Origin of the sequence: Hominimerdicola alba 8 (assembly GCF_000178155.2) — a bacterium.
Taxonomy (GTDB): domain Bacteria; phylum Bacillota; class Clostridia; order Oscillospirales; family Ruminococcaceae; genus Hominimerdicola; species Hominimerdicola alba_C.
This window is the reverse complement of the sequence record NZ_ADKM02000030.1, coordinates 1-41349: the sequence shown is the minus strand read 5'-3', so window position 1 is coordinate 41349 and position 41349 is coordinate 1. Positions and strand designations below refer to the sequence as shown.

The 41349-nt window shown below is 47.8% G+C and carries 34 protein-coding genes; 21 read left to right on the top strand and 13 right to left on the bottom strand.

Going from position 1 to position 41349, the window contains the following annotated elements; translation table 11 throughout:
* The 6 genes from CUS_RS02615 to CUS_RS02590 all read left to right on the top strand — a co-directional run.
* A partial coding sequence (locus tag CUS_RS02615; protein ID WP_037276247.1) for a hypothetical protein occupies positions 1-486 on the top strand: 486 nt, incomplete at its 5' end.
* 46 nt (positions 487-532) lie between these two features.
* The gene (locus CUS_RS02610; protein ID WP_002847357.1) at positions 533-1699 is read left to right on the top strand and encodes a cation diffusion facilitator family transporter; all 1167 of its coding nucleotides are present in this window, start codon (positions 533-535) and stop codon (positions 1697-1699) included.
* A 10-nt stretch (positions 1700-1709) separates the two neighbouring features.
* On the top strand, positions 1710-2321 hold the full coding sequence (locus CUS_RS02605) for a hypothetical protein (protein ID WP_002847379.1): 612 nt from the start codon (positions 1710-1712) through the stop codon (positions 2319-2321).
* A 16-nt stretch (positions 2322-2337) separates the two neighbouring features.
* Positions 2338-2964: an immunity protein Imm33 domain-containing protein gene (locus tag CUS_RS02600; RefSeq protein WP_002847353.1), complete on the top strand. Its 627-nt coding sequence runs from the start codon at positions 2338-2340 to the stop codon at positions 2962-2964.
* A 386-nt stretch (positions 2965-3350) separates the two neighbouring features.
* On the top strand, positions 3351-4652 hold the full coding sequence (gene eno, locus CUS_RS02595; protein WP_002847374.1) for a phosphopyruvate hydratase: 1302 nt from the start codon (positions 3351-3353) through the stop codon (positions 4650-4652).
* Between the two features lie 331 nt (positions 4653-4983).
* Positions 4984-6264, top strand: coding sequence for an aminotransferase (locus CUS_RS02590; RefSeq protein ID WP_002847378.1), 1281 nt, complete (start codon positions 4984-4986; stop codon positions 6262-6264).
* Positions 6265-6367: 103 nt separating this feature from the next.
* Here the strand turns inward: CUS_RS02590 and CUS_RS02585 are convergent, their stop codons facing one another.
* Both CUS_RS02585 and CUS_RS02580 read right to left on the bottom strand, forming a co-directional pair.
* A complete protein-coding gene (locus CUS_RS02585) occupies positions 6368-6625 on the bottom strand; it encodes a TIGR03905 family TSCPD domain-containing protein (protein ID WP_002847368.1) in 258 nt (85 codons plus the stop codon).
* Positions 6626-6638: 13 nt separating this feature from the next.
* Entirely contained in the window at positions 6639-7148 is a 510-nt protein-coding gene (locus CUS_RS02580) for a DUF3592 domain-containing protein (protein ID WP_002847382.1), read from the bottom strand.
* Positions 7149-7497: 349 nt separating this feature from the next.
* Here CUS_RS02580 and CUS_RS02575 point away from each other — a divergent pair, with 349 nt between their 5' ends.
* Positions 7498-8343: a zinc ribbon domain-containing protein gene (locus CUS_RS02575; protein WP_002847369.1), complete on the top strand. Its 846-nt coding sequence runs from the start codon at positions 7498-7500 to the stop codon at positions 8341-8343.
* 55 nt (positions 8344-8398) lie between these two features.
* Entirely contained in the window at positions 8399-9169 is a 771-nt protein-coding gene (locus tag CUS_RS02570) for an AraC family transcriptional regulator (RefSeq protein WP_002847348.1), read from the top strand.
* A 139-nt stretch (positions 9170-9308) separates the two neighbouring features.
* Here the strand turns inward: CUS_RS02570 and CUS_RS02565 are convergent, their stop codons facing one another.
* The gene (locus CUS_RS02565; RefSeq protein ID WP_100084515.1) at positions 9309-10160 is read right to left on the bottom strand and encodes a ParB/RepB/Spo0J family partition protein; all 852 of its coding nucleotides are present in this window, start codon (positions 10158-10160) and stop codon (positions 9309-9311) included.
* Positions 10161-10486: 326 nt separating this feature from the next.
* Here CUS_RS02565 and CUS_RS02560 point away from each other — a divergent pair, with 326 nt between their 5' ends.
* The 3 genes from CUS_RS02560 (at position 10487) to CUS_RS02550 (ending at position 13604) form a co-directional block, all read left to right on the top strand.
* Positions 10487-11266: a ParA family protein gene (locus CUS_RS02560; RefSeq protein WP_002847373.1), complete on the top strand. Its 780-nt coding sequence runs from the start codon at positions 10487-10489 to the stop codon at positions 11264-11266.
* 45 nt (positions 11267-11311) lie between these two features.
* Positions 11312-12241: a ParB/RepB/Spo0J family partition protein gene (locus tag CUS_RS02555; protein ID WP_002847364.1), complete on the top strand. Its 930-nt coding sequence runs from the start codon at positions 11312-11314 to the stop codon at positions 12239-12241.
* 70 nt (positions 12242-12311) lie between these two features.
* A complete protein-coding gene (locus CUS_RS02550; protein ID WP_002847351.1) occupies positions 12312-13604 on the top strand; it encodes a CAP domain-containing protein in 1293 nt (430 codons plus the stop codon).
* Positions 13605-13655: 51 nt separating this feature from the next.
* Here CUS_RS02550 and CUS_RS02545 read toward each other — a convergent pair whose 3' ends face one another.
* From CUS_RS02545 to CUS_RS02530, 4 genes are read right to left on the bottom strand one after another with little or no spacing between them, the layout of a single operon-like run.
* On the bottom strand, positions 13656-14942 hold the full coding sequence (locus tag CUS_RS02545) for an ABC transporter permease (protein ID WP_002847349.1): 1287 nt from the start codon (positions 14940-14942) through the stop codon (positions 13656-13658).
* A 15-nt stretch (positions 14943-14957) separates the two neighbouring features.
* Positions 14958-16808 carry a biotin/lipoyl-binding protein gene (locus tag CUS_RS02540; RefSeq protein ID WP_002847347.1) on the bottom strand — a complete coding sequence of 617 codons (1851 nt, stop codon included), beginning with the start codon at positions 16806-16808 and terminating at the stop codon, positions 14958-14960.
* Positions 16805-17512, bottom strand: a complete 708-nt coding sequence (locus CUS_RS02535) for an ABC transporter ATP-binding protein (RefSeq protein WP_002847386.1) — start codon at positions 17510-17512, stop codon at positions 16805-16807. Before CUS_RS02535 ends, CUS_RS02540 begins: the two co-directional genes overlap by 4 nt.
* A gap of 13 nt (positions 17513-17525) precedes the next feature.
* Complete coding sequence (locus tag CUS_RS02530; protein ID WP_002847383.1) at positions 17526-19157, bottom strand: efflux RND transporter periplasmic adaptor subunit; 1632 nt, start codon at positions 19155-19157, stop codon at positions 17526-17528.
* Positions 19158-19858: 701 nt separating this feature from the next.
* On the opposite strand from CUS_RS02530, the gene CUS_RS02525 reads away from it, so the two are divergent.
* Positions 19859-22210: a CotH kinase family protein gene (locus CUS_RS02525; protein WP_002847372.1), complete on the top strand. Its 2352-nt coding sequence runs from the start codon at positions 19859-19861 to the stop codon at positions 22208-22210.
* A 45-nt stretch (positions 22211-22255) separates the two neighbouring features.
* Here CUS_RS02525 and CUS_RS20160 read toward each other — a convergent pair whose 3' ends face one another.
* From CUS_RS20160 to CUS_RS02500, 6 genes are all read right to left on the bottom strand, one after another.
* Positions 22256-22771, bottom strand: coding sequence for a hypothetical protein (locus tag CUS_RS20160; protein ID WP_037276242.1), 516 nt, complete (start codon positions 22769-22771; stop codon positions 22256-22258).
* A gap of 65 nt (positions 22772-22836) precedes the next feature.
* Positions 22837-23343, bottom strand: a complete 507-nt coding sequence (locus CUS_RS02515) for a hypothetical protein (RefSeq protein ID WP_037276240.1) — start codon at positions 23341-23343, stop codon at positions 22837-22839.
* 21 nt (positions 23344-23364) lie between these two features.
* Positions 23365-25218, bottom strand: a complete 1854-nt coding sequence (gene mnmG / locus CUS_RS02510) for a tRNA uridine-5-carboxymethylaminomethyl(34) synthesis enzyme MnmG (protein ID WP_002847375.1) — start codon at positions 25216-25218, stop codon at positions 23365-23367.
* Positions 25219-25354: 136 nt separating this feature from the next.
* Positions 25355-26644, bottom strand: a complete 1290-nt coding sequence (gene serS, locus CUS_RS02505; RefSeq protein ID WP_002847365.1) for a serine--tRNA ligase — start codon at positions 26642-26644, stop codon at positions 25355-25357.
* A gap of 116 nt (positions 26645-26760) precedes the next feature.
* Positions 26761-26886, bottom strand: coding sequence for a hypothetical protein (locus CUS_RS20610; protein WP_002847359.1), 126 nt, complete (start codon positions 26884-26886; stop codon positions 26761-26763).
* The gene (locus tag CUS_RS02500; protein ID WP_002847380.1) at positions 26867-27508 is read right to left on the bottom strand and encodes a histidine phosphatase family protein; all 642 of its coding nucleotides are present in this window, start codon (positions 27506-27508) and stop codon (positions 26867-26869) included. The genes CUS_RS20610 and CUS_RS02500 overlap by 20 nt, the downstream gene beginning before the upstream one ends.
* An 807-nt stretch (positions 27509-28315) precedes the next feature.
* Here CUS_RS02500 and CUS_RS02495 point away from each other — a divergent pair.
* The 9 genes from CUS_RS02495 (at position 28316) to CUS_RS18435 (ending at position 41223) form a co-directional block, all read left to right on the top strand.
* Positions 28316-28981, top strand: a complete 666-nt coding sequence (locus tag CUS_RS02495; protein ID WP_002847385.1) for a helix-turn-helix domain-containing protein — start codon at positions 28316-28318, stop codon at positions 28979-28981.
* Positions 28982-29335: 354 nt separating this feature from the next.
* On the top strand, positions 29336-30169 hold the full coding sequence (locus CUS_RS02490; RefSeq protein WP_002847350.1) for a hypothetical protein: 834 nt from the start codon (positions 29336-29338) through the stop codon (positions 30167-30169).
* A complete protein-coding gene (locus CUS_RS02485; protein ID WP_002847371.1) occupies positions 30151-30981 on the top strand; it encodes an RluA family pseudouridine synthase in 831 nt (276 codons plus the stop codon). Before CUS_RS02490 ends, CUS_RS02485 begins: the two co-directional genes overlap by 19 nt.
* 577 nt (positions 30982-31558) lie before the next feature.
* The gene (locus tag CUS_RS02475) at positions 31559-32824 is read left to right on the top strand and encodes a 4Fe-4S dicluster domain-containing protein (protein ID WP_002847370.1); all 1266 of its coding nucleotides are present in this window, start codon (positions 31559-31561) and stop codon (positions 32822-32824) included.
* Positions 32821-33741, top strand: coding sequence for an RnfABCDGE type electron transport complex subunit D (locus tag CUS_RS02470; protein ID WP_002847360.1), 921 nt, complete (start codon positions 32821-32823; stop codon positions 33739-33741). Before CUS_RS02475 ends, CUS_RS02470 begins: the two co-directional genes overlap by 4 nt.
* A 502-nt stretch (positions 33742-34243) precedes the next feature.
* Positions 34244-34711 (top strand): RNA polymerase sigma factor, encoded by a 468-nt coding sequence (locus CUS_RS02465; protein WP_002847377.1) that lies wholly within the window; start codon positions 34244-34246, stop codon positions 34709-34711.
* Between the two features lie 4 nt (positions 34712-34715).
* The gene (locus CUS_RS20320; RefSeq protein WP_002847358.1) at positions 34716-37736 is read left to right on the top strand and encodes a PASTA domain-containing protein; all 3021 of its coding nucleotides are present in this window, start codon (positions 34716-34718) and stop codon (positions 37734-37736) included.
* Between the two features lie 197 nt (positions 37737-37933).
* Positions 37934-39301 (top strand): TrpB-like pyridoxal phosphate-dependent enzyme, encoded by a 1368-nt coding sequence (locus tag CUS_RS02455; RefSeq protein ID WP_002847354.1) that lies wholly within the window; start codon positions 37934-37936, stop codon positions 39299-39301.
* A gap of 299 nt (positions 39302-39600) precedes the next feature.
* Positions 39601-41223, top strand: a complete 1623-nt coding sequence (locus CUS_RS18435; RefSeq protein ID WP_002847376.1) for a glycoside hydrolase family 11 protein — start codon at positions 39601-39603, stop codon at positions 41221-41223.
* Positions 41224-41349: the final 126 nt, after the last annotated feature.

Below are 41349 nucleotides of genomic sequence, written 5' to 3'. Positions count from 1 at the left end.
TACGATGAAAAGGATACGCTGGTGTATTCTTACTACGGCAAAAGCGCCAACAGTGAGTATGCCCAGTATAATAACGGGCTGGAAAGTTTCACCTACGAGAACAGTAAGGTCAGCCATATGTCAAAGGGCGATGCTGATTTTGTGCGGTATACCCGCAAACTTCCTCACCCGCAGGCAGACGCGGGTCTGCTGATATACAGCCCCGAAAACATAACCGAAGCTAAGGAAGAAACTGTCGATGGCGGCATAAAAGTCACCCACGTATACGATGCGGAAAAGATAGGTGCGCAGGTCGAAGAAGGCAGTGTCAAAGGGTTTCGGGCTGAGTATATGTTCGATAATGACGGTAAGCTGAAATATTTTGACGAGATAACCGATGCCGAAAATAACGGCAGTGCAGTCACCTACGATTATCGGGTCGAGATAACTCAACAAAACAGCGTTGACACTGTTGAAAATACAGTAAAGCGTTTTATTGAAGAATAAAATTCGGGCGGAAATTTTCCGCCTGTTTTTGTAAGGTGGGATCGGTATGAAATACTTGAACGAAGCGGCAGAAATGTCCGCTCAGGAGGAAAATGCCGCAGTAAGCAGAGATAAGACCATTATCAGAACGAGCATAGTCGGTATCGGTGCTAATCTGCTGTTGGCAGGATTCAAAGCGGTCGTCGGCGTGATAAGCGGGTCTATCGCTATCGTGCTGGATGCTGTAAATAACCTCAGCGATGCGGCATCATCTGTCATAACCATCGCAGGCACTAAGCTGGCGGCTAAACACCCCGATAAAAAACACCCCTGGGGCTATGGCAGGATAGAGTATCTGACTGCTATGGTCATCTCGCTTATCGTGCTTTATGCGGGCATAACATCACTGGTCGAGTCGGTCAAGAAAATACTCGTACCCGCCACACCCGATTATTCCACACCCTCGCTGATAATAGTCGGCGCGGCTGTTGCGGTAAAGGTAGTGCTGGGCAGATATGTCAAAGGCGTGGGCGAAAAAGTCAACTCCGATTCGCTGATAAATTCAGGTACAGATGCTATGATGGACTCTGTCATCTCGGCGGCTACACTGGGCGCGGCGATAATCTACCTTACCCTGAATATCAGCCTTGAGGCTTTTCTCGGCGGTATCATATCAATAGTCATAATAAAATCGGGTATCGAAATGCTGGGCGGTACTCTGTCGGAAATACTCGGTGAAAGGGTCAGCCCCGAAAAAGCCGCTTCCGTCATCGAAGCTGTCAAAAGCTGTCCCGATGTTATAGGCGCTTATGACCTCGTCCTGCACGATTACGGACCCGACCAGACCAACGGTTCGGTGCATATCGAGGTCGCAGATACCCACACTGCCCACGAGATAGATACTATCATACATGATGTGACATCAAGGGTGTATACCAAAACAGGTGTCATACTGACAGCAGTCAGCATTTATGCCATGAACACACAGGTGCCTGAGATAGTCAGTCTGCGCAAACAGGTATGCGATGTAGTTATGTCGCATAAGAATATCCTACAGGTACACGGCTTCTATGCCGATATCGAAAACAAGTCGATGCACTTCGATATGGTGGTCAGCTTTGATGAAGAGGACAGACTGGCACTTTTCAGAAAAGCGCTGGAAGAGGTAAAATCTTCCCTGCCCGATTACGATGTCACAGCATCTCTCGATACCGATTACAGTCTTACAGAATAATGAGGAATAAATGTTAAAAAGATATTTAAGAGAACTTTACGGCGAAAAATATACCTACGTGTGCGAAGAAATGTTTGAAGGCATAATGGACGCGATATTCGGTATAATCTCAAATAACGACTACGACAAGATAACCGATGGCATGCCCATCTATGCGGGTTTCACGGTGTATAAGCTGAACAGGTACGATGATATGTATGAGATACTCGCCCCAGATTTCAGCGATAACGACCCCACCACCGCCTTCAAGACAGACCTTACCGAATCTTTTCTGGTCGAGTACAGACAGGCGGCGCTGGTGTCGGGACTGGGCATAACAGGCAAACCGTTCTACAGCACCGAAAATGTGCTTATAGAAGAAGGCGCACTTGAAGCCGATGAAGTCATAATGACAAGGGTGCCCACCGTTGACGGTTCGCGCTGGCAGATAGTCAAGGTAGGCGGCAGTGACGATGCTTTATCTTACCTGCCCGATTTCTACGAGATACCTGCCTGCCGACTGGTGAAAAACTACTCATGGGCGGCAGATGTGCTGGCACTGCCCGATAACTACAGCGTCAGGTTCAGAAAAGGCGAGATAAAAAAGATATACAGCGACAGCAAAAAGAAGCTGTACGGCTGATAAGGAGGAACATCAGATGGTGATAACCTACACCGAAGAGATAAACGGCATAAACTATACTTTTTCAGCTGATGAATCTCTAAGACTGCTGGCAGAACCTCTGCTGGAATGCCTTGAATATGATATCGCAAAGGAAAAGGTCAGGGACGGTTTCCGCATAGCTTCGGGATTTACCACATTTATGTTAAGCAAACACGGCGACGGTTACGATATCGCCGCCCCCGATTATACCGATGACCCGCTCACTGCCCTCACCACCGACCTCACCCTTGCACTGCATATACAGTACAGACAGGTGTTCTTACTGCGCAAACTCGGGCTTGTGGGCAAAGCTGTCAACTACTATGATATAATAGTGGTCACAAAGGGTGCGCTGGAAAAAGAAAATGTCTATATGCAGAGGTATAATGACGAAGATATCAAGGGCTGGGTGATAAACAGCTATGAACATAATGAAAATGGCAAAGCTGCCCCCGCCGAAGATAACGAGTATGAAACTATACGCGCCTACGAACTGATAAAACTCCGCCCCGAACTGGTAGATGTGCTGTGCCTGCCCGATGACTATATAGCAGTGTTCGAGGGTAAAGAACTCAAAGCAGTTCTCAACGAAAATAATGACGACCTGTTGAAAAAAGACTGAAAAAAATTTATGTGACTATCCCTTTAGCACACCAACTAAAAAAGCGGTGAACAAAAGGATAATTGAGCGTTGTATATCCCTGCAAAAGATGGTGATACTATTCTTAAAGGGAAGTGCGGCGCTTCTTTATTTCAATCCCAATTTGGTTGTGTATTGTTCCCCCGCCGTAGGCGGGGGAACAATACGAAAGAACAGCCATTTTGTATCATCAGCGATACATATCAAAATTGGGAGTTATTTCATCGTAAAAACGACTTTGACAAACAATTCACATAATACCCTTGACAAATAAGCTGAAACGTGGTATGATAACAATAGTTAGTTTGTAATAACTATAATCAAGAGTTAGCCTAGGCTAACAAATTTACACAAAAGGAGTTATAACTATGGATTATCTTGAGATCGAAAAGGTAATAGGCAGAGAGATACTCGACTCACGCGGCAACCCTACCGTTGAGGCTGAGATCACTCTGGCAGACGGCACCGTTGCAAGAGGTACAGCACCTTCGGGCGCTTCTACAGGTGAGTTTGAGGCACTTGAACTGAGAGATGGCGACAAGAACAGATATCTTGGCAAGGGCGTGCAGAAGGCTGTTGAAAATATCAACACCACCATCGCAAAGACTATCACAGGTATGGACGCTTCGGATATCTATGCTATCGACAAGGCTATGATAAAGGCTGACGGTACTAAGGACAAATCCAATCTGGGCGCAAATGCTATACTGGCAGTTTCCATCGCCTGCGCAAGAGCTGCCGCAGCTTCGCTGGATATCCCGCTGTACAGATTTTTAGGCGGCATTCAGGGTACAAAGCTCCCTGTTCCTATGATGAACATTCTCAACGGCGGCGCACATGCTGACAGCGCAGTTGATACTCAGGAATTTATGATAATGCCTGTAGGCGCACCTTCTTTCAAGGAAGCGCTGAGATGGTGCGCTGAAGTTTTCCACAAGCTGAAGGCACTCATCAAGGAAATGGGCGATGTTACCGCTGTTGGTGACGAGGGCGGCTTTGCACCCAACAAGCTGAAGAGCGATGAAGAAGCTATCGAGAAGATACTGGAAGCTATCAAGGCAGCAGGTTTCGAGCCAGGTAAGGATTTCATGATCGCTATGGACGCTGCTTCATCTGAGTGGAAGAGCGAAAAGGGCAAGGGCTTCTACAAGCAGCCCAAGAGCGGCAAGGAGTTCACTTCCGATGAACTGATCGCTCACTGGGAGAGCCTTGTTGATAAGTACCCGATCATCTCCATCGAAGATGGTCTTGATGAAGAGGACTGGGAAGGCTGGCAGAGAATGACCGCTAAGATCGGTCATAAGGTACAGCTGGTAGGTGATGACCTGTTCGTTACCAACACCGAAAGACTTTCTAAGGGCATCGGTCTGGGTGCTGCTAACTCTATCCTCATCAAGCTCAACCAGATCGGTTCTGTTTCCGAAACTCTGGAAGCTATCAAGATGGCTCACAAGGCTGGCTACACCGCAATTTCTTCCCACCGTTCCGGCGAAACTGCTGATACCACCATCGCTGACCTTGCAGTTGCACTGAACACCTGCCAGATCAAGACAGGCGCACCTTCCAGATCCGAGAGAGTTGCAAAGTACAACCAGCTGCTCAGGATCGAAGAAGAACTGGGCGATGCTGCTGAGTATCCGGGCATGGCTGCATTCAATGTAAAGAAGTAATATTCTCAATTTTCTTCCTAAATAGAAATGTCCCCTGCATAATGGGCTTTTCCCGCGATATTCGCGGGCAGCCCGATGTGGGGGCGTTTTTTTGGTCTATAGGTGAAAAATCGGGCGTTAACTTAAAATAAATTTCATAATCTGCATTTTGTAGATTATGAAATTCGCCTATAATCGGGATATTAGTCACACTAGGTTAGTGTAAAACGGAGATTTTTTGCAGGATTGTGTTTTTTTACTTGCAAAAATCAGAGAAATGGAGTACAATACAATAGTCGGAATGAATTTTTCTACTATAAAAAATTTGCTATTAATGTTGGAGGTCAAGAGTATGAAGCTCACAGAAATGTCCCGCGAGGAACTGCTGGAATTCAAGAACAAGGTGCAGGAGGAGTATGACGGTTACAAGGCTCAGGGTCTTGCGCTGAATATGGCACGCGGTAAGCCCGCCGCTGAACAGCTGGATCTTACTGAGGGTCTGCTGACTGCTGTTTCAAAGAGCAGTGACTGCTTTGACGATACAGGTTTTGATTGCAGAAACTACGGCGGTCTTGACGGTCTGCCCGCTGCAAAGAAGCTGTTCGCACCCATGCTGGGCGTAAGTGAGAAAGAACTGATAGTATTCGGCAACTCCAGCCTGAATATAATGTATGATACCATCGCAAAGTATCTGCTGTTCGGCGTTGACGAACAGTCGAAGCCCTGGAGAGATCAGGGTAAGATCAAGTGGCTCTGCCCTGTTCCTGGTTATGACAGACACTTCCTTATCTGCGAGAAGTTCGGTATCGAGATGATAAATATACCCACCGATGAGAACGGTCCCGATATGGATATGATCGAGAAGCTGGTGGCTGAGGACGAGAGCATCAAGGGTATCTGGTGCGTGCCGATGTACGCTAACCCCACAGGTGTCACCTACAGCGATGAAGTTGTAAAGAGATTTGCAAATATGAAGACAAAGGCTTCCGACTTCCGTATCTTCTGGGATAATGCTTACTGCGTACACCACCTGAACGATACTCCCGACAAGCTGCTGAACATTCTTGACGAGTGCAAGGCTGCGGGCTGCCCTGAGAGAGTTGTTATGTTCGCATCAACTTCAAAGATCAGCTATGCGGGCGCAGGTGTTGCCATCATGGGTGCAAGCGAAGCTAATATCAAGTATATCCTTTCGCTGATGACTGTTCAGACCATCGGTCACGATAAGATCAATCAGCTCAGACACGTTAAGTTCTTCGGTGATTTTGAGGGACTTAAGGAGCATATGAAGAAGCACAGAGCACTTATCGCTCCCCGCTTTGAGGTCGTGCTGAACACCCTTGAAAATGAACTGGGCGAACTTGGTATCGCACAGTGGACAAAGCCGAACGGCGGTTACTTCGTTAGCTTCAATGCCATGAACGGCACCGCAAAGCGCATAGTTACCCTCTGTAAAGAGGCCGGCGTAGTGCTGACAGGCGCAGGCGCAACATTCCCATACGGCAAAGACCCTGAGGATAAGAATATCAGAGTTGCTCCTACCTACCCACCTGTTGAGGAACTTAAGATAGCTGCCAAGCTGTTCACCGTATGCGTAAAGCTGGCAAGCGCCGAAAAACTCCTTGAAGCGTAAGTATTCTACTCAGCTCTCCCTGAGCTGACAAAATATACGATCATCAAAAACACCTCTGTATCATATGGTACAGAGGTGTTTTGCGTTTGTTGAAATATCGATGTCAAGCGTTTTCAGCCAGTGCCTTCTCCACAGCTTTTGCCAGCTGATCGGCGCAGGAAGTGCCCCTGCCGTTGCAGTCGTTGCCTTTGAGTATGCGCACCGCTTCTTCAGCGCTCTGACCCTCCAGCAGTTTGCCGATGGCTTTCAGGTTGCCGTTGCAGCCGCCTTCAAAGCTGACGCCGTGTAACTTGCCGTCTTCGATATCAAAAGATATCTGCCGCGAACAGACCCCGTGCGGGGTGTACTTGTAAGTTGCCATTCCACTCACTCCTTCAGATTTTTCTCAGGTCAACTTTTCCGTTGTCTTTTGGTGTCTTGAGTGCCAGCCTCAGCAGAAATGCCGCCCCTACGAACATTGCTCCGCCAGCCGCTAATGCGAATATTGCAGCAGTACGGTCATTGTCCACCCTGTCACTGAGATAGTACAGGTCGGGGTCATCGGGCGAGTAGTATATGCTTATAGCGTCGCCCGCTTTTCTGCCGTTTATCTCTGCGTAGATGTTTTTGTGCCTGAACACGGCATCATCTTCAACATTTATAAGAATGTTGAATTTGCCCGCAGCGTAGCGGTATTCAGGCGATGCGAGATCGTCTGCATGTACTTTGCCGACCACTTCACGTTCCACAGTACCATTCACGACTGCTGTGCATTTTTCTTTGAAATCGTTATAGCGGTGCATCATGAAGATGCCGCCGCAGACAAATACCAGCCCGAAAAATGCCACCAGTCCCACACAAAACATCTTAGCCGAACGACTCGCGCCTTCTCTGTTGTTTGACATGTCAGTAAGATCACCTTTCCGTTTTTCTAATGACATTATACCACAACCTGTCCGAAAATGCAATAACATGTAATTTTTTTACATTATGACTATATTGACGAAACATCATGAAAAATGTCAGCGCTTGCTTATTAAGCCTTATGATGGCGCATAAGCGGCTGCATCAAAAGCGTATTCCGAATTTGTAACCAATGAATATAGAAAATGTTAAAAATATGCTTGACAAAGCGAGAAAAATGCTGTATTATATTAGTGTATATAAATGGCTCAAACTAACGAATATGTGTTTATATATAAAATGTAGAACCGAAAGGAGGGTATTTCGCCGCCACTGACGGCGAAAGAGTTTATGCCTAATTGTCCCGAATGTAATTTTCCTTATGAGGAAGGTCAGAAGTTCTGTAACACCTGCGGCGCTAAGCTGCCTGTAAAGATCAATCAGAAGATATGCCCCGTCTGCGGGAACACTCTGCTTGAAAACACAAAGGTCTGCAATATATGCGGTACACCTGTAAGCGTACCTCAGGATACCACAGCAGCCGAAGAATTGGCAAGACAGCAGGAGATGCTGAAAAATCCTACTATGGACGCGGTGGACGTTCCTGTTATCACAGATGAGATGCTGGGTCTTACTGAGGAACAGCCCAACAAGGCTGATATGCCCACTATGGACAGCATATTCATGCCCGGTCAGTCTGCACCTGCACCCAAGCCTAAGCCTGTGCCGATAGCAAAGCCTGCACCCGCACCTGTACCGCAGCCTTCCATCGCTCCGCAGCAGGCACCTCAGATGCAGAATAATTTCCAGCAGATGAACCAGCCTAACAACTTTTCGGCAGGCGTTCAGCAGCAGAATAATTTTGCACAGCCCGCACAGCAGTATCAGCAGTCTCAGTCTGTGATACCTCCGCAGCAGCAGCCTAACCCGAATTTCGGTCAGCCTGTTATGCAGCAGAATACTTATCCCCAGAACAATATGCCGCAGAACAACATGCCGATGAATAATCAGCAGAACAGCGCAAAACCTGCAAAGGGCGGCAAGAGCATCGCACCGATAATACTGATCATCGCAATAATCGCAGTTATACTGGTAGATGTTTTTGTAGTATTCAAAAAGCAGATATTTGGCGATAAGAATGACAGCAAGGCAAAGAAGAATGCAGCAGTCATCACTGTCGTTGATGATATCGACTGATATTTTTTCGGAGCATGAAAATGCTCCGATTTTCATATAGAATGGAGGAATGGCGATGTTCGAGATAAACCGCATGGGCTGCAGCTGCAAACATGACGGCAGTTTTGTGCTGAACCAACCCAGAGGCTTTGAGGGTTATCTGATGCTGTTCATAAAGACTAAGGCAGTCTTTGTCATCAACGGCGTCACATATAATGTCGAACCGAACACCTTTTTGATATATAACAGAAACTCGCCCCAGTACTACAAAGCCTGCGAGAGCGAGTATATTAACGACTGGATACAGTTCGACTGCACCGATGATATATCTTCGGGCATAGATATCAGGTTCGATACGCCGCTGCACATCGGTGAGTCGATAAATGTGCCGATGTATTTTCAGCTGATAGCTGACTGCTACTACAGGCGCAATAACCTTGTGACGGCAGGTTTCCTGATAAAAGCACTGCTGAGTGAGGTCTTTTCTGAAAACGGCAAGCAGGAAGAATCGGGTATAGCCCACTACCGCGAACTGCTCGATCTGCGCAGAAAGATATACGCCCAGCCCTCTGAGGACTGGAGCGTTCAGAAAATGGCGCACCAGATAAGCGTAAGTGAGCCTTACCTGCATCTGCTCTATAAAAAGGCTTTCGGCGTTACCTGCAATGCTGATGTGATAAACAGCCGCATCGAGTCGGCAAAGCACTTCTTAGCCTATACCGACCAGACTGTTGAGGAGATAGCTTTTACTTGTGGCTACAAAAATGCAGTGCATTTTTCCAGACAGTTCAAGCAGGCGGCAGGCATGTCCCCAAGCGAATGGCGCAAAAATAATTCAGTGGTATGAACTATAGCAAACACAATTGATCTCAGAAAATCAAGCGCTCACAGTCACAAAACAAAGCGTCTGCGAGCGCTTGATACAGAAATAAATATGTTGTTTGCTACAAGCCCCGAAGTGATATCGCTTCGGGGCTTGTTTGCTGTCAGTGCTCGTTCCTGATGGTTATGGTGTACTCTATCACATCATCTTTGTCCACCCGCTTTGCCGTTGCGTCAACGCCCGCCAGCTTCATCACCTCCAGCGCTTTGTTCACCGAGTTGAAAAAAAGCCGCACATCTTTCAGCATCACAGCACGCTTTTCGTAGCTGTTCTTTTTTGCCGCTTCCCTTTCAAGACGGGCTATGTACTTTTCAAGGGTATCGACCGTCCAGCCGCCCTCTATGGCTTTCGCAAGCACTTCCCGCCTGACCTCTTCGCTGTTCAGCTTAAGCAGTGCCCGCGCGTGACGTTCGCTCAGCCCATGCTCACAGATGAGTTTTTGCTCGTCACGGCTCAGCCTGAGCAATCTCAGTTTGTTGGCTATAGTGGACTGCGCCAGACCCAGTTTGAGAGCGGCTTCCTCCCGCGTGACTTTCCCGCTGTCCAGCAAAGCACTTATCGCCGCCGCTTCCTCAAAGCAGTTCAGGTCTGAACGCTGAATGTTCTCCAGCAGTGCCAGCACCGCAGACCGTCCCCTGTCAGCCTTGACGATTATACATGGCACACTTTTCAGTCCCGCCAGTTTTGCCGCCCTCAGCCTGCGCTCACCCGAGATCAGTTCAAATCCTTCCTCTGTCTGCCTGACAGTCAGCGGTTGTATTATACCGTTGGCAGATATGCTTTTTGCCAGCGCAGTAAGTTCGTCTGCCGCAAAATGTCTGCGTGGCTGAGATGGGTTCGGCTTGATACTGCCTACGCCGATTTCTACCACTCTGCCAAGTTCGCGCAGTTCTTCATTCGGCGGCTCGGAAATTTCGATAAATGCCTTTGAGATAAAATCTGTTAACCTGTTCATATTTCTGCCCCCTTTACATTTATGATACCATATCAGCTCCGCACTTTCCAGTGGGATATGCTCAGGTTTCATCGTAAAATTATCCCCTTTTGGGACATGTTTTTCTGTTGTACGACAGTTTTGCCCATAAACCGATCATAGTTCTGTCGAACAAAAATGTTCCACGTAGAACATTTCAGCTTTCTTATAGCGATCTGCCTTAAAAGTTGGAACGCTAATGAAGAATTGTTCCACGTGGAACAAAGAAATTTTCAAAAAGGTCTTTTCAAACGCTGAAAAATGTAGTATAATATAAAAGAACGATAATTCTGAAAAGAGGAGATAAAATGGGTAAAATAATCGCCGTTTCAAACCAGAAAGGCGGTGTCGGCAAATCGACCACCGTCTGCAACCTTGCCGCCGTTTTCGGTGCAAGGGGTTCAAAGGTTCTTATCATAGATTTTGACCCGCAGGGCAATACGACCACAAGTTATGGTATCCAGAAACGCAGTATACGCAACACCGTATATGATGTGCTTATGGGTGACTGCGCTTTGTTTGAAGCCGTCTGCGCCACAGCATTCAGGGGAGTTTCAGTCGTGCCCACCACGCAAGACCTCGCAGGCGCGGCAGTACAGCTGATGTCGATGGAAAACCGCGCATATCAGCTGAAAGAAAGGCTGGAGGAAGCCAAAAAGTTCTATGACTTTATTTTTATTGACTGCCCCCCAACTCTCGATATGCTGACCATCAACGCACTTGTGGCGGCTGATTCGGTGCTGATACCGCTCCAATGCGAATTTCTCTCGCTGGAGGGTCTGGTGGAACTGCATAACACCATCGACCGCGTTAAGCAGACATGGAACAAGTCACTTATCATCGAGGGCATACTTTTTACCATGTGTGTTGACAGATATAAGATAACTGGTCAGATAATGAGTGAAGTCAAAAAGCACTTCCCGAAAGAAGTGTTCAGCACCAGCATACCGCGTAATGTCGCCTTGTCAGAAGCACCCAGCTTCGGTCAGCCCGCGATATATTATGATAAAAAAGCAAAAGGCTCAAAAGCCTATGAAGAACTGGCAAAAGAAATGCTCAAACGCGACAAAAAGCGCAAGAGCAAATAATGTTCCATGTGGAACATTTTGACAAGATAGCAAGGAGTTTTATATATGGCAAAGAAAAACAGAATGGGCGCAGGACTTGACGCGCTGTTCGCTGAGAACACCCGTCCTGCCGCCGAATCCGAAACTGCACCCGAACAGGAGAGCGGTGACAGCGTGACGATGGTCAAGGTCACACTTCTTGAACCGAACAAGGAACAGCCCCGCAGTACTTTCGATGACGAAAAGCTGAATGAACTGGCTGACAGTATCCGTGAGAACGGCGTGCTTCAGCCTATACTCGCACGCCCCCTCGAAAACGGCGGATATCAGATAGTTGCAGGTGAACGCAGATGGCGTGCATCAAGGCTGGCAGGTCTTAGCGAGGTACCTGTTTACATAAAAGAACTGAGCGACAAGCAGACAATGCAGATGGCGCTCATCGAAAATATCCAGCGTCAGGACCTTTCACCTGTTGAAAAAGCGATGGCTTATAAAAGCCTGATGGACAGCTATGATATGACTCAACAGCAGTTGGCACAGGCAGTCGGCAAGTCCCGCTCGGCTGTGGCAAATTCACTTCGTTTGCTGGAACTTGACGAATCTGTACGCGATATGGTCGATAAGGGCGAGATATCATTCGGTCACGCAAAGGTGCTTTCAGGTCTTGAAAAGGCAAATCAGGCAGAGTTTGCAAAGCTGGTCAAGCAGGAGGACCTTTCGGTCAGACAGCTTGAAGATGCCGTCAGATCCGCTGAACAGCAGGCGGCAAAACAGCAGGAAAGCGATATGCAGACTATCCGCAAACGCTCAGTCAAAAAGGAAAGACCTTTTCTTAAAGAGTTTGAAATGGCTGTAAACGCCAACTCTGATGTAAGGGTCAAGGCGCGTTCGGATAACAGCGGCGGCGTTAAAGTTGAACTTAAACTGCCCAAAGAGATCGACGCTGAAACTCTTCTCGGTAAGCTGGCTGAACTGCTGGCAAAGGAACAGTCTTGACAAATCCGCATGGGTGGAGTATAATACTATTGTCGGATAATGTTATATTAAGGGATAGAAGGAAAGTGTTATGAATTTAAAAAAACTGGCAAATGCCAAGAATATCACCTGCCTCGCCGTCGTGCTGGCGCTGGGCGTGGGTGTGTTTGCGGCGGAAAAAAAGCTGGGCGGCACTACAGAACCTGAAAAAAAGCCGTCGGGCAGCACCGCTTCTTCAAGCAAAGCTGAGGCAAGCAGCGCCGAAGATGACGGCAGAGAAAAGGTAATACTCGCCGCCGAAATTCCTGAACTCAGCTGCGGTTCGATCGATTTTGACGGCAGCGTGGTCTTTGCAGACCCAAGCGGCAGTTATTCGTTTATCGAAAACGGCAGCAATACAGGCGGCATAACTGTTAAGGACGACAGCGGAGAAAATGTCGTATTTGAGGTCAAAGACGGCGCTCTGACGCTGACCAGAGCAGGTCAGTCCGCATCGGGCTTTATCTATAACAAGCATGTGGTAGAACTGAAAGACGGCAAGCTGTACTATGACAGCAGCCCCGTCGAATACAAGGCGGATTCTTTCTCTGCCTACAGACTTAACAGCGAATATGTCGTTGAATGCACCGCAAAGGGTCAGTACAGGCTGAGAGATTCAAAGGGCAAGGTCACCAATAAGTGTACGCTCAAGGAAAACACAGGTACATCTATTACGATCAAAGCTGACGAGTCGGGCTTCTATACTGAAGGTACTGATGACGGCTTGTTCTATAACTTCTATAAACTCAACGGTGATATACTGAATACTTCGTGGAGCAATGTGCTCTATGTCAACGGTCAGGAGCTTGTGCCATATGGTTACAGCGATAAATATACTGACCCCGATATCAAGATAGATACCGAGAATATCACTTTTGAGCCGATGGAACCACCGATGGACTACGGCGCAGTTTCCACAGCCAATGAGGGCATAAGCGACCTCACTGCCGAGATGCTGGAATTTGTCAACGAGTACCGTGAGCAGTATGATATGCAGCCTGTCTACGGTCTTGATGAGTTGGATGCCGCAGCAGCAGTCAGGGCGGCAGAACTTGCGCAGAAGTTCGACCACGTAAGACCCGATGAAAAGGAGAGCGCTTACAGCACAGCCCTCAGCGATGCAGGTCTGAGATGGTGGCGATGCGGCGAAAATATCGCCAAAGGCGGTTCAAGCAGTAAGGAAGTTTTCGACAGCTGGATAAGTTCGGAAGAACACCGCGCTGTTATTCTTGACCCCGATATGAAGTATATGTCACTCGCAAAGTCAGAAAACGGCAGTGATACCTATTGGGAGATGTTGGCGTTCAACGATACCTACATACCCACCGCAGAAGCCGCTGAATAACAAAAAGAAGCCCCGCACTCAATGTTGAGAGTGCGGGGTGTTTTATGCTTTTTATTCGTATCTCAGCGCATCTATCGGGTTAAGGTTTGCCGCCTTGATAGAGGGTATCAGTCCGAAAACTATACCGACTACCATCGAGAAGCCCACCGAAACGATTATGGCTGGTGTCGATATCGAAACAGGTACTTCAGCTATCTTTGCTATGACCTTTGAAAGTCCTATACCTATCAGCACGCCCAGTATGCCGCCGATGGTGGTCAGCACCGATGCCTCTGTCAGAAATTGCGCCAGTATCCTGTTGCGCCTTGCACCCAGCGCCTTTTTCAGACCTATCTCGCGCGTTCTTTCGGTCACCGATACCAGCATTATGTTCATAACGCCTATACCGCCTACCAGCAGTGATATGCCGGCTATCCATATCAGCATGTTGTTGGTGGATTTTGAAAGTTCCTGTAACTGCTTTGCCTGTTCAAGCAGGCTCTCGCTCTTGTATTCGAGGGTGTTCGCCACGCCCTCAGCCTGCTGTTCGCCTGCACTTGTCTGCTTCTGGATATTCTCGTTGAGGATATCTGCGGTCTTCTTGCCCGCACCTGTCATGCTGTCGGTGTTTATCGCCTGAACTACACAGTTCTGCGGTTCGTCATAGCGGTAGACTATCCCCCAGTCGTTGGTGGGTATGAAGATAAGTCCGCTGGAAGACTGATTATAGGTGTAGTAGTCCTCGATATTGTTGATGACAGGCTCAAAGCCAGACCTCTTGCACGCCACGCCGATTATCTTGAACGGCTCGCCGTTGATATCCAGCATCTTTCCGATGGGGTCTTCGTTCTCGAAAATGCCCCTCTGCATGTTTGAGTCGATTATCGCTACCTTTGAAAAGTCCTTGTACTGCTTATCCGAAAAGCCGATGCCCTGTGCTATCTCGTAGCCCAGCGTTTCAAAATAGTCTTCATCGATGCCGTAGATTATAGATGACTCCAGCATCTTGTTCATGTAGAACACGTTCTCAGGCATCTGTCTGGTTCGGAACAGTGTGCATCTTTCGACCTCTTTCAGGTCGGTTATGCGCTTTTTGCTCTCCTCAGATATGACCCTTATGTTGTCAGGCACTTCCGACCAGCTGAAATCAGGTTCAGCATCGCCCTGTGTCAGCGTTATCTTTACTGTGTTGTTGCCCGAACCGATAAGGTTGTTCTTTATCTGCTCGTTCGTTCCCTCAATTGTTGAAACTATGGCGATTATCGCCGCGATACCGATGATTATGCCCAGCATGGTCAGCAGCGAACGTATTTTGTGGCTCAATATACCCTGTAAGGAGAGCCTAATGTTTTCTATCATATAATTGCCTCCTTATCAGTAGTAGAAGTCTGTGTTCTCAGGCGTAAGTACCTCTGTCGTTTCCTTCGTCTTTGCGCCCTCTTTTACATCTTTGCCAAATGGGAAGCATATCTTGTCCTTAGAGCTTATGCCGCCCTTTACTTCTATGAACATGCCGTACATTATCTGTCCTACCTTGATATACTGCTTTTTCAGCCTTTCGTCTTCGTCAGCTTTCATGATGTAGTAGTCGCCGCCTTCTTGGTGTACATAGTGTATCGGAATGTATACCGAGCCTGATGTATTGCTGTTGTCATCGGGTGAACCTGTCATCTTCACATCTATCCATTCACCGATGGAGAAATCGTCAGCACCCTCAGTGATCTTTGCGTGTACCAGATAAGTAGAATTGTTGGGATTTTCGCCCCAGCCATCAGTATTGTATGTGATAGGTTCGGTGTCTATGCCGGTGATCTCCGCAGTGCCCGTAGCACCGGTTTGCCATGAATTTATAGTTATGGTGCTGCCCGCCTTCGCGCTGCCGAGATTAAGTTCGCTTATCTCGCATACCACTTCACTGCCGCCCTCGCCTTCGATAACTGCAAAAGCATTGTCATCGGGTGACGGCTCTTCGTAGAGATCTTCATTATCGAACTCTTCTTCTTCCTCCTCTGCGACCTCTTCTGCTTCGCCGCTAGCCTTGCCTATCTTCTTGACAAAGCCGTCTATCTCAGCATATAGCTTGCCGTCCTGCTTGCGCTTTTTGGCAGTTTCCAACTCGAATTTCTCAGTCTTCAGACTCATCTCCAGTTCTTTTATCTCGGTTTCCTTTTCCTTTATCAGCTTTTTGATGGCGTCGCGCGAGTAAACATAGTCAGTGCCGTCAGGGTCGATGTAGTAGTCATCAGGGTCATAGTCCTGATAGTTGAAGCCGCTCTCGTCCTCTTCGGGGGTCGGCTCTTTGTCAATGATATCAGGCTCATCGGGAACTTTGTCAGCATTTTTCTTGCTGGTGGGCTGTGTAAAACTCAGCTTGCCGTATAGCTTCACCGATGTGTCGATGGAAGCCTGCCCCATCTCATCGATGGTTATGCCGTCAGCGACTTTCCAGTTTTCAAACTCGTTCATCTTTGTATCCTCAGCGGGTACTATTATCCACTTGTAGAGGTACAGCAGGTCGCTGCTGTATACGCATATCTCAGCGCACTTCTTTTCGGCAGCCAGCCTCATCATGAACTCTTTTGATACCTCAGCTTCCTGCGTGCAGTTGATTATGTACGGGCTTTCGACCGTACCGTTGCCCTCCGCAGGTGTGAATGCGGGCTTTACCACATCAGTCACTATCGAAGCAGGAGGTTCGGGCTGCATGTCGGGAAGTTCCATATCATCGGGCAGCATCGGCATTTCGATATCATCAGGCTCGTCATCAAAGCCGAACATATCCGAAAAGTCCATTTCAGGCGGCTTTGGCGCGTCCTCAGACGGCTTGTAGGTCTTTATCTTTTCAAGTTCTTTTTTTGCCATCTTTATGTCATGCTCAACTATGTTGACCTGATTTTCTTTCTGTGCCAGTTCAAGTTCTACCACAGTCATGTCATATTCAAGTATCGGGTCGCCCTTTTTGACTTCCTGACCCTCTTTCACATATACAGCTTTTACCAGCTTTTGTGTGTCGATGAATACTCTCTGCGAATTTGATGCCACTACATGTCCGCGAGTTGATTCGTTGTAATACTCAAACCATTCCGCAGGCTGCATCATCATGCTGACAGGCACCACATCGACCACAACAGACTTTTTCTTGTTGTCCATATATTTCTTGTAACCGAAATAGCCGCCCCCGCCGATGATACCGACGCAGAGAAGAAAAATTATCAGTTTTTTCATTCCTCGTTCTCCTCCTTTTTGATGCGGCTGTTGAATGCGCCGCTGTGCAGCATACCGTCACGGATATACATTACCCGCTTTGCATGTTCAGCTATCTCAGGTTCGTGGGTTATCATCACTATGGTAACGCCGTCATTGTTCAGTTCTTCAAACAACTCCATAACATCGTCGCCCGACTTTGTATCCAGCGCACCTGTAGGCTCGTCAGCCAGCAGAAGTTTCGGCTTGTTCACTATAGCCCTCGCTATGGCGACCCTCTGCTTCTGTCCGCCCGAAAGCTGTGTGGGGTTGAAGTTCATTCTCTCCTCAAGACCCACTCTTTTCAGTGCTTCCTTAGCCATCTCGCGGCGCTTTCTCCTTGAAAAACCCGCATACAGCAGCGGCAGTTCAACATTTTCCAGCGCCGACTGTCTTGGCAGCAGGTTGAAGTTCTGGAAAACGAAACCTATTTTCATGTTGCGTATATCCGACAGCTGTCTGTCACTGCACTTCATTATGTCAGCGCCGTCAAAAATGAATTTGCCCTTAGTTTGCTTGTCAAGGCAGCCGATAATGTTCATCAGTGTGCTCTTGCCCGAACCCGAAGGACCCATTATCGCCACATACTCGCCGTCATCAACGCTCAGCGAGATGTCTTTCAGCACAGGCACAGGTTCTTTGCCCTGCATGTAGTCCTTGAAAATATTGTTTAGTTCAAATACCATCTGCCTGCACCTCTTAATTATTGTAATGCTCTTTCATGAAAGCATCAAGTTCTTCGGGTGTCATGGCATTGAACTCTTCTTCAGTGATGCCGTAAAGCTCTTCAAATGCAGAAGCACCGCCGTTTTCGGCACCCTCTTCACTCTCAGCAGACTCGCCGCTGTAGTCGAAGATGTACTCGCCGGTTTCTTCATCGATGCTGCCGCGTATGCAGTTGCCTTCGTTGTCAACTTCTACCACACCGCCGTCAGGTGAGGTTATCACACCTGAGCCGTCAGTACGTACCTCAACAGTGTTTCCGTTTTCATCGGTCATCGAGTAGCTGCCGTCATCATTCATCACAAAGTCGTTCTCGCCGCCCATGTCCTCTTCGTCCATGCCTTCTTCCATCATGCCTTCATCTTCCGTCATCATGCCGCCTTCATCGTCCATGCCGCCGATATCATTTTCGGGAATATCCTTGTCGGAAGAGTTGGTGGTAGTTGTAAGACCTGCCTTGATGTAGTCAGCAGGGTAAGCTATGTAGTCATCGGTGGAAAGACCATCGGTTATCTCGCAGTCACCGTAGTCCTCATCAGTCTGACCGATGGTGATATAGCGCTTCTCGATAACATCTTTATCGCTTTTCTTAGCCCATACGAAAGACTTTTCGCCGTCCTTCTGTATAAAATCTTCATACAGCCATATGCCTGTTTTCTCAACATCACTGCCGCTGTCAGTGTCGATAAGTATGTGCTGACCCAGCATGAAGCCGTCCAGCGACTCAGGCTCAACATAGAAAGCATACTTTGATGAATTTGACTGTTCATCACCCTCACCGTTGTTCTGCTGCGGAGAAGTGTCTATCTCTGTCACAGTGCCGTTCCATGTGGTGTCGTCCACTCTGCTTCTGAGTATGACCTCAGCCCCCTGATAGATGGAATTCTGGTTCTGCTCGTTGAAAACGCCCTTTACTCTGTAGTCGCCCTCAGCAGTCAGCTTCATTATAACATCAGCATTGTCGTTGTAGCTGTAGTAGTCATTGCTGCTTACCGAAGAATTGGGGTCTTTCAAGTCCTTTACAGTGCCGTCGATAGGTGCGACCACGTAGGCATTTTTCAGCGAAGTTTCCAGCTTTGTTATCTCAACGTTTTTTGCTTTGATATCGTACTTGCTTCGTGCGATGTCGCTTTGCAGCTGCAAAATCTGGTTCGTGTAGGAAACAGCCGCGTCCTCGTTGGCTTTCTTCTTTTCCTCTTCATACTGCTTTATCTGATCTTCATTTGTTGCGATATCATTTTCCAGCTTTTCTACTTCCAGCTTGGCAGTATCAATGTCTATCTGAATAGCCTCAGTATCGTAAGTCAGAAGTTTGTCACCCTTTTTTACGCTGTCGCCCTCAGCCACCAGTACCTCACCGACAGTCTTGCTGCTGTCATACTTTATGTCCACCGATTTCTGTGCGACTATGACTCCCGAAAAACTGTTTGCGAAAAGGTCAGCGCTTGTTACAGTATTAACATTCGATACCTTCTGCACATAGACCTTGTCGCTGCTGTCAGCTTCACTGCTGCCGTAGCTTTTGTACAGCTTCCAGCCGCCGAAGCCCACTCCACCGATGACCAGCAGCGTGACCACTGCCTTACCTATCGAGCTTGCCTTTGACATAAAATTATTCCTCCTAAAAATAATTGAAAAAAATAAAAAAATCTGCATAAGCGCACTCATAGCAGACGACACCAGCCTTACCTTACGTAAAGGTGAGATATAGCAACCGACATAAATTTTCACTCATATCCCGAACACAGAGCCGTATATCGCAGGCTGTGCGGTCGGTTTACGGGAAATTTTTTTATGTCTTTTACTATAATATGCCGTAAGCCATATACCGAACGTCGCAGTATCATAAAAAAGCGTTCAGTATTATAACAGGGCAGCAAACTGCTCTGAAAAAATAGTTGTTATACAGACAAATTCTTCTATTTGATATGTCTGCTGTCCCCTGTGCGTGTCCACACTTGATTTTTTTCTCTATACATTTATTATAGTACAAATAAACGTATCTGTCAATGAAAAGTAAGATTAATTTAAGAAATTTAAGAAAATTTTCCTCTGAACTCAGGCATCGTTAATATTTTAACGATGCAGTGCATAGATGCAGATGTCAGTTTGCGCATGTAAAATACCGAAAAAACTTAATTTCCTGTGATTGACATTTGCACTGTGATTTAGTATAATAAAAACAGTGTGCGTAATGGCGGAAAGTTTCTGCGTATGACCCTTGCCATTCTCTGAAACATTGCAAGCCCCGCCCGCCCGCCCACAAACTTTTGTGCCCTGACCGATATCTCAAAAAGGAGGTGCGCCCCATGTCAGAAAAACTCAGGATAAGAAAACTACGTATCTGTACGATAGTCGCTGTGACAGCCATTCTGCTGACAGTTCTGTGCATACTTATCTTTACCGCACCACCAAAGCTGGTCATAAGCGAGGTCTGTGCCGTTAATGACGGCAAATTCCCCGCCGCTTCCGAAACCGATAATAAAGGCGCACTCTGCGACTGGATAGAACTATATAACCCAACTAAACATGCTGTCAGCCTTAAGCGCTATACCCTCTGCCGCGATGATGAAGCCGAATGCGCCATCAGCGGCGGAAAAATACCCGCAGGCGGCTACATGCTGGTGTACTGTTCCAAAAAAGGCTTTGCCGATGATTCAGTGCCAAGCGTCGATTTCAAGATACCCAAAGCCGAAAGCTGTACCATTACGCTGAAAAGCGGTTTTCGCACTATCGATGCAATAACTACCGAACCCACTTCAAAAGGTTCGACCGTATGTGCGGGCAAGGGCGGTGTGTACATCACCACACCTACCCCTTGTGCTGCCAATGCGGAAGATGCCCGCGCTTCGCAGGTCACTTTCTCGGCTGAAAGCGGCTACTGTCCAAAACCATTTTCGCTGGAACTCTCTGCGGCAAATTCAGCATCTATCTATTATACCCTTGACGGCACAGACCCCCGCACCTCTTCCACTGCAAAGCTGTATACTTCTGCCATTGATGTAAAGGACAGGCGCGGTGAGAAGAATGTCCTCTCCGCCGAAGACCCCATGAAGATACAGCTTGAATACCGCAAAGGCAAGGTGGAAGCACCTAAGGACGAAAATGTTGATAAAGGCACAGTCGTCCGCGCCTGTGCAAAAAGTTCTGACGGCGAGTGGGGGCATGTCAGCACCGCGACCTACATGGTGGGGCTTTCCCCCGCCGACCACAGCGGTCTGCCAATGATATCCCTCGTCACCGACCCCGCCGCCCTATATGACCACGAAACAGGTATCTATACGCGCGGCAAGGTCTATGAAGACTACTACCCCACCGAACCTGACCACCTCTATAACGGTTCTATCCCCGCTAATTATAACCAAAAAGGCAGAGATTGGGAGCGTGAATGTACCCTCCAGTTCTTCGAGAGTGACGGCACACTGCAATTCACTCAGGACGCAGGCATGCGCATACAGGGCGGCTGGTCAAGGGCTGATTATCAGAAGTCTTTCAGATTCTACGCCCGTTCGACCTACGGCAAAGATACTTTCGATTACCCTTTCTGGCAGGAACTCACCGACTCGGACGGTCAGCCTGCCGACAGCTTTAAAACTTTTGTCCTGCGCAACGGCGGCAATGACTCGAATTTCCTTAAATATAAAGACATCATGGTGCAGGATATGGCATCATGCCTTTCACCTGCCACCCAGACAGGCAGGGCGTGCGTGCTTTTCATAGACGGTGAATACTGGGGGCTGTACACTCTGCAAGAGGACTATTCACAGGAGTATTTCGCCCGTCATTACGATGTTGACAGCGATACCGTTGCCATCTATAAAAACGGTACGCTTGACGAGGGTCTTGCGGTGGACGAACTCAGCTTTAAAAATATGCAGAGTTTCATTATAGGTAATGATATGTCAAAAGCCGAAAACTATGCCCGCGTCTGCGAACTTCTCGATATGGAGACTTTCATCGACTACTGCGCCGCCGAAATGTATATTTTTAATGATGACTGGCCGCAGAACAACTACGGCTGTTGGCGCAGCAGAGAACTTGACAGCAAATGGCGCTTTTTCTTCTTTGATACCGAAAGCTGTGCCTGTCACTATAACATGAACAATGCCAAACTCGATTACTTCGAGTATCTGCATAGCAAGTCCTACAAGCCGATGGTCAAAATGATACTCAGCCTGCTGAAAAACGATGACTTCCGCAGTAAGCTGACCACCCGCATCATGGATATGTCGAATATAGTTTTCACCGAAGAGCGCGTCAGCGAATATCAGCAGAGATATTCCGATATATACCTGCCAGAAATGGAAGCCTACTACCTGCGCTTCCCCACCCACCGCACAGTCGAAGGTTCGTCAAAGCCGATGATAAGGCGCATGACCGATTTCTTTGCCGCAAGGCAGCCGCGCATCATAGCCGACCTGTCAGCGCAGTTTTCGCTCACCGCCCCAAAGAAGATAACGGTAAAGGGCGGCAGCGCAAAGCTGAACGGTCTTGATATTTCAGACGGTTTCAGCGGCAAATATTTCGCAGGCAGTGAACTGATCCTCACCGCCGCCGATGACGCAAAGTGGCAGGTCACAGCAGGCGGCAAGTCAGCCGAATATGACGGCACACTGACCCTGAAAGTCACCGCCGACACCGAGATAAAGCTGATAAACTAAAAAAAGAGCCTAAAAAAGGCTCTTTTTTTGCTGAAAATTTACAGATCAGTCGTCACTGTTGTTCGTCTTTAAACCAAACATCTCATATAACTTGTTACTTCCGGCATAAACATTATGAAATTCCAAGTAGTATTTTCCGTTCTCTTCGTAAGTGAAACAATTTATATTATTAGTACATTTTATATTGAATATTTCAGAAACTACATCTCCTTTGTGATTATGCTCTAATGCAGCGCCTTCTTCGACTTTTTCGTTTCCTTCAAACTGTTTTAAATACTCGATCTCCGATTCGATGCTGTCAAATCCTTCTGAAATAACATATAGGTCACCGCCGCTGTTAAAATATGCTTTGCTTATATCCAAATCAATATATTCCAATCCCAGTTCCGACCATAAGTATTCTATATCTTGAGCAGTAAACGTTGTTTTTTCATGAAGCTTTGTTTTACGCTTAAAATATTTATCCGCACTATAAGCAAAAATACCAAGAGAAACCAGAAGAAATAAGACTATTACTAAAGCAATAATTTTCTTATAGTGCTGCTTTATTAATCGTGACATAAGTTATCTCCTATCGTCATATGTCGTTTTTTAAATAAGGCTTTGTATCTTTATCATATACCGAATTATTTTTTATAAAACCCAAACATCTCATTTAAATCACGACCTCTGGCTTCTCGAACATAAAATTCCAGGTAGTATTTTCCGTTTTCTTCGTAAGTGTAACAATCAGTAAAATATCCTTTATCAGCACATTTTATATCGTATATTTCATAAACGGTCTTGTCATTATGACCAGTTGCGGTGTTTATATCGAAGGTAACGTCTTTATGGACATTTTCATTTCCTTTGAACTGTTTTAAATATTCGATCTCCGCATCAATGCTGTCAAATCCTTCTGATATAACATATAGACTTGAATTAAAATATGCTTCGCTAATATCCAGATCAACATAATCCATACCCAGTCTTGACCACAGGATTTTTGTTTCCTGATCGGTAAAGGTTGTTTTTTTATGGAGTGAAAAATAATTATGAAAGCTATAAACAATAGAACCCAGGAAACATAACACTATTGCTAAAAAAATTGAAAAAATAATTTTCTTGATATGTCGTTTTATAAATCGTAACATAAGTTATCACCTGAGTTTTTATCAGTGTAGATAAACCAGCAGTACATTTATATCCGCAGGATTTACACCGCTTATACGGCTCGCCTGCCCAACAGACAGCGGGCGTATCTTCGCCAGCTTTTCAGCCGCCTCCAGCCTCAGCGAACCTATCTTCGAGTAATCTATATCGGCGGGTATCAGCTTGCTTTCCAGCTTTCGCATAGCTTCCACCTGTTCAAGCTGTATCTTTATGTACCCCTCGTACTTTATCATCAGTTCTACCTGTTCGCAGACATCTTCGGGCAGTTCGGGGCGTTCGGGGTCGATGAAAGCCAAGCCTTTGTAACTCAGCTGAGGTCTGCGTATCAGCTGTGTCAGCTTGAAACCGTTGTTGATGGGATCTGTCCCCTGTGATACCAGATACTCGTTCAGCACCTCCGACGGCGCTATGTTTATGGCAGATACACGCTTTATCTCAGCGTCTATCTGCTCTTTCTTTTTAACAAAAGCATTGTAGCGCTCATCACCTATCAGCCCTACCCTGTGACCTGTTTCGGTCAGCCGCAGATCGGCATTGTCCTGCCTCAGCAGAAGTCTGTATTCGCTTCTGCTGGTAAGCATTCTGTAAGGGTCTGAAACGCCCTTAGTACACAGGTCGTCTATCAGTGTGCCGATGTATGAACTTGCTCTGTCCAGCACCATCGGTTTTTCGCCCTTTAATTTCAGCGCCGCGTTTATGCCTGCCACAAGTCCCTGTGCCGCCGCTTCTTCATAGCCCGAAGTCCCGTTGAACTGCCCCGCGCCGTAAACGCCGTGAAATTCCTTGAATTCCAGTGTCGGGAGCAGGTCTGTGGGGTCACAGCAGTCGTACTCTATGGCGTAAGCGTTGCGCATTATCTCCACATGTTCAAGCCCCTCTATCGTCCGCAGAAATTTCAGCTGAACATCAACAGGCAGTGAAGAACTCATGCCCTGCAAATAGAATTCGTCTGTGTCCAGTCCCATCGGCTCGATAAAAAGCTGATGTCTGGGCTTGTCCGAAAACCTCATTATCTTGTCCTCGATGGACGGACAGTATCTCGGACCGATAGCATGTATGCGCCCCGAATATATGGGCGAAAGATGTATGTTGTCCATGATGACCTTGTGTGTTTCGGCGTTGGTGTACGCCACATAGCAGTCCACCTTGTTTTCGGGCAGAACTTCATTTGTGAACGAGAAAGGCTGTATATCCTCATCACCATGCTGAACTTCCAGCTTGTCAAAGTCGATGGAACGCCTGTGAACTCTGGCGGGAGTACCCGTCTTGAAACGCCTCAGCGTCATGCCCGCCTCTTTCAGGCTGTCAGACAGCTTTCTCGCAGGCAGTACCGAATCAGGACCGCTGGGATAGGTGTTCACGCCCACATGTATCTCGCCGTTCAGGTAAGTGCCGCTGGCGATTATCACCGCCCTGCACCCGTACTCAACACCCAGATGTGTTCGCACACCGCGTACAGTCCTGCCGTCCTCTTCAAACAGCAGGTCTGTTATCTCAGCCTGTTTGAGGTACAGCCCGTCAGTGCCCTCAATGGTCTTTTTCATAAGGTTGTGGTAAGCCACCCTGTCTATCTGCGCCCGCAGACTGTGTACCGCAGGGCCTTTCCCACGATTGAGCATTCTGCTCTGTATAAGAGTCTTGTCAGCCGCCCTGCCCATTTCGCCGCCCAGCGCATCTATCTCGCGCACCAGATGACCTTTCGCAGTGCCGCCTATCGACGGGTTACACGGCATATTCGCCAGACCGTCCAGCGTTATCGTAAACAGAGCCGTTTTCAGCCCCAGTCTTGCTCCTGCCAGCGCAGCTTCGCAGCCCGCATGACCTGCGCCTATAACGATTATATCAAAATTTTCCATGTGGTCTGCTCTCCCAGCAAAAAGTATCGGGTGCTGCTGAAATACGGCATCAGCGCCCGAAAGTATAACTTATCCTCAAAAAACTCGCCGCACCACCGTACATAGTGCAGCGAGTCAATGACTTTTTTAATATCTCTTACTTAGTAGGCACCAGCTTGTCCTTGCCGCCCATGTACATTCTCAGGGGTTCGGGGATAGATACAGTGCCGTCACCGTTGAGGTTGTTCTCAAGGAACGCTATCAGCATTCTCGGAGGTGCAACAACGGTGTTGTTCAGGGTGTGAGCAAAGTACTTGCTGCCGTCCTCGCCCTTAACTCTTATCTGGAGCCTTCTTGCCTGTGCATCGCCCAGATTTGAGCAGGAACCTACCTCAAAGTACTTCTTCTGTCTTGGCGACCACGCCTCAACGTCACAGCTCTTCACCTTAAGGTCAGCCAGATCGCCCGAACAGCACTCCAGTGTCCTTACAGGTATGTCCAGCGAACGGAAGAAGTCAACAGAGTTCTGCCACAGCTTGTCATACCATGCCTTGCTGTCCTCAGGCTTGCAGACAACTATCATCTCCTGCTTCTCGAACTGGTGTATACGGTATACACCTCTCTCCTCGATGCCGTGAGCACCTACCTCCTTGCGGAAACATGGCGAGTAGCTGGTAAGTGTCTGGGGCAGTTGTGCCTCAGGCAGAGTGGTCTTGATGAACTTGCCTATCATCGAATGCTCGGAAGTGCCGATCAGATACAGGTCTTCACCCTCTATCTTGTACATCATGTTCTCCATCTCAGCGAAGCTCATAACGCCTGTAACAACGCTCGATCTTATCATAAAAGGAGGAACATAGTATGTAAAGCCCCTGTCTATCATGAAATCTCTTGCATAAGACAGTATAGCCGAATGCAGTCTTGCGATATCGCCCTTAAGATAGTAGAAGCCGTTGCCCGAAGTTTCTCTTGCCGCATCAAGGTCGATGCCGTCAAAAGTTTCCATTATGTCAACGTGATATGGTACCTCAAAATCAGGCACAACAGGCTCACCGAACTTCTCTATCTCGACATTCTCGCTGTCGTCCTTGCCTATCGGCACGCTCTCATCGATGATGTTCGGTATCACCAGCATTCTCTCGCGTATCTTGCCTTCCAGTTCTTCTTCCTTAACTTCCAGGTCAGCCAGTTCCTTAGCCATAGCATTTACCTCAGCCTTGACCTTCTCAGCCTCGTCCTTCTGACCCTTGCCCATCAGAGCGCCTATCTGCTTGCTCTTGACATTTCTCTGGTTTCTCAGTTCGTCAGCCCTTGTTCTTGCGGCTCTGTACTCCTTGTCGAACTCAGCTACCTCGTCCACCAGCACCAGCTTTTCGTCCTGAAATTTCTTGCGTATATTCTCCTTGACCAGTTCAGGTTCGGTTCTAATCAGCTTGATATCTATCATATCTACTACTCCTTTATACGTTGGGCGAAAGCCCGAAATTTATCAACTTATAGTGTACCATTTATTGCATGATTTGTCAAGTACCGCCGTATATATCAATAGTATATGCCTGACTCTCACCGCACACCGCAGAATATCTCATCGCCATACCTGCGGCGGGAGAATAACAGCCTTACAGCGGTCAGTTTTCTCATCATGCCGAAGCTGCGCACACAGCGCCCCTCACTCCTCTTCGTCAGCAAACCCCATGTTGCCGTCAGGATATCTGCCCAGTATCTCGAAAGCCTCCGACCTCTGCCACATCGAAGCCGTCACCAGCACCTCAAAGCCCTCACCGAAATCGCAGGCGAATTCCATCGGCTTTCTCTTCGGCACACCGAAACAGCTGAGCATATTCATGATTATGCCGCCGTGTGTCACTACCGCCGCCGAAGTCAGACCCTCATACATCATGTCCGAAATGATTATCTTTATGGCTTCATAGCACCTGTTGACCATCTCCCGCGCCGACTCACCTCCGGGAGGAGGGTTATCAAGCCCGCCCTTTATGTACTGCTTGTATTCGGGAGTGTCCATCAGGTCTTCTGCTTTCTTGTTCTCAAAAGCCCCGAAATCCATCTCTCTGAGTTCGTCCAGTTCAACAGTGTAGCAGTTGGGGTAGAGTATCCCCGCCGTCTGCTTGCACCTTTTTAGCGGCGATATGTAGACTTTCTGCGGATTCGGGTAATCCAGAGTTTCCAGCTTGTCAAAAAGTTCCTGCGCCCCCAGACTGCTCAGCGGCAGGTCAGTCGTGCCGATGTACCTGCCGTCCTCGTTAGCTTCTGTCATACCGTGTCGTATGAATGCTATTCTGTATCCTTTCATTTAACATTCTCCTTACAAGAAAATTTTACTTATATATCGTATCGTGTCCGATGTGCATTTATCAAAAGCAGGCAAAGAAAACATCAAAGCAGATATTCCCTTTTATTCCCGCATATTAAGCTCGTAAAGTAATTTTTTATAGATCTCAGCCCATTCGGATCGACCCGATCTTTCAAACATTACCTGCACGCTTCTTATTCTTTCTGCCATCTCTTCTTTTGTGATATATTTGCGGCAATTTTCGTCTTTGTATAGATCATCTTCACACCGGCAGTATTCCTCGTAGAACCTGCCGTCGGCATCTATGCCCCGATCCTCTGTTTCCGGCGGACCGAAACACCTTATTTTTAAACGTGGTTATCCCGCTGACACACCACAAAAACGGCGGTTTTACAGAACTTAAGGTGGTTGGCGTATGGGCGCTCAATTATCCTTTTGTTTACAGCATTTTCAGCTGGTGTGCTAAAGGGATAGTCATATTTTTAAAAGTACCATGTCACCCTGCTCATTCGGTACACTGTCGGGCATTTGGTATAACGATCTTCCGATAAAAACTTCTTTTGCGCTCATAGTTCCCCCTCACGGTCTTATGGTCAGAGCGGCTTTTCCATATTATAACATTCATTTGATAAAAATTATGACTTTTCCCTTTACAAACAGGTAAAATTGATGTATAATGTAAATGTGGGAATATCCCGCAGTATACAATAAGACTTTACTACTGTAGTGAACATACCGCCTGCGGCGCTGTTTGCTATCAATATCACAGCAATATCCTTAACATCATTTCGGGAGTTGAATTTTATAATGAACGTTGAAAAAAGTCAGCAGTATCTTAAGGAAGTCGGTGAACGCCTCAGAGGTGTCAGACTCCTTATGGGCATTACCCAGAAGCAGGCGGCAGAAGCAACAGGCATTTCCCAGTCGTTTCTGTCATCGCTCGAACGCGGTCAGAAATCTGCCTGCACTGCACAGATAATCTCACTGATAAGGTACTATAAAGTGCCGTATGACATGATATTCGGCAGTGAAACAAGGGATTATAACCTGAGCGATTTCCCGTCAGGCGGCAGTACTGACATAAGCCTTGAACTGCTCAGCATGCTGGTGGGCAAAAGCCGCTCGGATGCGCTGGTGGCAGGTACGGATAACTGCCTCAAGCTGGTTGTGTATATGATATTCCGCACCATCTACCGCGAAAACCCCCGCAACAGCGATAAACTGTTCTCACTCAGCTTTGATGAAGCTATGGAGCGGGTAAAGAACATTCTTCTTGCCGCCCCGAACAATATCGCACGCTTTATACGTGCCAGCCACAGCATAAATGCCAGCCATTTCGAGTTACCACCCGAAAAGAACCCCGAACTTCGGGCATTCATCGCAGAATGTGAGCATATGCTGAGCAATTCAAAAGATGCCAAGCTGCCCATCGGTGACAAGGAAGAATTTATGTCTATTATAACACATAAGTAAAGATATTTCAAGCCTTGCATGATCGGGTGGTCGGAATTCGATCATTAGAAAATGTGGTTGTCCCGCTGACACACCACAAAAACAGCGGCTATACATAACTTAAGTTTTTTGGCGTATATCCTTTTGTTTACCGCATTTTTAGTTGGTGTACTAAAGGAATAGTCATATTAGAAAATGCAGAGATACGCATAAGCGTAACGATGACAAATTTGATCTCCGTTAAGACGGTGAATATATGCAGCGCCCGATCATACTGTTTAGCATAACATTTTCAGATGGTGTGCTGAATGGATAGTCACGTATTATATATAGTATACAAAAGATATCTGACTGCATAAAAAAGAGGTGACCCACATGGACTATAAAGATATAAGGCATACCGCCGCAAAGCGGCTTGCGCTGAACAGCGGTGACTGCGTATCGCTGATGGTTTTCCAGTTTTCGCTGGCGGCATTGCTGGTGCTGTGTGAATCAACGCTGTATCTCTCGCTTCGCAGTATGGGTCACACATGGCTGTACAGTCGGGCTGAACTTCTGGCAGGCAGAAACTCCACATGGCTTTTCTGGATAAGCAAGACGATAGTCGAATTTGCACTGATAGCACCCTGTTTCGGTCTTGCGAGAAGACTTTTCCTCGATGTCGCAATCGGAAACCGGATGAGTGAAACAAAGATGTACATAAGCGCCCATTCGGTCAGCTTTTACAGCGGCGCATTCTACGCTTCGCTGATACAGCTGTTCATAAAGCTGACTGTAATAACGCCGGGGCTGCTGACTTCTTACGGCATATACTATTGGGCGAGGGAGATAACCCTCAACGAACTTACATCGGGGGCGCTGTTTGCACTGACCGCCTGCCTCAGCATGACCGCTGTGTGGACTTTCGTGTCGGTAAGGTTCTTTATCTCGCTGGCGCTGACACCTTATATAATGGCGCTGAATCCCCGCGCAAACATCTTTGATGCCTGTGACCAGTCGGTAAAAATGATGGAGGGCAGACATATGCGCTACCTGTCGTTTCTGTTCTATTTTGTCAGATTTGTGCCTGCGATGCTTCTGGTGTATCCTTTCTTTCTGGTGTACCCATATTTTAAGGTAAGCTACGCACTGTTCATGTCAGAGATGCTGGGCGAGAAAAACAATGACAGACTTCCGGGTATGATAAAGCGATGGAAGAAGTATCAGTGAGAACGCTGACCGTCACCGAGAAAGAAAACGGTCTGACACTTAAAGATATGCTTCGCGGAAGAGGTGTTTCGCGCAGACTGCTGACAAAGCTGAAACTTTGCGGCGGCATAACTCTTGACGGCGATGCTGTCAGGGTGACAGTGACAGTCTGTACAGGGCAGAAAGTACAGCTTTGTGAACCCGAACAGTCCTGCCCCGACCCAAATCCGGAACTGAAAGTACCCGTTCTTTATGAGGACAGCGATGTTATAGTTTTCGACAAGCCCGCAAATATGCCTGTACATGAGTCGATAAACCACAGGGGCGATACACTGGCTAATGCCTTTGCGCAACGCTGTAAGGGCATGACTTTCAGGGCGGTAAACAGGCTTGACCGCGATACCGCAGGCTGTGTCTGCGTGGCGAAAACAAGGTTTGCCGCCAACGCTTTGCAAGGCAGTATAAGCAAGGTCTATATGGGGCTGATACCGCCCACAAAACTAAGCGGCGGAAGAGTCTGCGCACCCATTGCAAGAGAGCGCGAGTCGGTGATACTGCGCTGTGTCAGGGCTGACGGAAAGTTCGCCGCCACCTGCTGGCAGGTCACAGAAAGGCGTGATGACTGCGCACTGGTGAAATTCATACTTGAAACAGGGCGCACCCATCAGATAAGGGTGCATATGGCGCATATAGGGCTTCCGCTGATAGGTGATGAACTCTACGGCGGCGACTGTACCAAACGAAAAGGTCAGGCGCTCATGTGCGGCGAGATAACCTTTGTTTCCCCCGAAAACGGCAGACTTGTAACAGTTCAAACAAAACAGCTTTTATAATTCATAATTCACAATTCATAATTATTGACATGGGCGCAAGTTTCGCGCGTTTCGGAAGAATGCGTTTTCAATTGTAGGGCGGGGGCTTGCCACCGCCGTTCGACCCGTGCCCCGTTATCGCGGTAGTGAACAAAACGACCCGTAGGGGCGTTTTGCGAACGAAGCGATAACCCTTCGGGCGCGGCGGAGCGCAACATCAGCAAAGCTGATGTTTGGGGCTTGGGGGCGAGTCAGCCCCCATTCACAAAAAAATAAAATAGTGCCAAAGAGCGAGAGCTTTTGCGCCTTTTGGCTTGGAGTGAACGGCGCTACTGTAGGGCGCAGAGTGAGCGGAAAGCCAAAGTCGGCAGAAGCGCAAAAGTCTCGCGTTGGGGGCTTGGGGGCTTCGCCCCCATTTAAGATAAGTAACAAGGCAAAGCCCGAAAAACATGCCAAAGAGCAAGAGCTTTTTGCGCCTTGACCGTAGTGAACAAAACGACCCGTAGGGGCGTTTTGCGAACGAAGCGTCAAGCCTAACGCGCAAAAAGGCTTGCGTGGGGGTATGGGGGCTTCGCCCCCATTCAAGATAGGAGCAGAAATGAAGATATTTGGAATTTTTCTTGATAGGGAAAAGAATACGGAAAATGGTCTGACTATTGCATTGCCAACTCCCGAAAGAGTGGCAGTGCCGCTGCCCAAAGACGGCACTGCTGAGGTCAGGGCAGGTCAGTGGGTGCTGACAGGAAGCAGGCTTTGCGGCGGCAGTCTGCCCGCCCATGCTTCGGTGTCGGGCAAAGTCGAAGAGATAAAAGAGTTCGATACCGATGACGGCAGTTTCACGGCAGTGGTCATAAAAGCTGACGAAAATCAGAAAGATGCCGCTGTGAGAGTGCCGCGTGCCGATGACAGGGAGAGTTTCATAAACGCAGTGCGTGAGTCGGGCTGTCCTGCGGCTGAAAAGATATCCGCCGCCGCTGATGCAGATATGCTCATAGTCAACGGCGTGGAAAGCGAGCAGTATGTCACTTCTGAGAACAGGTGCATGCTCGATGACGGAAAGCTGATAACTGCGGGCATAGCGCTCATAAGCAGATTGATGGGCATTGAAAAGACGGTCATAGCTGTGGCTTCCGACTGTGAGGAAGCAGTAGATGCTATGGAGAAGACCGCCGCTGATGCCCCAAAGTGTGAGGTGGTAAAGGTCAGACCCGACCACCCCGCAGGCGCGGATATGGTGCTTGTCAACAATGTGGCAGGCAGACCCATCAAGGCTAACGAAACTGCCGCCGAGAAAAAAGTCATGATACTGCTGCCCTCTGAGGTGGCTTTCATAGCAAGCTATTTTGAAACAGGCATGCCTTTCATAAAAAGGCGTGTGACTGTTGACGGCGACCTTGTAAAAACACCTTGCGTGGTCGAAGCGCCGATAGGTACACCGCTGAAAGACCTCTTCGCTTTTGCTGACGGCAATCTTCTGCCTGCCGAAAAGCTGGTCATCGGCGGTCTTATGACGGGCAGATGCGTCACCGACCCCGAATTGCCGCTGGGCAAGTGCGACAGCGCTGCACTGATATTCATGAAACCGCTGGAAAGCGGCGGCAAGGGCAGTCTGAAAGTCGTGGGCGGTCAGACGAACTGCATACGCTGCGGCAGATGCGCCAAAGCCTGTCCCGCAGGACTGATGCCCATGCGTATCGAAAAAGCTGTCAAAAAGAGAAAACGCACCGAACTCAGGCGGCTGCGCCCCGACCTTTGTATAGGCTGCGGGTCGTGTACTTATGTCTGTCCCGCAAAGCGCGAACTGAAAGATGCAGTAGACAAGGCAAAGACTATACTTGACAGAAAGGGGGGCGATGAAGAATGACAGATTTCAGACCTGAGGTCGCAGAATTTAAAAAATTCTCAGCGCCCTTTGAAAAGGAAGAACAATCGACTTCAAAAATAATGACCCATGTGGTGGTGGGCTTGCTGCCCTCGCTGCTGCTTTCGGGCATAATCTTCGGCGGAAGCGCACTGCTGCTGACAGGCTTCTGCATACTTACCGCCATTTTCTGGGAGTGGCTGTCAGGTATGATACTCAAACGCCCTAAGTCCACCGATGACCTTTCGGCTGTTGTGACAGGCATGGTATTCGCGTTCATGCTGCCTGCGAATTTCCCGTTCTGGAAAGCCGCTGTAGGTACGTTCATGGCGATAGTGGTATTCAAACAGCTTTTTGGCGGACTGGGTAAGAACATACTCAACCCCGCAGCGGCAAGCCGACTTGCCTGCTGGTTCATCTTCCGAAACAGCTTCATTTACCCCGAACCTGTGGTAAATTCCGCCGATGTGCAGAGTACAGGTACACTGTCACTTGTGTCTATGGCTGACAGCTACGGCGATATGTTCATTGGCAGAGTAGCAGGCGGTCTGGGCGAAGTTTCGGTGCTGGCACTGCTGACAGGTGCATTTTACCTGCTGGCGATGAGGGTCATCTCGCTGTATGAACCTGCGGCTTTTCTGGGAACGATATTCGTGTTCTCCTACCTGACAGGTCAGGACGGCATCTATCAGATACTTGCGGGCGGAACTGTGCTGGCGGCGTTCTTTCTGGGCGGCGACAGTGTTACCACACCCATCACATGGAAAGGCAAGCTGGCATTCGGCGTGCTGGCAGGTGCTATCACCTGTGTGCTGAGATTTTACACGCATGTACCGCAGGCAGTGCTTATAGCGATACTTGTCTGTGACCTGCTTACCCCTGTGATAGACAGGCTGACTGAGAACAAGCCGAGATGCTGAGCGGTGCGGCGGCAGAATGCTGATAAAGAAAGAACTTGAAAAAAGTTTTCGCAAAATATCGTCCTTATGGGCGATATTTTTGTCTGTGGTCTATCTCTTTACCTTTAGCACACCACTACAAAGTGCTGTATGACAAGGAAACATTTTGTTGAGGTTATCTTTAGTTCCGATATAACACTATAGCGATCCAACTTTTTAAATTATGGTTATCCCGCTGACACACCACAAAAAACAGCGATCTAGCAGAACTTAAAGTGGTTGGCGGATATCTTTCCCCCGCCGCAGGCGGGGGAAAGATATCCTGCGATCAATTATCCTTTTGTTTACCGCATTTTCAGCCAGTGTGCTAAAGGGATAGTCATATTTTTGTCTAAAAAATCTCAAAAAAAAATTTTTTATCCTGCAAGGATATGACCTTGTGGGGCGTATTACTTATAGAAAACCAGAAAAAAGACGGCGGCACTCCCCCGTGAACGCTGTCTTTAAAGGGGGTGGTTTGACAATGATAGAAAACGTCAGCGGATTTGATGCCGTATATGATGAATATTTTGATATGGTGTACAGGATATGCTATGTGTTCTTTCGCGGTCAGACCGCCGATGCCGAAGACGCGGCGCAGACTGTCTTTATGAAGTATCTGGGGACAGACTCACCGCCCGAAAGCGGCGAACATACCAAAGCATGGCTGATAGTAACAGCGCAGAATACCTGCAAGTCGATGTTAAGACTGCATCACCGCAAAGCTGTCAGCCTTGATGAAGCAGCAGAACAAGGAAAGGATTTTCAGTACAACGAAGTTCTTGATGCAGTTATGCGCCTGCCCGAAAAGGAGCGCATGGCGGTCACCCTGAACATTTACGAGGGCTACACCGCCGCAGAAACGGCAAAACTTATGGGCTGCCGCGAGAACACAGTATATTCATACATACACCGAGCGAGAAAAAAACTCAGAAAAGAGTTAGGAGAGTGAGGGCATGACAGATAAACAGCTTGATGAAAAAATCAGATCCGCGTTTGATAACGTGCGGGCAGGTGACTCTGTCAAGGCTCGCATAAAGAAAGGCATAACAGGTGATGATATGGATAACAGAAATATCACAGCAGCGGATAATATAACAAAGAGCGAGATAACAGCTACAAACGGCAAGGCGGCAGTAAAACGTTCGGGACGCATCACGGCGGCGGCTGTGGCGGCAGTAGTGGCAGTGGGCGGCGGCGCTTATCTGCTGAAAGGCGGCTTTGACAGGGTGGACGATAAGCCACAAAGCAAGCCGGATAGCAAGCCTGAGAGCACAGGCAGTTATGTAGGCAGTGTGCCTGCTGATTTTGATGGTTTCTTTGACCCGCAGGGCTATACGCTGTATGATAAGTTCGGTAAGAACTCTGATATATGGCGGCTGAACAGCGGCAATTTCCTTGTAAGACAGGTAAATGGCGAAGGCGCTGAGTATTATCAGTTTGACGGTCAGGAGTTCTGCTATTTCCTCTATGACGGCAGTGAGAATGCAGTCACCAAAGAGGTCAAGACCGACGGCGCAGGCGTTTATGTATATGATGACTGCTTCGTTACGTGGAAGACCAATTACGGTGAACAGGACGAATACGGTGTCACCGTGAACACCACCATGACCTGCACCATATATGACACCGACCTCGAAGTTATCAAAGATAACATTGAACTGAAACTCGACCACGAAGACCCGATTGGTGCGCCGATAGTCGGTGTAGACAACAAGCTGTTCTATGCGGGCATGTCTTATGATGGTGAAAAGAATACAATAAACGTTTATATGGAGAACGGCGAAAAACTGGGAGTAGCAGAGTGCAGTTCATCGGGGACTATATCTTTCCCTGCGGTTGCAGGCAACGGAGAACATTTCTGCTATACCAATGATGAAGATGATGGTTTGCACATGCAGATACAGTATCTTAACGGATTTTATCGTGAAGAGATATATTTCAATTCCGGTGAAGGTTTATCCACATCTACGGATCGTCTCATTTTCTCAACGGACGATAAGTGCTGTATTGCGTATCCCGATGAAAACGGCAAGCTGACAGTTTACGCCTACCCCGTCAATGGCGGCAAAAGTACAACGACAAGCTACGAAGCGGTATACCCATCAAATGTCAGAAATCCTGATGATATCTATGTCACAAAGGGCGGCAAATTCATGTTTGTTGCTGCACCCATGACTGATAATGCAGGCGTTGACATTTACGTTTATGACCTTGAGGATACTTCGGCTGAGGCAAAGGTGTTCTCATTTGAGGGGCTTTCTGCGGACACCTTTGCCGACGGCAGAAACGTTCTGTTCGATGAAGCGAGCGGTGATGTCTGCATAGGCGGCTTTACTGCTGCCGAAACTCTCCCTTCCGCAAGACAGGATACGGTACTGACATTCAATCTCTACACCGATGAATACACAAACTTTGGTATAAAGCAAACTGACGGCGGATATGACGGCGGCGAAGAACAGAGCGAGCTAAATTATATAGATGATCCTTCAAATATCAATGCGGCAAATGCCAAGACGATGTTCAATATGGTCGTAACAGAGATCGAAGAACAAAGTCTGTTCAGCGGCGCTTCGCTGTCATTCAATGGAGATGAACTGGCAGAAGCCGTAAAGAACGGCTTTGACGAAAGCACAAGCAAGGGCCGGCTGATGAAAGCACTTTACGAACAGTGCATGCCGTTGGAGATAGACATTCTGAATACAGATATTGAAGTCATAGTTGAACCTGATGAATATGAAGATTATTATGCGGCAGTTGTCATCTACGAGGACGAAACTCACACAGGCTACTACAGCTATCCCGAAAATGCGCTTGACCATAGGGACAATAAGAATAGTGAAAGCGATGGTCGGGCAGATGATCTTGTGACCCATTCTTCCGGTGATGCTATGGCATTGCATAATGAAGCGTGGGAACTGCTGGAGAGTTTCAAGGCAAAGGGTGTCAAGGTCAGCGCTGAAAGCGCTAACGCAAATATGGTCGAAACCTATGACTATGACAACGGTGATCTGCCTACTGACCTTACCTCTGACGGCGTGATAACTGCCGAAGAATTCGTGCAGGCGCTGTATGAGAAAAATGGCATAGCTTATGATATAGCTGACTACTACCCATACCGCAGTTTCCAGATAAACTTCAACGAAGACACCGATGACAAGGGCTATGCAAATGATATCAAAGATGTTGTGGTAGTGCTTAAAGACGAAGACAAGACTGAGCGATATGTCTACCCCGAAAGCGGTACGGGCAGCAGTAACGATCAGACAGTGCCCGATGTTACAGGTCTTGAGAGTGAAAAAGCCCAAGAAACGCTTTTGAAAGCGAACTTCAACGTGGTACTGAGAGCCGCATGGGACGATAATGTTCCTGAGAACTGTATCATAAGTACTGATCCTGAGGCTGGCACAGAGTTCCCCGAAGGCGGCAATGTAACGCTCTACATCAGCAAGGGTCCTATGGTTGATGGTGTCAAGGTTCCTAACGTTGTTGGTCAGACTCCGGAAGCTGCTGCGACCATTCTGAAGGAGAACAAGCTGACTGTAAGCGTTAAGGAAATGTCGCACGATGGTGACAAGGGCATGGTGATCGATCAGTCAATTGAACCTGACAAGAAGGTAGACAAGGGCACTGAGGTTACTATCTTCGTTTCAACAGGTGATACAGCCGAAGTACCGCTGACCATCAAGCTCCCTCTGCCTGAGGGTCTGCATGGCGCATATACGGTCGATGTCTACAAGGACGGCAATGTGGCTTATACACAGTCCATCGCAAACGGCGAAGCAGTTGCAGGCTCATATATTTCACTTGATATTATTGGCAAAAAGTCTGAAACACTGACCGTTTCCATTAAGAATGAAGAATCGGGCAAGTCTGTAGACTATGCCGTATTCAATGTCGATTACGATAAGAAAACCGCTGACCTCAACGGTCGGCTGAACAAAGATGGTCTGCTTGCTATCACACCGGCAAAATAGATCTGAAAGTTATAAAAGACACTTCTGCTGTAAAAGGCAGAGGTGTCTTTTTGTGTCGTATGACTGACCATATTCACCAAATTAGTCAGTTCCTTTTGATGGGAATATATAAATTTCGCATTCACCATTGACACTGACGGATAAATGTGTTAAAATGATAAAGTGATAAAGATTTAAACCGAAAGGACTGACTTTTAATGGACAAAAACATTCCCTACAAGATCTACCTCAGCGAAGATGAACTGCCTAAACAGTGGTATAACGTAAGGGCTGATATGAAGATAAAGCCCGCACCCCTGCTTAACCCCGCAACAGGCAAGCCTGTCACTCTCGATGAGATGAGCGGCATATTCTGCCGTGAACTGGCAAAGCAGGAACTTGACAACGATACACCGTATATCGACATTCCCGCAGAGATACTGGATTTCTACAAGATGTACCGCCCCGCACCGCTGGTAAGGGCGTACTTCCTTGAAAAGGCGCTGGGCACTCCCGCGAAGATATACTATAAGTTCGAGGGCAACAACACTTCGGGCAGCCACAAGCTGAACAGTGCTATCGCTCAGGCTTACTATGCAAAACAGCAGGGTCTTAAAGGCGTTACCACCGAAACAGGTGCGGGTCAGTGGGGCACTGCGCTGTCTATGGCTTGCTCTTATTTCGGACTTGACTGCAAGGTGTACATGGTAAAGGTATCTTACGAACAGAAGCCTTTCAGACGCGAAGTAATGCGCACCTACGGCGCTGATGTCACTCCGTCGCCATCTGACACAACAGAGGTCGGCAGAAAGATACTCGCTGAATTCCCCGGCACAACAGGTTCACTGGGCTGCGCTATATCCGAAGCTGTTGAAACTGCTGTCAACACTGAGGGCTACAGATATGTTCTCGGTTCGGTGCTTTCACAGGTATTGCTGCACCAGTCTGTTATAGGTCTGGAAACTATGGCGGCTTGCGACAAGTACGATATCAAGCCCGATATAATCATCGGCTGTGCAGGCGGCGGTTCAAATCTGGGCGGTCTTATCTCGCCGTTCATGGGCAGAAAGCTCAGGGGCGAAGCTGACTACAGATTTATCGCGGTCGAGCCTTCTTCCTGCCCGTCACTGACAAGGGGCAAGTACGCTTATGACTTCTGCGATACAGGCAAGGTTTGCCCTCTCCAGAAGATGTATACTCTGGGCAGCGGCTTCATACCATCTGCAAACCACGCAGGCGGTCTGAGATATCACGGCATGAGTTCTGTACTGTCAGAACTGTATGATGAGGGTCTGATGGAAGCAAGAAGCGTTGAACAGACTTCTGTATTTGAAGCTGCAACACAGTTCGCAAGAATTGAGGGAACTCTCCCCGCACCCGAAAGCAGCCACGCTATCAGGGCAGCTATCGACGAAGCGCTCAAGTGCAAGGAAACAGGCGAGGAAAAGACTATCCTCTTCGGTCTGACAGGCACAGGCTACTTTGATATGGTGGCGTACCAGAAGTACAATGACGGCGTTATGATTGATTATATCCCCACCGATGACGAACTTGCAAAGAGTTTTGCAAAATTGCCAAAGATCTGATAATAAAAGCAAAAGACCGATCACACCGATCGGTCTTTTTTTGCTGTTTAACGGCTTTGATGTGGTGTACTATCTGCACATTCCGTGTAAAAAACGGATATAAAGGCACAAAGAAGGCAATTTTTGTTGGTGACGGTTGTATAAACAGCAAAAAATGATTAGAAAATGTTGAGTGAAAAGTATAAAATATTAACAAATAGAAGAATAGTAAACGTTTACCAAACTGTCGGAAAACTTTGCTGTTTTTGTATTATCATTCATTTTTAGAACCAAATTTTAGAGAGAGAGGAATTATGCTTATGAAGAACAACGTTATCAAGAGAGTTGTAAGCGCAGCGATCGTAGGTATGATGATGACAGCACCTGCAACAGTGGCACCATTTGTAAACACTAGCCTGACGGTTTCTGCTGAGAAGGTGCTTTACACATCGCCGCAGAACACCAGAGATGTTGGTTGGTACAACAATTACCACCACGAGATCTGGCAGGCAGATACCCCCAACTCTTCGTCAATGACCCTGCATGATAATGACGGCGGTTTCAGCACAACATGGAAGTGCGGACCCAACAACTCAAAGGGCAACTTTCTTGCAAGACGCGGTCTGTTCTATGACCTCAACAACCCAAAGACATGGAAGGATTATGAAGGTTTCACCTGTGATTTCGATTGCAGCTGGTCGGCAGGCGATTCGGGCAACTCCCGTATCTGCATCTACGGCTGGTCGCAGAACCCTCTGGTCGAGTACTACATCATCGAAGACTGGAAGAACTGGAATCCCGGTATGGATCCATCTTCCAACTATAAGGGCTCTGTAACTATAGATGGCAGTGAATACAAGGTATATACCAGTGACAGATATTCCTACACCATCGAGGGCAACAAGAACTTCACACAGTATATCAGCGTTCGTCAGAACACCAGAACTTCGGGTACCATCAGCATTTCCGAGCACTTCAAGGCTTGGGAGTCTATGGGCATGAAGATGGGCAACTTCTACGAAGTAGCATTCAACGTTGAAGGCTGGGAGAGCGATGGTCAGGCAGATGTTAAATGCACCATCAAGGAAGGCAAGACCACCCCTACACCTACACCCACACCTGAGCCTGATGCAAACGGCGATTTCTTCACAGGCACATTCGAGTCGGTCTATGACAACTGGGAAGGCAGAGGCGATGCTTCGGTAGCGCTTGATAACAAGAACTACTACAGCGGTAATCAGTCGCTCTTTGTAAGCGGCAGAACAAGCGAGTGGAACGGCGCGGCTATCCCGCTGAGCACTTCCACATTCGTTCCGGGCAGCACTTACAGCTTCAGCACAGGCGTTATGCAGATGAGCGGTTCTGCTACCGAAATGAAGCTCACTATGCAGTACAAGGATTCTTCAGGCACTACCCAGTACGATCAGGTAGCTTCCGCAACAGCTTCCAACGGCGTGTGGACAAAGCTGGAGAACAAGGCATATACCATTCCAAGCGGCGCTAGTGATCTGATACTCTATGTTGAAGCACCTGACAGCCTCACAGATTTCTATATCGACAACGCAGCAGGTTCTAAATCGGGCAAGGCTTCTTCTGTAACAACAGGCGGCGGCACTGTATATTCTTCCAACCCCAGCCCCAACCCTGACCCCAACACCAACACATATCCTACCAACGTATGGGCAGAATCAAATTCTCAGTATCATCAGATCAGATTTACATGGGATAAGGTAGAAAATGCACAGAACTACGGCATAGCAGTTTATCTGGCAGGCAGATGGAGAATACAGACCCAGTCCATTTCTCCTTACACCACTTCCTACACAACTCCTAAGAACCTGACACCCGGCAAGAGTTACAAGGTTGCTGTTGCTGCAAAGGTAAACGGCAGCTGGGATGTTGCAAATGCCATCAAGAATGCTATAGTTGTTACTGTAAGGTAATACGGCTTATAGTTTATAGTTAACGGCTTACGAGTAAAAGCGCGAAATAAGCGATCTCAAGGTCAATTACTGTAAATGCGGTAAAATTATAAAAACTCCCGAAAGTGTAAGTGCTTTCGGGAGTTT

Bases quoted from the DNA above. Each gene is read 5' to 3' on its own strand.
- CUS_RS02610 (WP_002847357.1), top strand. From the start codon at position 533: ATGAAATACTTGAACGAAGCGGCAGAAATGTCCGCTCAGGAGGAAAAT.
- CUS_RS02605 (WP_002847379.1), top strand. From the start codon at position 1,710: ATGTTAAAAAGATATTTAAGAGAACTTTACGGCGAAAAATATACCTAC.
- CUS_RS02600 (WP_002847353.1), top strand. From the start codon at position 2,338: ATGGTGATAACCTACACCGAAGAGATAAACGGCATAAACTATACTTTT.
- eno (WP_002847374.1), top strand. From the start codon at position 3,351: ATGGATTATCTTGAGATCGAAAAGGTAATAGGCAGAGAGATACTCGAC.
- CUS_RS02590 (WP_002847378.1), top strand. From the start codon at position 4,984: ATGAAGCTCACAGAAATGTCCCGCGAGGAACTGCTGGAATTCAAGAAC.
- CUS_RS02585 (WP_002847368.1), bottom strand. From the start codon at position 6,625: ATGGCAACTTACAAGTACACCCCGCACGGGGTCTGTTCGCGGCAGATA.
- CUS_RS02580 (WP_002847382.1), bottom strand. From the start codon at position 7,148: ATGTCAAACAACAGAGAAGGCGCGAGTCGTTCGGCTAAGATGTTTTGT.
- CUS_RS02575 (WP_002847369.1), top strand. From the start codon at position 7,498: ATGCCTAATTGTCCCGAATGTAATTTTCCTTATGAGGAAGGTCAGAAG.
- CUS_RS02570 (WP_002847348.1), top strand. From the start codon at position 8,399: ATGTTCGAGATAAACCGCATGGGCTGCAGCTGCAAACATGACGGCAGT.
- CUS_RS02565 (WP_100084515.1), bottom strand. From the start codon at position 10,160: ATGAACAGGTTAACAGATTTTATCTCAAAGGCATTTATCGAAATTTCC.
- CUS_RS02560 (WP_002847373.1), top strand. From the start codon at position 10,487: ATGGGTAAAATAATCGCCGTTTCAAACCAGAAAGGCGGTGTCGGCAAA.
- CUS_RS02555 (WP_002847364.1), top strand. From the start codon at position 11,312: ATGGCAAAGAAAAACAGAATGGGCGCAGGACTTGACGCGCTGTTCGCT.
- CUS_RS02550 (WP_002847351.1), top strand. From the start codon at position 12,312: ATGAATTTAAAAAAACTGGCAAATGCCAAGAATATCACCTGCCTCGCC.
- CUS_RS02545 (WP_002847349.1), bottom strand. From the start codon at position 14,942: ATGATAGAAAACATTAGGCTCTCCTTACAGGGTATATTGAGCCACAAA.
- CUS_RS02540 (WP_002847347.1), bottom strand. From the start codon at position 16,808: ATGAAAAAACTGATAATTTTTCTTCTCTGCGTCGGTATCATCGGCGGG.
- CUS_RS02535 (WP_002847386.1), bottom strand. From the start codon at position 17,512: ATGGTATTTGAACTAAACAATATTTTCAAGGACTACATGCAGGGCAAA.
- CUS_RS02530 (WP_002847383.1), bottom strand. From the start codon at position 19,157: ATGTCAAAGGCAAGCTCGATAGGTAAGGCAGTGGTCACGCTGCTGGTC.
- CUS_RS02525 (WP_002847372.1), top strand. From the start codon at position 19,859: ATGTCAGAAAAACTCAGGATAAGAAAACTACGTATCTGTACGATAGTC.
- CUS_RS20160 (WP_037276242.1), bottom strand. From the start codon at position 22,771: ATGTCACGATTAATAAAGCAGCACTATAAGAAAATTATTGCTTTAGTA.
- CUS_RS02515 (WP_037276240.1), bottom strand. From the start codon at position 23,343: ATGTTACGATTTATAAAACGACATATCAAGAAAATTATTTTTTCAATT.
- mnmG (WP_002847375.1), bottom strand. From the start codon at position 25,218: ATGGAAAATTTTGATATAATCGTTATAGGCGCAGGTCATGCGGGCTGC.
- serS (WP_002847365.1), bottom strand. From the start codon at position 26,644: ATGATAGATATCAAGCTGATTAGAACCGAACCTGAACTGGTCAAGGAG.
- CUS_RS02500 (WP_002847380.1), bottom strand. From the start codon at position 27,508: ATGAAAGGATACAGAATAGCATTCATACGACACGGTATGACAGAAGCT.
- CUS_RS02495 (WP_002847385.1), top strand. From the start codon at position 28,316: ATGAACGTTGAAAAAAGTCAGCAGTATCTTAAGGAAGTCGGTGAACGC.
- CUS_RS02490 (WP_002847350.1), top strand. From the start codon at position 29,336: ATGGACTATAAAGATATAAGGCATACCGCCGCAAAGCGGCTTGCGCTG.
- CUS_RS02485 (WP_002847371.1), top strand. From the start codon at position 30,151: ATGGAAGAAGTATCAGTGAGAACGCTGACCGTCACCGAGAAAGAAAAC.
- CUS_RS02475 (WP_002847370.1), top strand. From the start codon at position 31,559: ATGAAGATATTTGGAATTTTTCTTGATAGGGAAAAGAATACGGAAAAT.
- CUS_RS02470 (WP_002847360.1), top strand. From the start codon at position 32,821: ATGACAGATTTCAGACCTGAGGTCGCAGAATTTAAAAAATTCTCAGCG.
- CUS_RS02465 (WP_002847377.1), top strand. From the start codon at position 34,244: ATGATAGAAAACGTCAGCGGATTTGATGCCGTATATGATGAATATTTT.
- CUS_RS20320 (WP_002847358.1), top strand. From the start codon at position 34,716: ATGACAGATAAACAGCTTGATGAAAAAATCAGATCCGCGTTTGATAAC.
- CUS_RS02455 (WP_002847354.1), top strand. From the start codon at position 37,934: ATGGACAAAAACATTCCCTACAAGATCTACCTCAGCGAAGATGAACTG.
- CUS_RS18435 (WP_002847376.1), top strand. From the start codon at position 39,601: ATGAAGAACAACGTTATCAAGAGAGTTGTAAGCGCAGCGATCGTAGGT.